Here is a 57671-nt window from a genome sequence, read left to right as displayed (position 1 = left end):
GTCTGCCATCTCCGGCATATTTAATGAATTAATCGGGTCTAAGTAATCGGTGTTCATTGGCGCTCCCCTTTAATGAGTGATAGGTGTCGGGCTATTCGGAACAGGTGCTTGGAATGGGGCTCTTGCGTAGATGGCTTGGAGCTCGGCGATCTGTTGTGTGGATAGAATGACGTCCTTCTGCATTAACGCTTTCAGCTCTTGGTCAAAGACCAAGCCTTGCATAAGTTTTGACTTAGCGAGGCAGAGCGTTTTGAAGTTTAACGCTTCGTGCAGTTCCATCGATTCGTGCGGCGCTAGCGTTGGCGTATTCATTGAGCAATTATCCCTCCTTTCTTTCATCAGAGTTATATTTTCCTACGCGTTGAATCCTATCCTAAAATGGATTGCCGGAAATGTAGGGTACGAATATTCTCATGCAGTCGCAAGAATATAAACAAAATCTCAACCGCATACTTATTTCTGTTTAAGTTATTGATCTTTGCTCAAGGAAGGAGGACTCCCCTTGCCCAATGAAGACAAAATTGATCTAGCCACCGAAAATGCAAGAAGACCGGCAGCAGGTGCACTCCACTCGAGCGGCAATCTGCTGGAGCAGCATGCATCTAACGCAGTTTCTGAGGCGCAAACCGCTTTAAATCAGGCGATAAGCTCGATTAGTGAATCTAATGCGGCAACAAATTCACAAGCTTTGGAGACGGCCCGGCAGCATTTGACCCAAGCAGAGGAATTTTTAGATCAAGCGCAAACTTCGGCAAACGCATTACGTCTGCCGGACCAACAATAAAACGGTAGCCTTGGTGGTGACAAAGCCATCTCCATCTCTTTCGCGATATTTGGCTTTTTGTCCTAACAAAAAGGAGCCTTCAATTCCACTTTTAATAGTGGCTTTGAAGGCTTCTTCAATACAATACTGGACGCGGCCATTGCACATTCCCCTTTTGGGATAGCCTAGGGGCATAGTCCCACATTTTAGGAACGTGTCGTACTGGCTGCGTTCTTTTGTTTTGCCGTTTCCACTCGTGTCATGGTTCCGAAGTAGGTCACGCAGAACGCTCGAGTCATCAGGAACGTGAGGAAAATCGATATAGATCCTGTAAAATTATTTTATTATCCAGGAAATTGAACCACATTCAGTCATATAAATAGGTGATAGCAGCTCGAACCTGTTGAGGAGGATTTTATAAAAGTGATGTTACCGAGTGAAAAGTATTTCGGTAAGTTTGAGGCGGTTTTTTTATTTTACGGAGCCATGCCTACAGGTGTTACAGTTTCTGAAACCGGGCGTATTTTCATTTGCTTTCCGAAATGGGGAGACGACGTTAAATTTACGGTGGCTGAGATCGTTAGCGGCACACTGCAGCCTTATCCTAGTTTAGACGCCAATGTGGTAAGCCCATCGAATATCACAACGTCCTTCGTTAGTGTCCAAAGTGTCGTTGCGGATGGAAAGGGAACGCTTTGGGTACTGGATACGGGGGCTCCTAATTTCTCAGAACCCATCAAAGGGGGTGCGAAGTTAGTCGCTGTTGATTTAAATTCAAATACTATAAAAAGGGTATACACATTTACGGAAGATGTTGTCCTTCCAACCACTTATCTGAATGATGTCCGAGTTGACTTTCGTGTTGGTAAAGCAGGTTATGCTTATATAACAGATTCGTCTTCCCGAGGACCAGGAGCCATAATTGTTGTTGATTTAGAAACCGGTTATGCCTGGAGACGGTTAAACGGGGCAAATTCAACTTCGCCCGATCGCTTTTTCTTACCGAAAGTTGAAGGTAAAATCCTGATGAATCGAAACAAAGACGGATCTGCTTCACCCTTTAGATTGGCATCTGATGGTATAGCGATTTCCCCGGACGGAAAAATATTGTATTTTTGTCCTCTCTCCAGTCGTCATCTGTACTCAATTTCAACGGAAGCCCTAAGAGACCGAACGATACCGGATATGAATTTACAATCTCACGTGAAGTATTGGGGAGAAAAAGGTGCTTCAGATGGAATGATCACCGATGCAAAAGGAAACGTTTACGCTGGAGACTATGAAAACAATAGTATTCGAAAGATATTGCCGAATGGAATAATGGAGACCATTGCACATGATCCGAGAATTTTATGGCCGGATACTTTTTCGATTGGTCCAGATCAATACTTATATTTCATCGTGAACCAATTACATCGGCAGTCAAGATTTCATTATGGAAATGACCTGCGGCAAACGCCTTATAGTTTACTACGTATGAAAATAGCCGAACCACCTGCTCCTACCTTTTAGTAAATATTTTGCTTACAAAGTTGACTCTATTTGCGTAGAATGGGTGCATTTTCAAATTTCGCCGATAGACCAGTTAAGCTGAACCGTATCATAAATAGGGCGAAGTTCATGGCTGGCATATTAGAACTCATGAAGAGAGCGTTCGGTCGGGGGACTTTCTAGACTTCAGTTGGATTTGCAGTTCGTTCTTCGGGTCATTCCGGTTCGAAATCCCTTGGTTTATCCTTTGCTTATTACCATTATCAGGAAAGGATGAAAAATCAATGGATTCTATCCAGAACCGCAAGCCCGGTTTGGGGTTAATTATTCTCATCTATTACATTGTTACCTCAATCGGAGCGCTGTTGTTAGGGTTTGCCCAGCCCGCGCTGGGCGTACCCGAGGTTGTTATTCAGTTGACTCAATTTGGTCCTGCACTTGGAGTACTATCCATCCTGCTGCTCTGGAAAGGGGAGGGGCGATCGACTCTTAACCTCAACCTTCGGTTCTGGCCGCTTTCGCTGCGGAAACTGATCGCGGTGGCAGTGCTAATCATCGGGACGTTTGCTACTGTATGGCTCTGGTATGCGGTCACCGAGCGTTCGGTCGCCTATACTTCCCCAGCTTCACTATCGCATCCGTTCTGGCTCATTGTGATCGCCCAATTTATAGGGGCGGCAGGCGAGGAGGTTGGTTGGCGCTGCTTCCTACAACCGAAGCTTCAGAGTCGAATCGGCCTTTTCCCGGCCTCAGTTGTCGTGGGTATTCTGTGGGGTGTCTGGCATATCGGCGTGTTCGCCGAAGGCTGGGTTTATGCGTCGCTATTCGTCCTATTCACCGTATCCCTCTCCGTCATACTCGGCGAGCTGCTAATTGATGCCAGGGGCGGTAAGCTGGTGCTGGCCACATCGTACCATGCCCTGATTAACCTCGGTATGCTACTTTGGTTTAACGAGGAGGACGGTAGCCGTTTGGCGATGGGCACGCTGGCTACAGTTTGCGCGATCTCCGCTGTCATCGTTATGGGAATCGGGCGCAGGAAGCGGATCGAGAGAGGCGCCGTCCATGGGATGATGGCTTGATTGAATAAATGGAAATTTAGTGGAATTTTTTGAAATTACATGGAATTCAGGTTACCGTGGGATAGATGAAAATTCAGAAGCCGTGAACGATTCCTATTCCAACAGCGAAAGGCACCCAACTTGGGTGCCTTTCGAATTCGCTTATTTGAGGATACGCTGAACCGTACCATAAGCAGGGCGAAACTTTTTGGTACCAACGGGAAGAACTCGTATAATATATGGGTTCTTCCCGTTCTCGTCACCGCCCATGAGAGACTGAAAGAATCGATTTCATATCAACAAGGTCAAATGAGTATATAAGCGAGACGAGTTTCTGGTCGATCAAGGTTTATAGATCGACTCTCCAGTTGCCCATCATCTTGGCGACTCCCGGGTCGTGGTACGATAAGAACAGACTCTCCCGAGTATCGAGGGTGGAGATTTGTCCCATATCGTCAGCGCTCAACGTAAAATCGAAAATGTTGAAGTTTTCGACGATTCGCTCTTTGCTTACCGATTTTGGAATGACAACAACTTCTCGTTGAACAAGCCAGCGCAATACGACCTGGGCGACGGATTTGTTGTGTTTTTCCGCAATCGAGGTCAGCACTTCGTTACCGAACATATTGTTTCGACCTTCAGCGAACGGCGCCCACGACTGGTGCTGCACGCCTTGCCCTTTCAAGAAAGTATTGCTTTCTGTCTGCTGGTAGAACGGGTGCGTTTCAATCTGGTTGACGGCGGGCGCAATTTCGTTATGCACAATGAGGTCCATCAGACGATCCGGCATGAAGTTGCTGACCCCGATGGCTTTGATTGTTCCTTCACGGTAAAGCTCTTCCATCGCGCGCCAAGTGCCGTAGTAATCGCCGAACGGCTGGTGAATCAGGTACAGATCGAGATAGTCGAGCTGCAGCTTTGTCAGGGACTTTGCAAGCGCAAGCTTGGCATTCTCGTAGCCAGCATCCTGAACCCAAATCTTGGTCGTGATGAACAGTTCTTCACGCGGTACACCGCTGCGCTTGATCGCGTGTCCGACCGCTTCCTCGTTAAGGTAACCGGCAGCGGTGTCAATCAAGCGGTAACCGGCCGACAGTGCTTCGTACACCGCGTTCTCGCACTCTACAGCATCGGGAATCTGATAGACGCCGAAGCCTAGGATCGGCATTGTCACACCGTTGTTCAAAGTTACAGTTTGCATTGAAATTCCTCCTATTGATCATATGAATAACAGCAACCGGTGCATTTCCCGGAAATCGGGGACTGGAGAGGGAATTCCGATTACGGCACAGTTGCATTACAATAAGCTTAGTTCCTTCGTGTTACACGCAGGCAAGAGGCTGTTATTCTTTTTTCAAAGGAGGATTCCACATGTATACAGTCAAAGAAGTCGCACAAGTCACGGGACTCACCGAGCACGCTGTGCGCTTTTACTCGGATAAAGGTCTGGTGCCAAGCGTACAGCGGAATGTGAATAATATTCGATTATTCGACGACGAATCGGTCAACTGGCTGCATGGCATCAAATGCCTCAAGCAATCAGGGATGCCAATCGGTGTCATTAAAATGTATATCGATTTATGTCTCGAGGGTGATTCCACCATTTCGCAGCGCTACACACTTATGATGGAACATAAGAAAGCGGCGCTCGCTAAGCTCGAAGAGGCCAGGCTGCACGTTGCTCATTTGGAAGAGAAGACCGCCTTATATCAAGCCATACTAGAGCACCACACCCTAGATACGACCAATCCCGTCAATTGGGACAGAATTCAGCATATGCATGGTGACGTATTCTATAAGGCTGCACCAAGGGGTTGAACGTCGAAGCCGTTAAAGCAGTATTCGCTGATAGCCCGATGCGGTGAACCTTATCATAAATAACGGTAAGTATTCTGTTGTACAGTATTGCGCTTCAAGGGGGCATTGGGCATTCAATGAACAAAACAGATCGTTTGTTGGCCATCGTGCTGGAGCTGCAAGGCAGGCGAGTGGTGCGTGCCGAAGATTTGGCGGCACTATTTGAAACGAGCGTGAGGACTATATACCGCGACATTCAGGCGCTCAGCGAAGCAGGCGTGCCGGTAATAGGCACTACAGGCACCGGGTATTCTTTAATGGAGGGATATTTTCTGCCTCCGATCCGTTTCACAATAGAGGAAGCCGTGACCTTGCTTATAGGAACAGACTTTATCGAGCAGCGATTTGATGATGATTATCGTGATAGAGCTAATGCTGCCAGGAGGAAAATCGAGGCCACTCTATCGGACAGTGTCCGCAGTGAGACCTCCCGTATACGCAAGTCGCTGCGATTGCTCCCGCCTGGCAAACAGGCAGCTGAGTCAAACGAAAGGGAAAATCTCGATAAAGTCCGCCGAGCTCTATTAGATGGGCGAAAGATCAGATTTCATTATTCAAAAAAAATTACGGATTCCGCGGGGGGCCGCCATAGCGAACGTACCGCCGCGCCTTATGGCCTTGTACTCGTCGAAGGGTCGTGGATGCTTGTTGCCTGGTGTGATCTACGCCAAGACATCCGCCATTTCCGGTTGTCCCGAATGACTGAACTTATCGAACTGGACGAACGATTCGAACCCCCGGCGCATTTTGACTTAAGGGGGTATACCCCTTCAGATGATCGCCACTTGCGAGTCTGCCTTCGATTTAACCATGACATCGCGGATAAGGTGAAGGAATCGAACTATCATTACATAGAGGATATGAAAGAGCATCAAGATGGATTGGATGTGGTTTTACGCGTTCGTCAGCTGGATGAATTGCTGCAATGGGTGCTTGGCTGGGGAGCGGGCGTAATCGTGTTGGAACCCGAATCATTCCGAGATCGGGTTCGTGAGGAAGCCCAAAAAATTCTAAAACGCTACTGACATAACGTTGTCAGTAGCGTTTTTTTATAATGGGGCATGTAGATGTAAAATAACCTATGATTACAGGAAGGATGATATCTTGTGAATTTCACTTCTGTACGCATCATTACCGACGACGTGGATCGTCTCGTCGAGTTCTATGAGAAAGTCATGGGGGTTTCGGCGGAGCGACCCGCGCCTGTATTTGCCGAACTCGTTATGCCATCATGCACCCTTGCAATCGGCCACTCTCAGACGACGCAGCTATTCGGCGCCGATTCCGCGGTGGCGGCCAATAATCGCACTGTCATTATTGAGTTCCGCGTGGACGATGTCGAGGCCGAATATGTGCGCTTGAAGGCGTTTGTCGATAATTGGGTACAGGAACCGACCACGATGCCGTGGGGGAACCGTTCCATGCTGTTCCGCGATCCCGACGGCAACCTTCTTAATCTCTTCGAGCCGGTGACCGAGGATGCGATTAAACGATTAAGTGGTAGGCATTGAGGGGCAGTAAAGGATGGCCTTCAAGCTTGCCGTTACAGAAAACCGCTGAATCGTACCATAAGTAGGGCGAAATAGGCGTAATTCTTCGGACAGTGGTTCAACTCTCGTCCGTTTTGGACAAAGAATCTTGTAACCATGCGAGTTGAAGTCTTACAGATAGTCAAATTGTAGACTAAATGTAGAGATTAGGTTTTAACCCTTCTCAGTTTAGCCTTTTTTGTAGACAAAATGTCTACAAAAATTGAGTTTCACCTTTCTAATTTGGGGGCGATTATGGATTCGACGGGGACTGTTTGAACGCAATAAGCCGGTAGTAGGGCTGCAACTGCTTCATCAACGCGGAAAGCCTATTAAACGACTCTCCATTGCCCATTGGCGGGATAGAGGCTCAACTTCAGTGGGATACGCTATCTAGTATCCGCCTGGGGCTAACTGAAGAAGACAATCAGGCTGAACCCAAAGGGAATCCTATGACAGCGAGTTTCTAGGGTGACATCAAATCTGTCACTATACCCGTAGAAAGTTGCGTGGCGAGGTCTTCGGACAGGGGTTCAACTCCGCTCGCCTCCACCATGTAAATCCACTACCGCATGAGGTATTGGATTTTTGCAATGCTTGCTTCGTATATTCACAAATATCGAATTCCTGAACTAAATTATGGAAAAATTGTCTGGGGATCTGTATAATATAAGAGAGCTAATTAGTTTTACGTGGGGGGAATAAAATGAACTGGGAAAACATTAATAAATTCCTCGAGATGTATACTCAACACAAACATTATCATATACTATTTGATAAATATAAGATAAAGAAAATGGCATCGGGAAAAGCGATGGCGAAGATACTTTACGATGCAGTAAATGATAAAGGAGTATTGTTTTCATCCATTTCCCAAGAGGCATTTTATGATTGGTATATACATCATCAAATTGATGGAAATAATTACACATTTGTATATAACCTAAAAGATAAACCGCAAGCTGAATTATTAAAGGAAATCTATGATAACAGACATGACCTAATTAATTTGGATTTAAGAGATATTAATCCAGAGAATGAATCGGAAAACCTAGATGCAGTAATGTCGAATCTAACCGACATAAACTTGGTTGGTATACATAAAGATCAAGTAAACAATAAGTATACTTTCTCTTTTGTAGCACCATGTGTTGTTAACGGAAAACGAATTGACGGCAGCGCAAGGCAGTTTAAAAAAATATTCTTCACTCATTGTGTAGTTTCAAGCGAGAGTTATGATTGTAAAATAATATTTAATCCCACTGCTAACCTTGAACATGTTAATGGAACTGTGAAAGTTAAGCGGTCTGACTGGTCTTCAATAGCTGAAATGTTTTTTCTAACGTTAAAATCGTACATTGGGGATATTAAGATAACAGCGCCGTCTTGGATTCCAAAGGCACTTAGTCGGTTTGTGGAAGAAGCTACCCATCATAATAACCCTGTCATTACTGAGCATTCGTTTAATCTGCAGGATAAGATAGTGAATTTTGCCTCTGATCTTTTGGTTGAGGCCGGTCTGGATCCTATTAAAGATAATGCGATGCAAATGAAACTGGTTCAAGATATTCAAGTTTCATTTGAGGCTCAATTGGTTGAGAAGTATGGCGTTGTTCAAGAGGATTCAGAAAACTTTGAAATTTACAGACAACGTTCAGATGGTCTTAATCATACAATTGATGTTGAATCAAGAGATTACAGCTTATTCGGATCAGCTGCACAGGTTGCAAAGAGGTCCAGAGGTGATGGTCATATTGACCTGCTGGGCATTAACTTTAGACGTGATGATCGTCCATATAAATTCTTAGTAGAACAGTCCTTAGATGCGTACTTAATTAGGGGTACAAATACTTTCATTGAGGAAGAGGTGGTGGACATTGTCATCCGTAGACTTAACCAATATCGCGATGAAATTCAAACTACCGAGTTCCGTATTGATGAATGTAACGAAAGAACTACTCTCGCTTCGTCCTAGTGATGTTATTACTAAAACAAAGTTGTCAATTGGTAGTCAGTTGGACGTACAATCTGCAGAACAGGTCCTTATTGAATTGGTGAACGAGGGTATCCTTCAAATGATTTTCGCTGTAGGTTGTACAAATGATGAGGAACAGCATGTTACTTTTTTTGAAGATGCGGAGAGTTTTTACAAATCTCAAAAAGATCATTGTGTATATTGTGATTCAAAATTGGACTACAAGAATGTCCGTGTCGGATTCAAGAGGAAACTATGATGGATATTAAGGATTTCTCAGATTTAAAGGAAGTATTGGAAAGACTAGATGACAACTTTTTTTGGAAGCCGCTTGAACCGGAGGAATGTAACAGGGTTACTTCGTTCATTGATAAAATTGAAGAGTCAAAAACTTGGGTGAATAGAAATCAAGAAAAAGGAGCACTTTTAGAGGATTTTGTTGTATTTCTTTTTAAGAGGTTTCAAGGGGCTTCTGTTAAGAAAAATCTTAGGGTAGCCGATAACGAGACTGATGTCGAAGTTGCATTGTCTGATGTAGGTATAAACGAGTTTATGAAGATGTATATGTTTCCAAAAGTAATATGTGAGTGTAAAAATAAAGCTCGGAGTAGTGTGGATGTTGGTATGGTAGCTAAACTTGCTGAGCTATTGCCTGTTCGTGAATCAAAGACGGGTATTTTCTTTTCGATAAATGGGATTGGTGGAAGTGGCTGGCGTTTTGGGGAAGGGAAAAGAAAGAAGATATTTAACAAGCATAGAGTTCCTATACTTTCTTTTCGAATAGAAGAATTAAGGATGTTAATCGAGGGAAAGAATCTGCTCACAATGATTAGAGAGAAAATCAATAAGTTAATTGATGAAGTTGATGATGAATCACCAGATATACCGGATACCGGTCATGTAGAGTATGCCAAGAGAATGAAGAACATCATACTACATTTAAAACAGTGCTCATTAGTAAACCATGAAGAGGCTGAATTAATTCTCAATAGAATTCATGATCGATATGGTAATGTTGATTTGGATTAAATTTATTTGAAATATTCTAATATCAAGCTTCGGCGAATTGAGGTTTTGCACAGCCACGCTTCGCCTCCACCACGAAAAACCCGACCGCATGAGGTCGGGTTTTTGCCTTGCTCGTGTTAGCCCATAATTTGTTGTATATTGTAGTTATACATATTCAATGAAGATGATGTTCGTTTCAATAGATTATGCAGAGGGTCTACATATTGCAAACAGTTATGATTCAGAAATAATAAAGTAGTAAACTGAGAATTGTGAAATAAATCATAATTACCTATTTCCCGCCATGCTTCCTGATTATTTGCCCTAGCAACTCCCTCTGCTTCATTAATAGTTCTGATGGAATGTTAGGGGTTTTGATTAACTCAGTTTTGCTTAAATATTTCGTACTCTCTAAATTGCAAAGTCGCACGTACTCATTAACTATTGGACAGCTTAGCAATGCATGATACTTTTCTCCAATTCTATACTTTCCAAGCTTAGTTGAATCGTCTGAAACAAAAACTATTCTGTTCGCAGAAGCTGGTTGTGGCGTAATATCTATTTTTTCACCAGTCTCCGAAATCCATATAGCATGATGGACTGCTTCAATCATGAATTTAGGATAAGGGTCAGGCATAACTTGAATCCTCCAACCCAACTGTCTCTTGCCACCATGTTTCCCAACCTTCTGCTTCACATTATTATAGCACTCGTTTGGTATACACCATGATTCAGGGCGTAATTGTATATACTCAGGTAATGAGTATGGTGTAATGGACTTACAGAAGTTAATTACGGAATCGTCTATTTCTTTGGGTGTATTAGTAGTATTCATCAAATAGTCCTCCATTTTTGAAGCATCGTCAGCCTACAACTTTATATTCCGAGTCTAACAATTTATTTTCCAGTCTACAACTTTATTTATTTTTGACAACACTAGCGTGAAATATGGAGGGGGAGTATGGATATTAACTTAGGTAAAGTAGATAAGAATAGCTTTAAGGAGAGCAATGCTGTAAATATTGCTAAAAGAGCCGTTGAGAAAAACAATATGATTAAATCGTATTTTAGCGAAATGGATAAAAGAGCAAATCTCGATGGGCAATTAACGATATTGGTAAATGAATTTGAAAGAGTAACTGTGGATGTGCAGATTAAAGGCTTACCCAAGAACTTCGGGGATGATAATAATTATTTCTATGATTGCGACACGAAAGTATTCAACGTTGTAAAAGAAAAAGTAACTCAAAATGCTGTGGTATTATTCTTAGTTGATACAATTAACGAATTAGTTTACTACAAATTATTAACAAGGGAATACGTATTGTCTTTTAATATTAGAAGCGAAGTGAAAAAAAGGGTGAAGTTTAGTGACAAAGATATATTTGTTGTAGAGCCTTTTATTAAAAATGTTTTTGGATATATTAAACTTCTAAATTCGGAAGTTAGTTTATCCGTCGAATGCTTAACGATACAGCACATTTTAGAGGAAGAGAAGAATACATATGTTGAAGAGTATAAACAAGTCTATAAAAGAGGAGATATTACTGGATATTTAACAGCTTTTCTTAATAAAACACCAGTTGGCGAAGCTACTGAGGTGTACCTAATTAAGATGGAGGATGGAAAGCGCAAAGAGAAAATGCAAATACGTGTAAAGGAAGGTTACTTGTGCGTGAATCGTTCAATTCAACGCACCGAGGCGACTGATTCGGATGTTTGTAACATATTGTATGAGGTGGTATTGGTATTAAAGAGACCATTATTATTTGAAAGTGCGGGAGTGCCTACATTCCTTGTAAAAGAAAACGGAGACATCTGGGATTTGCATGCAGAGCGTGTAAGTAAGGTTTGGTAAATGTAAGTTGCCTTTTAATTGGTAAAAGAAGGGTTATAGGTAGCGTGAAAATATAATAATGCGAGTGGATAGAGAATTTTGATTCTCTATCCTTTTGCGCTATATAAGGGTATAGAATTTTTATCAAGAGTGTCAGCACACTTACGTATCCGCAATTCGCTGCGTGCGATGTCTACGACCTATGTATCTTGCTTCACAATGCGTTGGACAACGCAATCGCTGCAACGTCGGATATACCGGCAATTATTGAAATCTCTTCTTTGCAGCACAAATCCAATTACCTCATCATAATAAAAAACCCAATTCGCACACCAATTAAAGAGCGTAATGGCGAGCTGAAGTCCACTAAAGCCAATCATGAAGGCTTTGGATTACAAATCATTCGTGATATTGCGGCGAAATATTATGGGGATGTGCAGATCGAAACGAATGAACGGTTTTTTGAATTAACGATTATATTGCACTTAACAGCTGAAAGATAGACCCGCTTGCTCCTATGAAGACTCTTTTATAGGAGTATTTTATTTTCATAACAAATAAAACGTCATTCATGCAGGTCGGAACAAGAAAAATATCTGATGCCGATCATTAACTATAAGTAATTAAAAGGAGGTAAATTCATGACGGTTTATGCGAACAACTATCTAGCCATACATAAATATATGTCCACCGTTGTATCTAATCCGAAATTAAATTTAACGGATGCACAGAAAAAATCGTTCCAGGAAGTTTTAAATGAGACAACAAAGGAACTGTCGACGGAATATGCTAAAACAAGTGCTCTGACGATGCAAAACAATAATATTTGGCAAGCGATGGGTGCATCCGGAGCCAACAGCTCCATTTATAGCAATTTATTAATGCCAAGTATTTATGGAAGCTATGGAGGACAAACGTACAGCCCGTATTACGGACTAAACAGTTTACCGCTTCCTTCTTTATTCAGCTCATCTAGATACTTAAATAATAATTACTTCTAAAATTTTTCCGAAAAAACGGATTATCGGTGCAGCCAAAACAAGCAATAATGATAGCCCGCAAGCGGCACCTCGAGCGAGGAGCCGTTTTTTGTTGTAATGCCGATGATTGTTTATTGGATCAGAGGGATGCGGTCACTTCATACCTTCAGCATAATATTCGAGAAGGAAATGCTGAAATCCGCGCATAGCTTCAGATCGATATCGTGTTTCATTCCATGATATATAAAAGACGTGTTTGTTATCCGTGTCTTCGATAGGCAGTAAGGTATATTGCTTTACTTCATTCCATTTGCATTTTGGAAGAAATGCAACCCCTAGACCTGTCTGTACCAGTCCGTGCAAAGCGGCGGGCTCATCCACTTCGCAAATGATGTTCCGATTGATCCCCGCTCTGCGACTGATGGGAGGAGCTGATGAGAAGGTTGGGTTATATTAGATATGGTGCCCAAGGCGGCGATTGGGGCGCATTCATCTCTAGGGCATTGGCCGAAGTGGATCACGAGCATATGTGTGGCGTGCATTTAAATTTTTTGCATACAATGCCATCCAAGGATTTCGACCCGATAGAGCTGTCTCAGGATGAGCGAGACAGGCTTGAGAAGTCTCAGCAGCACCGATCTGCCCCCGCGGGGTATATGAGATTACAGGCGACTAGGCCGCAAACATTGTCCTACGCGCTCACGGACTCTCCAGTAGGGCAGCTGGCTTGGATCGTCGAAAAGTTTTGGGAATGGACTGATCCGACTTGTCGGGTGGATGATGATCGAATTCTAACCAATGTGATGTTGTATTGGTTAACGGGCACCGCGGGATCGTCCGCCCGTCTGTACTACGAGAATTTCAAATCGAAGGATGTATTGAGCTCGTGCCCTGTCCCTATGGGCGTGGCAGTGCTTCCCTACGAACTCGCTTTGCCTGTGCGTTCTCTTGCGGAACGCGAACACTCCATTGTTCACTGGACTGAATTTGACCAAGGGGGCCATTTCGCCGCTATAGAGGTTCCTGATCTATTGGTTCAAGACCTGCGGGTCTTCTTCAGGCAATTCCGAACGTAGTATAGCGAGTGATTACTCTAATCATGATGTTATAGACGATACGGAGAACCGCACCATAAATAGAACGAAATATAAAAAATAAACACCTCGGAGTCAAGCTGCCCCGAGGTGTTTATTTAGGCGGTATTTATGATACCACTATTCTTCATCTACGATGACGTGAACGACGGCGGTCGCTTCAAGCCGCGGCCCGTTAGAGGACGAAGTGAACACACGACTCGTCAAGACTGTGTCCTCGTCTACCATCGGAAGCACGAACGGAATACGGATCGTTACGTCTGTGTTCACATCGAAGACGGCGGAGCCGAGACGAAGGTTCAATAACGGTGCGGTCAGGACGCCTTGCAGCAAGTCGACGTTGCCGGTGTTCCTTACTCGAATCGTGAAAACGACCTTCTCGCCGGGTTGGCCTTCCGATCGGTCGACGGTCTGGGTTAGGCGCGCGTTAGGAAGCGACTTGGTTTCGATCGGCAGACTCCTTAGCTGTAACGGCGTCTGGTCGGAGAATACGGCGAACCGATTGAGGAAAACCGTGGCGCCTTTCGAGTCAGCCGGAACCTCGTATAGCAGGACGAATTCCCTGAATTCACAGGGTCCGAGCTCGGGAATAACGGCGCTGAACCGAAGCAAGGGATCGATGACGCGAACGTTCGTTAACGCCATCGCGGAACGATTGCGCACGGCGATCGTTTTCGTAACGGTCTGCCCAGGGTCCGCTAGCTCCGGAGTTGCCGTCGCGGATAGTTCGAGCAACGATCTCGGGCTGGCGACCACGATGCGGGCTTCGCCGAATTCGCTCGTGACGTCGGGCGGCAGCTCGTTCCATATCGCCGTCGCGCGATTCGGGATGGCCGTGCCTTGAACGGTATCGGTGGGAACCGTATACGTGAAGAACGCGAATGAGACATCGCCTGGTGCGATGACCGGAATGGTCGCGGATCCGCCGGTCAGCGAATCCAGGACGACGACTCCCGTGGCCGGAATCGAACCTGTATTCTCGATTTCCACGGTATAACGAACCGTCTCGCCTGGCTGAGCGACGTCCCGATCGGGAAGCTTGCGAACGGCCAGCGTCGTCGAACCGGGGGCTGGAACGATTCGGACGACGAGTTTAGAGGACGTCCGCTGCCTGGGCGTCTGATCGGAAGAGACGGCGAACTCGTTCAAGATTACGCTGCCGTTCGCAGCGTCGGCAGGGACGACGAAGGCGACGATGCGGGTAATCATGCCTCCCGCGGGCACGCTCGCGACCGTCTCGTTAAACCCGAGAATCAGGTCGGTCAGTACGACGTTCGTCTGCGGTGCTGCCAGCAGGTTCTTAACCTCCAACGTGTAGTTCACTGTCTCGCCCGGCGATGCGAAGCTTTTGTCCGGCGACTTGGCGATCGCAAGTCCCGCGCTCGTCACTTCGACAATCGATTCCACCTGTTGCAGGCCGAGCTCCAATGCATCGGCGGAGAGCACGTTGACGATGCGCGATCCGACTTCGGTCCCCGCCGGAATCGTGAACGGTAGGTCGATCTGCACGATCTCCCCGACCTCCATGCGCGTTACGACTCGGTCGAAGCCGAGAAGCGGGTCGGACAATCGGACCTGCGTCAAGGGGATGTTGCCGAAATTCGCTACCGCGATGGAATAGAAATAGGATTCTCCGATCGTCGCTGCTTCGACCGAAGGCACTTTGCGAATGCCGAGCCTTGGAACCGCGAGCACGGTAACGGAGAAGCTGGAGAATACGGCTTCCGTCCGATCGCTGACCGCGGACGATGTATTCGTGTATTCGCCCGGCGGCGTCTCGAGCGGGACGACGAAGGAGGTTTGGAACGTCGCACGCTCTCCGGGCGCGAGTGACGGAACCGTCGCATTCAACCCCACGACGTCATCCGATACGGCCACGTTCGTTAACGTCTCGTTTCCCGTGTTTGCCGCGACGATCGTGAAGACGATCGTCTCCGCAGGCGCGATGACATTCCGGTCTCCTGTCTTGAAGAGCTCCAGCCGCGGCGCGGGCAGCACTTCCACAACCGTTCCGGCCGTAACGGGGACGGGCAAGTTGTCGGCGGTAATGATCACGGCGTTCGCGATCGTGAGACCGATCTGTTGTCCTTGCGGGATAACGAACGGCCAATCAATCGCATAGCTGGTTCCGACTTGAAGAATGTCGATGACTTGATCCAAGCCGAGCAGTGGATCGATGATTCTGACGTTGACCAGATCGATGTTGCCCGCGTTCAACAAGGTAATCGTGAAGATAACCGTCTCACCCGGAATGGCGGCGGAGGGACTCGCGGTCTTAACCGCGTTGAGAATGGGCTGCTGGGCGACGAGAATCGTTGATTCCGCTCGAATCGGGTCCGGAATCTGAGCCGCTCGCACGAATACTTCATTCACGATCGTTCCCGGCGGTTCAGTCGGCGGAATGGAGAATGGAATCTCGAAGATCCGGGTCTCAAAAGGCCGCAGTTCGGGGAGAGAGGTGATAAATCCCAGGAGCGGATCCTCGATCGTGACGTTCGTCAGAGAGACGATGTCGTTCGTCACTTCGATGAAGAAGACGATGGTTTCTCCCGGCCTGACTTCGGACCGATTGGGCAATTTGTTTACGTTCAAGTTGACCGGATTGCCGAGCTTCGTGACGAAGGCGTCGATTCCTCTGCGCACGGGCTGGAACACGCCAGGCGTCGTAGGATAATTGTTGGAGAAGGTCTGCCCGATCACATAGATGGCGTCCGCCGGATCGACCGCGATGCCATTGCCAATGTCGGTCGAGCTTCCGCCCAGATACGTGGAATATTGCGGCGCAGAGCCGAGCGGATCGAGAACCATGACGAATGCATCCGAAGAGCCGTTGAAGGTAGATTGAAAGGCATCTGATGTTACCGGATAATCCGTCGAGGTCGTCTCCCCCGTGACGACGGCGTTGCGGGAGGAAGTAAGCGCAATCGAGGTCGGCCTGACAGCGCCGACGCCGCCGACGAGCGAGGAATAGATTAACTGGCTTCCGGTCGTATTAAGCTTGGTGATGAATAACATCGTATTTCGATCGACGACCGAGTAGACGAACGCCCCTGGCGTCGTCGGATAATCCGCCGAATTGGTCGGCCCCGTCACGTATGCGTTGCCTTCGTCGTCGACTGCGATCGCGTTGGGCGTGTCGTTCAGCGTCCCGCCGAGGAAGGTAGAGTAGACCAAGCCCGTTCCGGTGGGATTCAATTTCGTGACGAAGCCATCTATACCCGCTTTGCGAGTGACCTGGAAGGCGCCGGGTGTTGTCGGGAAGTTAGCTGCTACAGTTGCGCCGGTAACGTAGGCATGAAACGTGCTGTCTACGGCGATTCCTCTGATGTCGGTCGTTCCGTTACCGCCCAAGTACGTCGAGTAGATTAACGCCGATCCTTGAGCGTTCAGCTTCGTGATAAAGCTGATTGGAATACCGCTGGGGTTGGTCGTCTTGAATGCTCCCGGAGTCGTAGGAAAGTCCGTTGAATCTGTCTGTCCGGCGAGATAGACATTGTCGAAGGCATCTATGGCGATACCATATCCGCTGTCTGATCCGGTGCCGCCGACAAAAGTCGAATACACGAGAGAACTCCCGCTTGGATCGAGCTTAGTGACGACTGCGTGCGCTCTCGCCGAAGCCGGTGCCGGCATAAACGAACCTGGTGTCGTGGGGTAATCGCCAGAGAGGCAGGTGCCGGTCACATAAGCGCATCCGGCACGATCGACGGCGATGGCTCTGCCGATATCGCGCGCGCTGCCCCCGATATAAGTGGAATAGATCAGGTTCGTACCGGTCGTATTCAGCTTCGTGACGAAGAAATCCTCGGCGGTTCCGGTACGCATGGAACTGAAGGTTCCCGGCGTCACGGGAAAGTTGGTGGACAGCGTGCTCCCCGTCACGTAGGCTTGACCGATGTCGTCCACCGCAATCGCGATGCCCTCCTCCACGCCCGTCCCTCCAAGAAAAGTCGAATACTCGATGACGGGGTCGATCACGAGAGAAAGCGTCTTGTCGTATTCGTCAAGCAGCTCGAAGCCAACCCATCTCTCGCCGTTCTCGCCGTGTCCAAGCGAGTAACGGCAATCGATCTGCATAGGCGCGTCGGAATCACCTTGATAAACGACTGGACACCGATCGACTATGATTTCTTGCCCGATGACGATGAGGAGCCGTCCTTCCTCGTCGATCTCGAGCGAGTCAGCCCCTTCGTATCTCAGCCGTATATCCTCGATTCTGGCTCCGGGGCTTACGATCCAGTCGAACTTAAGCGTCCCTTCTTCTCCCCGAATCTCAACGTCAATGCCCGGCCATGGCTCCCGGTAGGCCGCTAAGCGGTGTACGTCTACCTTCGCGTAATGGCGGTCCGGATCGTTGCCCTGAAAATAATTGAATTTGCCTTCCTCAAGGAGACCCCCTTCTATCCTGCAGGCATCGCTGCAACCTCCGAAGAGCATGTCCAGAGCAATGCCTTCCATTAAGCGCTCGCCGTGCGGCATCCGTTCAGACCGGAACCATGTAAGACGCACACGGTCTTTCTCAAGCGAGCAGTGGAAACCGACAGTTTGCGCCAAGTATTGCGTTTCCGGCCGAAATTGGCCGGCGTTGCGAGCGAATAACAGAGGAAGCCTCTCATAGGGGCGTATGCTTCTCAAGGGGCCTCCTTTCACAGTATTCAAAGTGTCATCCCCTCCGCAAGCTAGGTATTTCTCACAGGTTATGCGCAACGGCTGTTTCGAGTGCTAAACTGCCTGCTTCCTACTCCCGGTTCCGTGATATAGATGATACGCGGAGCCGTATCACAAGCAGGGCAAAAAGTGTGGCACAGGCGGATCGGCACACAGCTGAGAGACGGTAGCGTTCATGCGCTGCCGCTGACCGACGGAACTGATGGAAGAACGCATCATCGGCGTTCTGTTAATCAAGCGATTGGGACTATCCGTAGAGAGGGTATTTTCCATTAATAATAAACTGTTGAAAATGAAGTTTTTTGCGATAATCAATCTACTGATCCTAAAATACAATTAGAATGGTAAAGAAAAAACAGATGAAATGAACTGAGGGGCAAGAGTGAATAAATTTTGGATAAATTCAGCTTTGATCTTGATGATAATAGGGTTGACGTCCTGCCGTGGTGAGAATGAAAATTCACTTGCAGCAGCGAAGACTTTTATGAAAAGCTTGGCTGAAAAAGATGTCCAATTGAATACTAAAATTAATCATTCAGATGAATACGATACAGATAAGGTAATGACAATTGCACAAAAAATGTATGTGATTGGACAGAAACTAGGCGATTTCACATTTGAAGCTGCGAAGAATAATCCAAATGAAGTCCATGTCTTTTGGTATGACCCAAAAGGCAATCGATATGGACTAGATCTAATTTTCATTAAAGAACAAGACGGCCAGTACTACTTTAGCAACATAAGTGCAGGGAAGGCATAGGGGCTGTCTATAGGGAACAGGCGGACTGGAAGTTGCTTATGGAGAAGGAATAATGTAAACAGTGAGGTTGGGAATACTTAAACTGATAAAGGAAGGCACCCAATCGGGTGCCTTCGATTTCGCTCTATAGAGATGATACGGTGAACCTTATCACAAGTATCCGGTGCTTCTTCGATTCTTCTGAGATATAGTCTGATAACTGATCTGCCGGGTTGAATACGGAATAACCATGGCGAATGATTCGGCGCTTAACCCTTTGATGAATTTCAGAATTCCTTTGGCCATCATGGACATTCCTGTATCGAAAGCCGTGCTCAAGCGGTTCATCAGGTCTGAAAGGGATTCGTCGGTCAGCAAGTATGTGTTTTGGTATACTAAAAGCAGCGGGAGGCGAAGGTCAGTGCATCCCAGCTAAATGTGTCGCCAGTAGATGCGGCGGTTGTGCTGTGGCGTATTGCGAATCCACCGACTACGGCAAATGTTACGGTGATAATCACTATTTTAGTTAAAAGGAAGGTATTACGATGATAAAGGTTGAAAACTTATCCTTCTCATTTCCACAAAAAGAACTGTATAACAACATTTCATTTACGTTAGAAGAAGGACAACATTGCGCTTTTATAGGAACGAGCGGCAGTGGGAAAAGTACATTGATAGATATTCTGATGGACCCAGAAAGATATCTGTTCGACGGCAAATTAGAGATGGACCCCCAATGCACAATTGGATATGTAAGTCAGTTCCCAGAACTAGACAACACGAAAGAAACAACCGTATTTGAATATATAGGGGAACAATTCATAAAGATTCAAAGCGAAATCCAATCCATTTGCACGGAAATGGAAACCTCATCAGATATAGAACCGCTACTGGAAAAGTATCAATTAGCTTTAGACGCGTTTGATGCGATAGGTGGGGATGATGTTGAAAGTCACATTCATAAGCAGCTCAATCTAGCAAACCTCATGAAGCGAAGAGATCATAAGGTATCTGACCTGAGTGGCGGGGAATTCAAACTTATTCAAGTGATGAGGGAAATGCTTAATCGTCCTGACCTTATGATTATGGACGAGCCCGATGTATTCCTAGACTTCGAAAACCTAAATGCGCTTAAAAAACTTATTAATACTCACAAAGGTATGCTGCTAGTTGTAACGCACAACCGTTATCTATTGAATCATTGTTTCAACAAAATTATTCACCTTGAAAACACGGAGATTCAAGAGTTTGATGGGCGTTATATGGAGTATAACTTCTCATTGCTTCAGACAAAAATTGAGCTGCAAGAAATCGCAGTCGCTGAACATGAAGAAATCGAGAGATACGACAATATCATTAATAATCTAAGAGCGATCGCAACTTATAATTCAGATGCATCAAGAGGGAGAGCATTAAAGGCTAGAGTTCGGTTTCAAGAAAGATTGGAAGCTCGTAGAATTAAAGCGCCATTCGTTGATATTAAGCAGCCTAATATCCATTTCGGTATGGATCATGAACTGGAAGACACTATTGTTGTAAATGTCAATAATTATAGTGTTGCCTTTGATGAGCTGCTGCTAGACAATGTTAACTTTGAGATAAAATCAACGGATAAAGTGGCCATTATCGGTCCAAACGGTACCGGAAAAACGACCTTACTCCGAGACATCTATAAAAATAATCATGGTTCTATTGAAATAAATGCTGATGTTAAAGTGGCTTATTTATCTCAGCTTCAAGGAGAAGTGCTGAAGGATTCCAATACAATACTTGAAGAATTCATCGATGCGGGGTTTAAAACTTATGATGAGGCCAGATTGTATCTTGCCGATTATGGCTTTGAAGGAGAAACCGTTAATCAGAAGATACAATCTTTATCGGGCGGAGAAAGAAACATCCTTCAATTAGCTAAAGTTTCTGCCAGTAAAGCAAACGTATTACTTCTTGATGAACCGACGAGCCATTTAGATACCTATACACAAATAGCGCTGGAGAAAGCCATTGAAGAATATCAAGGCGCGATTCTCATGATTTCTCATGATTTTTATTCCGTTGTAAATGGGATGGATTATGTTTTAATCATTGAGGATAAGACGATCAGAAAAATGGCTATGCGAAAATTTAAGCAGATGATTTATGCCAGTCATTTCGATAAAGACTATTTAGAAACAGAACAAAAGAAAAAATCAGTTGAAATGAAAATAGAATTGGCTTTAAAAGATACTAATTTTGAACTTGCAAAAGGATTGGTAGATGAGCTAGAAGAGCTGATTAAGTTGCTTTAGAGCGTTGAAACCAGAAGGGTGATAGCCATGAGTGTGATACGTTTGGAGAACGTCACGAAGAAGTATGAAGAGTCCATGATCTTTCGAGATATATATTTTCGTGTTATGCAGGGGGAGCGTATCGGTCTGATCGGACGGAACGGCGCCGGCAAGTCTACGGTATTTAAGCTCATCATGGGTCTAGAAGAGCCGACGTCCGGCAAGGTAGATATTGATCCGAATGTGAGAATCGGATATTTCTCGCAATTCTCGGAACTGAGAGGAAGTCTGTCCGTTCAGCAAGAACTGGAAGCCTGCTTCGAACAGGTTGCCCTTATTGAACGGGAGCTGCAAGAGGTCGGAGATAAACTAGGCGGGGTTACCGACGATAGTGAGATGAATGCGCTGCTTGCAAGGCAAGCGGAGTTGTTCGAACAGATGGATCATCTCGATGGCTGGAACATTTCCGTCGAGATTAATACGGTGCTTACGAAGCTAGGGTTTAATGACAGATCCCGCAATCAGCCGATTGATGAGCTGTCTGGAGGATGGCGTAACCGTGCGGCGCTCGCGAGGATGTTAATCGAGCTACCCGATGTCGTATTGCTCGACGAGCCTACGAATTACTTAGATATAGAAGGCATCGCGTGGCTGGAGCAGTGGCTGTACCGATTCAAGGGAGCCATGATTCTGGTGTCGCATGACCGGCAATTTATCGACAAGGTCGTGACGCGTACGATCGAGATCGAGAACTATCATTTTCAAGAATACGAAGGCAACTACACCGACTACATCCGTAAGAAGAAAATGCGTAAGAAGGAGCTGGACCGCCAGTTCGAGTGGGAAGAAGAGCTGCTTCTTATGGAATCTGAGGCGATCGACGATCGTGCAAGCAAGAAGTCTGGTGCCAAGGACCGTCTCTCGCGCAAGCTGGCGGATAATAAGAAGCGAATCGAGCCTCATCCCGTTAACGTACTGATTACCGATATCTACGAGAGACTGCGCTTCCCGGACAAGCTATGCGAGGTGAAGCAGATCGGGCAAACTTACGAGGGGCGGCGGATCTTCGAGAACGTTAGCTTCGATATTCAGAAGGAAGATCGCTTGGTCATCGTGGGTCCGAATGGAAGCGGCAAGTCCACGCTCATTAAGACGCTTACCGGGCAGGAGAAGCCGGATTCCGGGCAGGTTGTCTGGGAGAAGGGCATTAACTATGCCCACTTCAACCAGATGTGGGAGGGACTTGATCCTAAGGATACCGTCAGCCACGCGGTGAATACGTATGGATTGGGACTGGACGCTCCGCGCAAAAAGGTGAACAAATTCCTAGCTATGCTGCAATTCTCGGAGGCGGATCTGAGCAAGGCGATCGGCAATCTGTCTGGCGGGCAGAAAGCTCGGGTGGCGCTGGCTAAGTGTCTTCTCTCGGGTGCAGCCGTTATTATCCTGGACGAGCCGACCAACCATCTGGACCTCACGAGCATACAGGTCATGGAGCAAGCTCTGATCCATTTTCCCGGCGCGGTCATTACGGTAAGCCATGATCGTTTCTTCATCGATAAGATCGGGACCAAGATGCTGACCTTCGATCCGGTAACGGGAGTGACCGAACAGAGCTTGTAGGCTATTACGCAAAAGGAAACTGTTATTTAAATTTACTTTTGGCATCCATCATAATACAGGATAAGATGATGTCAGTCACCACTGACAGACATTAAATGAAGTTTTTTGCGACAATCAATGTACTGATCCTAAAAGATAATTAGAATGGTAGAGAAAAAATAGATGAAATGAACTGGGGGCAAGAGTGAATAAAGCAGCGAAGACTTTTATGAAGAGCTTGGCTGAAAAAGATGTCGAATTGAATATAGTAATCTATTAAGTGGTAATTGTTATGTCATTCACCAGTGTAAGTTCACCGCACTTAACCCCTTTCGACGAAATCAGGGCAATATTGTTGAGTGCCCTGATTTTTGTTACGGGGAGCCTTATCATAAGTGACACACTGCCGTATGATCAAAAACCAGCAACGGTTCACCCAAAATTCGCTCCCGTCGGTAGGTGGGGGCTATTTATGTTCAATCCTTCATTGGCGTACTTGTTCAATAGCTTCCGCATCGCCCGACAAGTCGAGAGAATCGTGAGTGTCGAGAAGCGCCAACTTTATGCCGCGCTCCGCCGCACTTGCGTGAAGCCGCTCCGGTAGATCGGGCGTTTCACAGTAAAGAGGCGGCTGGTGAATCGTCCTGTAATGAATCGGCAGAAGCGTCTTCGCCCCCAATACATACGCTGCCGCAACGGCTTGCTCAGGTCCAAGCGTGATGGGTTGGCCGCTTGGAGGGTTGCCGCGGAACTCGACAATGGCGGCATTGACTGGCATGCAGGCGATGTCGAACGGACCGTGGACGCTCTTAATATTCCACCAGTGTCCATGCCATAGCGTATCGCCGCCATGAATCAGCCTTTTTCCGCCACCCTCCACAACCCAACTGACTTGCGGGTCTCCGAATCCATCCATGGCGAAGACCGCGATAGCTTTCGCTGAACCGATTCGAATGGATTGGCCGAGCTCCATACCGTAAAGTTGTTTCAGCGGTGTATCTCCGATCAATTTGAGCGATTCTACCGGCAAGTAGACAGGTATCTCTTCTCCGTAGAATCGGGCAATTGCTTCCGGATCAAAGTGGTCGGGGTGATGGTGGGTAATTAGGACGGCATCCACCTTTCCGAACACATCCAGCGGATAGAGCGGTTCATGCGAACGTTCGTATCTTGGTGGAAAATTGTACAGCGGATCGATGGCGATGCGTGTCGTTCCGATTTCTACTTTAACTCCTGCCCAGGGCAGTTTCGTAACGATCAAGGCACTCATCCTTTCTCAAAGTATTCCCTCAGAAAAGAGTGTAATGGAAAGAGATAATTTTGTATAATTGAATATAGTGAATAGTTAGTTCAGAATTAATGAATTATGAGTGAGCGGGGTGAGATCATGGACATCAATGCACTGAGAACCTTCCAATGGATCATAAAGCATGGAAGCTTTAATCGGGCCGCCGAGGAAATGAACTATGCGCAATCAACGGTGACGACGCAAATCCAGAAACTCGAAGCTGACTTGGGCATCCGGTTGATCGAAAGGGGAAAGAAAATTCGGCTGACGGAAGCGGGAAGGGTGTTCTACGAACAAAGCCAAGAGATCTTGCAACGGATGGAGCAACTACGAACGAGTCTGACGGATCTGCATACCGGGGAGTCAGGGGTAATCAGAATCGGCGTGATGGAGCCGACCGCGAGCTTCAGAATGCCTGCTTTGTTGAAGCCGTTCTCGGACAAATATCCGAAGGTGAGGATTTCCCAAATGATCGCGGGCACTTCTGTCTTACTGGAGTCATTACTGCAAGAAAAAATTGATTTTGCCATTTGTTCCTCACCGAATGTGGGCTCCGAGCTTTATTTTCAGCCGCTCTTTCATGAAGAGTTTGTCGTCCTTATGCCCGATGATCACCCGCTTTCCGGGTATGCGGCGCTTGAGCCAGGGCTCCTGCAGGGTTATCGGCTCTTGGTCACATCCGAATCCTGCGCCTACCGCAAGAAGATTGAAATGGTTTTACGCGAGTCAGGAGTTCTAGCCATGGATACAATGGAGGTCGGAAGTATGACCGCGATGAAGCCGTTTGTTCAAAACGGATTCGGAATCGCTCTAGTTCCTGCGTTCATCGTGCATCCGGTTCCAGAAGGGCTGACAGTACGTCCGCTGCTTGGCGCCTCCGTCGATATGCTCATCGGACTGGCGTGCAGGGCCTCTTCGCTCACTCCGACCGGGGCTAATCTATTTAATTGGTTGAAGCAAGAGTTACATGACTTATAGACAATGCGGCTCGGTTTTGGCTCTTGACAAAATTAGGAAACGAATTTATAGTGTAGACATCTACACGAATCCAAGGAGAAACCTATGCCAAGTGTTTTCGAGATGTACCCCTATAGCCTTTACACTAAACTTATCGCGCAAAGGGTTCGGGAGATCATCGACCAGCTTCTGAAGGACCATGGTTTGAATAGCTCGCAAGCGATTCTTTTGTCGCATATTCATCAATCCATAGAGGAGCATATAGAGATCAACCGGAAGTTCCTTGAAGAAACAATGGCTCTGAGCGGTCCGTCTGTTACAAACTTATTGAACGGTTTGGAGAAATCCGGATTTATTACGCGCAGCAGCAATCCTGCCGACGGACGCAATCTCCGAATTGAAGTAACGGCCAAAGCGAAGCAATTTCTTAGCGAGAGGAGTGACGCCTTCTCTGAATCGGAAGATTTGATCACGCAAGGGATGTCGGACGCCGAAAAAGCCATGTTTGCCTCTCTGCTGACCCGTGCTTTTGAAAACGTCGAAAAGCAACTGTCAAAGCGATGAATTTGCCATATTCTTAGGTTGTTTTTTTAAACAGATAAGTAGACGTCTACATGATTTGTGAAATCAAATTCAGGAGGTGTCCTGATATGAAGGATCAACAAAACGGACTGGAGCTATCCAGAATCGGACTCGGTTGCGGTCATATGTCAAATGTCAATGAGACGGTCAAAAGCGCTGGAATTGCCACGATTCATGCCGCTTTCGAGAGTGGCATAAATCATTTCAACACGGCAGATTTTTACGGTGCAGGCCGAAGCGAGATGGTCATCGCCGAAGCGCTGAAGGGGTATAAGCGGGATCAATATTTTATATCGCTGAAGTTCGGGGCATTGAATACGCTCGAAGGCTCCTTGTACGGACTGGATGTCTCCCCCCAGCATGTTAAGAACTATCTCGCCTATTCGCTCAAACGCCTCAATCTTGACTGTATTGATCTTTATCAGCCCGCAAGAATCGATCTGGGTATCCCTGTTGAAGAAACGATCGGCGCCATCTCCGAATTGGTTAAGGCCGGATATGTCAAGCAGATCGGAGTCAGCCAGGTCGATGCAGAGACGTTGAGAAGAGCGCATGCCACGCATCCGATCAGCTTGGTGGAAGTCGAATACTCGCTTTTTAACCGAAGCATCGAGAAAGAGATTTTGCCGACGGCAAGGGAATTGGGGATTGGCGTTGTTGCTTTTGGGACGGTAGCTCATGGACTTCTTGCCGGCAACTGGACAGAGGAGCGGATCCTAAAAAACAAAGGCGGCTACATCCCGTTATTTTTTGAAGGGAATATAGAGAAAAATGTTGCTCTGGCAAAGAAACTGGGTGAGATCGCCGTAAAAAAACAAATGACGTTATCCCAACTGGCGCTTGCCTGGATATTATCCAAAGGTAAAGACATCAAACCGCTCATTGGTACCGTATCGCCGGTGCATCTTCAAGATGCATTGCAGTCACTTGATATTCATCTGACGGAAGATGATGTCAGGGAGATTGAAGAGGCGATACCGGAACATGAGATCGCAGGCGCTTCTTTTCCCAATATGCAATTTAGAAACGGTAGGACTATTCGTGGATAAAGAGTACAGGCAACACAATCATACAAAATGAAAGGATGTCATTGTTATGATTATCGTTACCGGAGCCAACGGGAAATTGGGGCGGGCCGTGGTTGAGCAGTTGCTTAAGCGTGTACCTGCCGAACAGATCGGTGTCAGCGTCCGCGAACCGAATCAGGCACAAGAGCTTCAGGAATGCGGAGTTCGTGTTCGTCGGGGCGATTTCGACGATGCCGAGAGTCTGCATCACGCTTTTGAGGGGGCGTCGCAGGTTCTCATCGTTTCGACCGGCATTATGGGCGAGGCAGGTATCCCGCATGGTATTCGGCAGCATCAAGCAGCGATTGACGCGGCCAAGAAGGCAGGGGCTAGCAGGATGCTATACACAAGTCACATGGGCTCTTCCCCAACATCGCACTTCGCTCCCATGATTCACCACGCGGCTACCGAAGAACTGCTGAAAGCTTCAGGTATGGCTTTCACGTCGCTCCGAAATGGCTATTACGCTGCATCGGCACTCATGTTGATCGGCGGAGCCATAAAAACAGGGGAATTGATCGCTCCTGAAGACGGCCCGGTTGCCTGGACAGTCCACTCCGACTTGGCCGAAGCTACGGCGGCGATCATAAGCGAGCAGAAATTAGATGGCATGACTCCCAATTTAACGGCAACCGAAGCTATTGACATGGAAGGGATTGCGACCATCGCTACCGAGATCTTGGGGAGGACCATTCGTCGAATCGTTGTGTCGGACCAAGAGTTTCGGGACCGCTTGCTGTCTCAAGGTGTACCGGAAGCTAGTGTAAATATGCGGATGGGGATGTTTCTAGCGAGCCGACAGGGCGATTTCGCGCAAGTCGATCCCACTCTAGCTCATTTGATCGGTCGACCTCCGGTGAATATTAGAGAGGTACTGCAGGAATCGATTTCTCATCGACAAGGTTGATTGCGTTAGAAGATGCTAATAGGGCATCCAGGTTTGGATGCTCTGGCACATTTAAGTAGGGAGAAAATTTTAGTGTCAGTTCAGGGGCTTTTCCTTTCAAATGGAAAAGCCTCTTTCGTTTGGTATTTAGCGGAAAGGGCAGGCGTGGACTATTATTGTTCACTGCGTTTTTTTGTAATACGATGCAGCGGCCTTCTTACGTTCGACTTCGCCCATCGGCATAATACTCGATAAGGAAATGCTGAAATTCGCGAGCGGCTTCGGAAAGATATCGCCCTTCGTTCGATGATACGTAAAAGACGTGTTTATGATCCCGCCCTTCGATGGGCAGCAAGGTATATTGCGTTACTTCATTCCATTGGCAGCCCGGGACAAATGCTACCCCCAGACTTGCCTGAACGAGGCTGTGCAATGCGGCGGGCTCATCTACCTCACCAATGATGGTCCGCTGAATACCTGCTTGGCTACTGATTTCGTCGTTGACTTGGCGGAACGGATGCCCGGTCTTGTATTCGATGAACGGCTCATCTGCTGCTTGGTCCAATGTAATGCTGCTTAGGTTCTCCAACCGGTGGCCGCATGGCACAGCCAGGAAGATATCGTTCTGCAGCACGGAAAGCTCACGAATGCCGGGCTTTCGGAATGACAACGGTCCAAACCCGAGATCTATAATGCCCTGTTCTAAAAGCTCTCCAATGCTGTACGACTCGGCAGGTGCAATTTGTTTGATGCGGAAGCTGGTGCTCGGGAATTTCTCCCGGAAAGCCGTTATAGCAGGCGAGAGACAGGTTAACGTGCTTGTAGCGATGCTGATCGTCCCCTGTTCTAGCCCCGCCAGTTCCGCCACTTCCTTTCTTCCTTCTTCCAGCAAGGATAAAGCCGATTCGACTTTAGACAGAAAGATTTTGCCGAATGCGTTAAGACGAATTTGTCTGTTAATGCGATCGAATAGCGGTACGCCCAGATCCTCTTCGAGTCTGGATATCGTCCGGCTGAGCGCGGGTTGTGCAATATGGAGTTGTTCGGCTGCTCTCGTCATATGTTCCAATCTCGCAACCGTGCGGAAATATTTCAATTGCAGAAGTTCCAAGGGATACGCCTCTTTCCCATATCTCTAATGTAATGAATTGCTGGTGGTATTGTTATTATCCTATATTATCCTTTATGCCTGTTCGCTTGTAAAATTAGGGCAAGAAAGGGAAGGATGATCTCAATGAACTTATACGATGAGGAAATAAAGCCGTTTTGTATCGAAATTGCGCAAGGTGAGCTCGACGACCTTCAGGACCGGCTAGGCCGAACCCGTTGGCCGGACGAATTGGCACAAGAAGGATGGAATTACGGAGTGCCGCTAGGCTATCTCAAGAAGCTCACCGACTATTGGCGCAACTCGTATGATTGGCGCAAACAGGAAGCTTGGCTAAATAGCTTTCCACAGTATACTTTAACGATCGATGGGGCGAATATTCATTTCCTGCATGTCCGTTCTCCGGAAAATGATGCTTTGCCGCTTATTCTCACCCACGGCTGGCCAGGTTCGATTGTCGAGTTCCTCGACATGATTGGGCCGCTTGTTGATCCGAGATCCCATGGCGGGGATCCGGCCGATGCTTTTCATTTGGTCATCCCATCGATCCCCGGATTCGGTTTCTCAGGTCCTACCCAGGAATCCGGTTGGGACGTAAACAGAGTCGCCCGGGCTTGGGCGGAGCTGATGAGACGGTTGGGTTATAAGCGATATGGCGCCCAGGGTGGTGATTGGGGGGCCTTCATCTCCAAGGCATTGGCCGAAGTGGACCACGAGCACATGTGTGGTGTGCATTTAAACTATTTGCATACCATTCCGGCTGAAGGTTTCGATCCGAACGGACTGTCCCAGGAGGAGCGGGACAGGCTTGAGAGGTCTCAGCGCTACCGGTCCGCACCTGCGGGATACATGAGACTGCAGGCGACCCGGCCGCAGACTTTATCCTATGCGCTCACCGACTCCCCGGTCGGGCAACTGGCATGGATTGTTGAGAAATTTCAGGAATGGACCGATCCGGCTTGCCGGGTAGATGATGACCGGATCCTAACCAATGTCATGCTATATTGGCTAACGGGCACTGCGGGATCGTCCGCCCGTCTGTACTACGAGAGCTTCAAATCGAAAGGTGTTTTAAGCCCATGTCCTGTTCCTATGGGCGTGGCGGTGCTTCCTTACGAACTGGCTTTGCCAGTGCGCTCTCTTGCGGAGCGCGAACACTTGGTCGTTCACTGGACTGAATTCGACCATGGGGGTCATTTTGCCGCTATGGAGGTTCCCAATCTGATGGTTCAAGACTTGCGGGTCTTCTTTGGACAATTTCGGAGGTAGTAATATGGAAATATCTGAATCCTATACAGTATGATATTGAGAGGTGGTTATGATGACAATTCAAAAGTACGGAAGTGACAGAGAGCATTTTCTAAAAGAAATAATGAATCTGATGGTATCAATAGAAGGCGGAACCATTGAACTGCGAGATTATATGAATATGAATAAATGGCTTAGTTCGGATTACACGTTATCAGACCCTGGCAGCGGAAGGGACAGAAAGGTTATTACATGGACAGAAACGATCGAACCCTTCTATGTAATGAAGTATCCGGTAACACAGCATTTGTATCAATTTGTATTGTGCGATGGAGAAGAAGAAGTAGAACCGAATGCGCGTAACCTGCCGATCACGGAGGTTTCATGGTTAGATGCGCTTGTCTTTTGCAACGAATTGTCCAGAATATTTGGCAGGACTGAATGCTACACCATCACCAGTGAAAGTGAGAATACGATATATAACAACGAAGCAGATGGCTTTCGATTACTAACAGACGCGGAGTGGCAATATGCGTGCAAAGCGGGAAGCACGGGATATCGGTATGCAGGAATTGATCAAATTGCATGGTATCAAGAAAACTCCAATGGATCAGCTCAACAAGTCGGACAACTGCTTCCTAACTCATGGGGGCTTTTTGATATGATTGGGAACGTCTGGGAATGGTGCTGGGATCTATATGATACGAAGAGATATGGGAACTATAGAGTCTTCCGGGGAGGCAGTTGGGCTGAAGTTGCGAACAGCTGTGGTTCTACGAGTAGAAGGAAAAGCATGCCTGATTTCAAGATAGATGATCTTGGTTTTAGAATAGCACTTACAAAACTTTGAGAACACGGAACGGATCGCTTTTATACTTTAAGAAATTTGTAAGGATCGGGTAAGAAAAAAGCAGAATTCGGAGCTTACGATAAAGCTAGTAAAGAACGAAGGAGTCATTGAGCGTTGAACTGAAGATTCTGGTGCTGCACGATGTCGAGATTGATGGGGTTCATAAGAAAAAGGGTTCACTCGAGGATTATTTCTTGTCCATCCTGAATGGGGGTAGCGTCGTTGCTTAAGCTCATGCAGCTTGAAATGCGTAAGTTTCGTATAGGGAATTACATTAGGGCAGCGGTGATCGCTAATGTCGTCATTTTAGCTATAATTTTCATCATTAGTTTAACAGAGGGGAAGGAAGAAGGGCAGCTTTTCGCGAGTTACGATACGGTGTTCTCTATCATTGATACGCTCGTTCGGGGGACGTGCATTGTGTTCGCAGCGGTACTCCTTTCACAGCTCGTCATTGACGAGTTCCGCAATAAATCGATCACGGTGTTGTTCATGTATCCAATCAGTCGTAAAAAGCTCATCGCAGCCAAGCTGCTCATCATCGTACTGTTTACGCTAACTGCGGATATAGCGGGGAACCTGTTTGTTGGTCTTGGCTTCTATGTATTGAATCTGTTCACGTCCGTTGTTTCGGAGCCGTTCACGTGGTCCGTTGCAATTAAATTGCTAGTAACGATCGTTATGAGTGCGTTGGCGACCAGCTTCTTAAGCTTGATTCCGCTGTACTTCGGTATGCGTAATCATTCCGGCGCGGCTACCATCGTGTCGTCACTCATTGCGGTGGTGTTCGTCTGCCAGAACGTCGACGGATTCAGCATATACTCCATTATTGCGGTACCGATTGGTCTGGCACTCCTCGGTGTGGCCGTCGCGTATATGTCGATTCGTAATATCGAGCATGTGGATGTACTAAAGTAGCGGAACGGGAGGAGAAAATCAGGATGATAAACAAGGTATTGAAATGGGTTATTTTAATTTGCGTCGTTTCGTCGGCCTCGCACGGACTAATGTATTTGGTTACGAAGGACCAGGATACCTTCTTCAGCATGTTCGGTACTGCCGGATTGGCTGTCTTGTGCGCAATCTGGTTATGGTCTAGGAACCGGAGAACCGAATCATAAGTGACGGCAAGTTGCATCGGGTCCTTCATATCGTAACAATCTCAACGATTGACCCTCGCAACACAGCCTTGACGTATACTTATTGAGCTTTACAGGCGGTAGTTCTGGTCTATTACTTGTTACCTAAAACATTCACTCTCTCCTGCAGACCCTCCAAAACCTCTTTGGGCACCTCCCTGACCTTAATATCTCCACCTAAGAAAAGCAGCCAGTTTATTATTTCTGCCAATTCATCCGGATGATGAACATGGATGAACGTCTTTAAAATAGCCGTGGTTTGATAAGGATTCGTGTACGAAATTGTAATTTTTAATGGATGGTACTTTTTGAACTGGGCAATCGCCTTAGGACCAAGTTCGAGGACTAGGTTGATGGCTTCTTCCTGCTTGCTTAGTTGTTCAACAATCTTCTTCTTGCTTATTCTTTTTTTCTCGGGGTATGGTTTGACATCGGTGAGATTGTCGACAGGAATAATCCGCCTCTTTTCATTCTCCAGGTCGAAGCCTTCGATTTGCCAAGAGCTTTTTTCACGATATAGGCGCATGAGATAGATAGGATAAGCCTTGATATCCCTTCCTTCTTCGACGGTAACCATTAAGTAGCTGTCTACAAGAAGGGTTTGAATGAGTTGTTCTAACATAGGATGGGGCAAATCTGACAGATCAAGCAGGTCAGGATTGCGAGGGTTGGTACCTTCGAAGAGCAAGATTTGATTTAAAAGAACAAGATCATCTTGCTGGTTTTGAGAGATGAGGCCGAGCAATTTTTCTGCTAAAGAGTGACGACTCTTGAGATAAGGGAGTTGTAGATTTCGTGTGGCCATGAAGGCGATAAAAAGCGCTTTAATCTCATTATCGGTAAAGCGGACAGTGGGCAGGACGGAGTTGTTCATCACAAAATAACCCCCGTCCCTTCCGACTTCGGCGACTAGAGGCATTCCCATTGCTTCAATTTCCCTGATATCTCGAATCGCCGTTGAACGTGAGATGTTAAACTCATGCATGATTTCCGAGATGGTAAAATGGGCGCGGTTGTTGATGTACCGCATGATGATGTTAATCCGTTCTACTTTTTTCATCGGACCCTCTAAACAGTATCATATTTTGACATGATTTATCGTTATTATAAACCCATCAAGTGAAAAAACAAATGATTTAAATCAAAGGAGGAATGGGTATGAGTACGATTACAGGTAATGAAAAAATTGCGAAGGTTGAATCCCGCTCTATTGGAAGGACGGCCGCTTATTGGACCGTCACCATCATTCTCGCATTCTCTATTGCATTAAGCGGGATCGGGCAATTGATGCGATATGGTGGCAATGTCGATTTAGTGACCGATATTGGTTTCCCGTTATATATCACGAGCATTCTCGGGACTTGGAAATTGCTTGGCGTGATTGCGATCGTCATGCCAGGTTTTCCCCGGCTTAAGGAATGGGCTTATAGCGGTATCTTTTTTCTAATGACGGGTGCGGCCTTGTCTCATGCGTTCGCTAATGATTACGGCGATGGTGGATTCCATATTGTTCTTCCGCTTGTCTATGCCGCGCTTGGCATCGCCTCCTGGGCGCTTCGTCCGAAAAGCCGTAGACTCTAATGGAGTGAAATAATAAAGACGTACCACATTTTGACACGATATATAGTTATAATTAGCTCGAGTATCAAATCAATAGATCCATTCAAAAAAAAGGAGCTGGAAAAATGGGAACGTATACCTTTGAGGAAAAAGACAGCTTTATCGTTCTTGGTATTGGAACGGAGCTGAAGAGCGATTACACGGATTATGCCGGCATGAACAAGGAGAAGGAAAACTTTTGGCGGGCAGTGGAGCAGGATGGAAGGCTTGATACGTTAAAGGCTATTGCTGCGAACGACTATATTTTTGCCGTAAACGAAGCGGTAAATCAGAAGATGATGTATTATGCTGGCGTCATGACAAATTCATCGATACCGGAAGAACACAGAGTGATTCAATTCCCTAAAGGACAATACCTCGTCGTTAAAGGTGAAGGGAAGTCGGCTGATGAGTTGAGTAGTATGCTAACTGGCATTGCCTTTGGTCAAGCTTTGCCAGCAGCCGATAATTACGCCTATGTTGGCGGGCCTAATGCAACGGTTGGGATGGGGCAGCGAGACGGCTTGGTATATGGTGAAATGTGGGTTCCGGTTGTAAAAAATTAAACGAGTTCAGTAGGAGGAATGAGGATGTACGCTATCGTTGACTTTAAAAATGTGTCTACGGTTGGTCTGGAGTCTTCACAAGTAGCAGAAGCGCTTGCTGGTTTACGTGCTAATGAAGCCCGTTACTTTATGAACAAATACAAGCATGAATTTACGGTTGTACCAGCTGGCGAAAGCCAGGAGACGCTTGATTATGTGAACCGAATTCTGAAAGAGGAACGGGATATTGAGTTTGCGGCCCAACCTCTAGAAACATCGCGTTTTCAAGTGGAAAATATTCAATTTGCCTATGTTTTTTATGAAGATGGGTTAGCGGTCAACGTCATGTATACGGTGGATGATCCTAAGAAGCGGGCCGTTGGATTTAAGCTTTCTGAGGAGATGGAAGTACCCAAGGAGTTGGAAGAGAAGAAGTTCAAATTCGCAAGACAGAAGTCCAAGCTAGCTGGGACAATTCGAGGTTCGTTCTTCGTCATTAAGGGGGAATATTGAAGCAATCAACTAAGGCACCCGTTGGGGTGTCTTTATTATGTGAGGAGCCGGTTGGTCGTTCCAAGCAGCATTAAGGGTTGCTGGACAGCTGCCTAGGCCGGAGGAGCGGCCGAGAGTAATATCAGCGTTTTATTTGTGCGCCTACTCCGGATTCTTTTGAACGCATCTGCCGCAGTTTTATAAGATGCCGGCGGATGATGTTACCATGCATATGGAACAATACAACAATAGACATTGGCAGGAAGCATTCACGAAACATGACTTTTTCTCAGCATTAATAATGAATTTGATTTCATTTTTGGAGGGCCATAATGATAAGGAAAATGGACGATTTCATGACCAAACAAGCCTTAAACCTGGAATATTCCATTACCGGTCTGGGGGAGCCAATCCTTATCATGCATGGCGGTCATTCGAGTTGTACGGAAGAATGGGGTTATCGTGAACTCACGAGCCGGGGATATTCAGTCATTACACCCTCTAGGCCGGGCTATGGCAAGACCTCCAAAGAGCTTGGTGCAAATATGATCACAGCGTGCGAAGCGTACTTAGAACTATTGGATGATTTGAAGATTACCCAGGTTCATGTGATAGCGATTTCCGCAGGCGGTCCCAGCGGAATTCATTTTGCATCCAGATATCCGCGGCGGGTGAGAAGTCTTACCCTGCAATCAGCAGTTACACATGATTGGTTGACCCCTGGAGACCGAATATACAGGGTTTCTCAAATTCTGTTCCGTCCGCCTATAGAGAAGTATGTCTGGCAAATGACCCGATTCGTGAATCATCTTTTTCCTGACTATCTTTTTGGTAAACTGTTATCTTCCTTCAGTAAGCTTCAACCTAGAGAGGTATGGCCCCAAATCAGCGGTAACGATAAAGAGCAGTTCAAGAGAATGATCGATCGTCAGAGATCAGGGCATGGTTTCATGATTGATTTAACACAAACAAGCCATGTACGCCGTTCCGATTTGTCTGCCATTCGATGCCCTACACTAATTATGCATAGCGTGAACGATGCGTCGGTGCTAGTGGAACATGCCTATTATGCGCAACATCATATTCCCAATGCAAAGCTATCTCTACTTGATATATGGGGGCACTTGATTTGGATCGGAAAGGGCTCCGCAGAAATGCAGCATCAGCTTCTTGAATTTCTGGACATGGTTGGACAGGTTTACATTTGTACCTGATGCGGAGAAAGACGGTTATTAATAACCGTGACAAAAAGGTGGCTCTAACGTCTATGAAGCGAATTTTTCTAATGGGTTTACTCGTGTTCGGTTTGGTTACAGCCAAGACGTATGCGATAGGTGCGGACACTCAGAATGATGCTCCTCCATTCGAGAAACCTTATCTTGAAATCGGGTATAAATCAGTTGGGGAAGCATTAAAGGAATGCGAAGCGCTTAATCAACGAGAACTTCAATTACCGATCAAATTACCGCCCATGCGATTTACTCATCACTTAGCTAGATGTGTACACGACAAGGGGAATTACAACGATGAACTTCAAATAGAATACCTACATGAAGCGCAGGGCAAGAACCACTATAATATCGATATAAGACCAACTGAGCAGAAAATCGACTTTGGGAAATCAAATAGAAGAAAGATCAAGTACAAAATGAATGACGGTAGTGAAGCAATTTATTTTACTACTAGAACCCCAAATACAATGGGGGGATTTAACACCATAGTATTCGAAAAAAACGGATGGCAGTATCGCTTATCAGTAGATAGTCGAATGGGAAATCAAGTCACAGCGGATGTATTAGTTGGAATAGCGGAATCAGTAATACAAATTGATGGTAAATAAGGGTGAGGCATAGTGACTTCGGAGGAAGTGTTAAAGGGCGGAAACGTTAATCACATTGTCCGTAAGGACAATACGGTTCTCCGTCCCACTGGTTATTGGAGCCCGTGCGTTCATCAACTGCTTAAACATCTAGAGAAGCAAGGCTTCGAGGGAGCACCAAGATTTGTTGGAATCGACGACTCTGATCGTGAAATCGTAACATTCATTCCCGGGGAGGTCCCAGGAAACGATTATCCTGAACTTGAGCCTTACATGTGGTCGGATGAGACGCTCGTAGATTTGCGTCAGTGGATTACTCAACGATTGACTACCATGTGTGATACGTTGAGCAATGGTGCTGCCGAAGGGAATCTTGCCTTTCAACACATGATTGATGAGGGACACCTGGCTCATTATGAGCGCGAGATTCGATTTGTAACCGAGCATTTCAATGATTGGATATCGGATTGAGTATGGCGGACGGATTACAATAGCTGCGAAATCAGAGAAAGGGCCATCCGACAAGGATGGCCCTAAAATTTTCCGCAGACGGCGCGGTATCTATGGCAAGTCAGCTCTAAGAGTTCTGTATGCCATGTTTGTTTGCAATTTGCTCGCTTTGGTTGGGCTGGCCCTTACCCTTGGTGATCAAGTCGCGAAGGCTGCCGTTTATGTAGATGCCCCAGGAGTCCGTACAGACGGCGAAGCACTCATACGCGGGAACGAGACCTACGTGCGTAAATCGAACTTCGGTGTTGCCGTCCTTCTCGGTGATTTCAAAGACAATGTCGGTACCCGTCCACTCGCTCTTATTGTTTACGAAGTTAAAGTAGTTGTCTGCAATGTGCCAAACGATCTTACGGTCTGGAACAAGTTCGGTGACTTCGATGGTGCAGCGGTGAATGTCTTGGTGATGGTACTTAAATACACCAAGTTCGTCGGTCTTGCCCTCAATTTCTTCTGACCACCATCCGCGGACGTTATTGATGGCGGCGAAAACTTCTTCGGGGCTTTGGTCTACCTTGAAAAAAGTGCTGTAACCTTGACTCATCCAGAGAACACCCTCCCAATATTTGTTAACTGCACATCAAGTATAGATTACGTACTTGCAAAATGCAAGTACAGATCGTATAATTGGGCTTATGAAGAAGCGACCTTCCACCGTCTGTCCAATCGTATATGCGCTCGACATATGGGGCGATCCCTGGAGCCTAATCATACTTCGTGACGTCCTTATTCATAACAAGCGGCATTACCGCGAGTTTCTTGCTTCACGGGAGCATATCTCCACTAATATTTTGAGCGCACGGCTCCAATCACTCGTCGAGGCAGGCCTGCTCGTCAAGATAGAAGGAGATTCAAACCGCGCGCAGACCATGTACCGGCCCACACAAAAGGCGCTCGACCTGTTTCCGGTTGTTTTCGCCATTATGCACTGGGGGCTGAAATACAACCCCAATACCGATATGACTATTCCGATCATGCAAGAACTACAAGCTGACGAGAAAGGGCTGGAGATGCGCCTTTTGCAAAATTTCGATGATGTTAACCCGAATATAAGCCAATAAGCTTCCAGAACCACTGCTAAGGTGGGGATGGGAGCTTTTTGTTTGCAAATTTCTTTTTTGATTCTGTCACATTCCGCTTCCGCTCCCCGTCATACGGGTACCAAGTCGAAAGGGATGATGATGATGCAACATTATGACATCGCAGTTGTGGGCGGAGGAGTGGCGGGGTTAACGGCAGCTATCTATGCAGCCAAAGCGGGAAAACAAACGATTGTGATTGAGAAGCAGGAGCGTCTAGGAGGCCGGGCTGTTACCAATAAGAAAAAGGGGGCTTACTTTAACTTAGGCGGGCATGCCCTGTATCACGGAGATGCGCTTGCAACATTTCGTGAATGGGGTCTGAGTCTGCAAGGTAATCAACCTTCAATCGATGCGTATGGGATATGGAAGGGGAAATTGCTTACGTTGCCTATGAGCGTTAAATCACTGCTCACAACCCCCCTCTTATCTTGGAGAGGCAAGATAGAGCTTGGCTCTTGGTTAGCGAAATTGGGAAAGATGGATACCCACCGCTATGATCAAATCAGTCTGCGCGAGTGGATTGAAAGCCAGTTCTATGATCCTATGGTACGGAATTTATTCTACTCTCTGCTGCGTACGGCGAGTTATGTGGCGGCTCCAGACATGCAGGCTGCCGGTCCGGTATTGAAACAGCTCCAAAATTCCCTTCAAGGCGTGTTGTACCTGGATCGAGGCTGGGGAACCATTATAGATGAACTGAGAGAAATCGCAATTAAAAATGGAGTAACGATGATGACGAGCACGAAAGCTGTTGCCGTCGAGCATCGCGATGGAGCCGTACAGCATGTTAGATGCGAAGAGGGCACGCTAGTCGAGGCGAAGAATATCATCCTCACCGCACCTCCTGCCGTCGCCCACCAATTGGTGACGAACGCAGAAGCAACCTCGCTTCATGCTTGGAGAGAACAGGCCATCGAGATCACTGCCGCTTGTTTGGATGTCGCTTTGCGGCGCCTCCCGAAACCGAAGCAGCAATTCATTTATGGGATCGATCAAACGGTCTTTCTCAGCAATCAATCCCGCGCGGCCTGCCTGAGTGATGATGGCGCTCAAGTCATATCCGTGATCAAGTATCAGGGAGAGGAGAAGAACCCGGATAAGGATTTGCATGAGCTAGAACAAACTCTTGATTTAGTACAGCCGGGTTGGCGGGACGAATTGGTTGCGAAGCAATATCTGCCTCGTATTACGGTTTACCATGATTTCTTGCATATGAGACGCCAGCAGCCAGGACCTGCTGTTCCGGAGATATCCGGATTGTATGTGGCAGGAGAATGGGCATCGCACGGAGAACTTCTGGTCGACGCCGCGACAGCTAGCGCCAAGAGAGCGGTACAGTGCATACTTGCTCGCGAGTATACAGAGGGGAAGCCCAAGGATGCATATAGAAGAATTGTATGAAACGTATCGAACCCAGCTCTTCTCATTAGCATATCGGATGCTGGGGAGTGTCATGGATGCGGAGGACATCGTACAGGAAGCATTCCTCGCTTATGATCAATTGCCGGACTCGGCAGCGATTCATAATGAGAGAGCCTTTCTGTATAAAATCGTGACGAATCGTTGTTTAGACCTTCTACGCTCATCCGCACATAAACGGGAATTATATGTCGGGCCTTGGCTTCCGGAGCCTTTGATTGACAGGGGGGTATCGGACTCCGATCCTTCCCAAGCCTATTTGCAGCGCGAGTCCATATCAACGGCTTATCTGTTGCTGCTGCAACAACTGAACGCGGTGGAGAGAGCTGTGTTTCTGCTCCGGGAGATCTTTCACTATTCATTTGATGAGATTGCCGGGACGATTGGAAAAAGCAGCGCAAACTGCCGCCAAATCTTCCATCGTGCTCAAAAGAGCATCCATTTCGATCCGGATCCGACCCCATCGATCTCGGTGGCGGAAGGGAAGATCAAAGATTTCGTTCATTCGCTCATGCAAGGGAATACAACGAAGCTGCTTGAATTGGTAAGCGAGAACGTGGTGCTCTATGCGGATGGCGGAGGCAAAGTCAGGGCGGCGCAGGTTCCGGTTGTCGGTATAGATAAAGTGATCAAGCTGCATCAGAACCTGTTGCAGATGCATGAGGGGAAATTCAGCTTCGCTTTCCTCACAGTGAATGGCTTGCCGGGGATTCGTGTTATCTTAAACGAAGACACGCAATATATCTATTCATTTGCTTTCCGCAATAATCAAATTCAGACCATCTATTCCGTAGCGAACCCCGATAAACTAAGACATCTGTAACCATCGCCAGCGACAGAAAGCTAGCAGAGACGTTATGGAAGGCGAATATAGTCATTAAGGTTTGACTTGTGCTCCGCTTATTGCATAGATTACAATCATTCCCATAATAGTCCGAGGAAGATATCGGTCTTACACGGAGGAGTGGATTGTATGAGCGAGTTCGGTGGCATGTCCCCCGAGGTGGAATCGCCTTGCCATTATCGCAGAGCGCTGGAGGTTGTCTCTAGCAAATGGACAGTCCTCGTGTTCTATGAGCTGGAATTCGGTAAGAGAAGGTACAGCGATCTGAAGAGAAAGATAGAGGGCGTTACGCAGAAAATGTTAACCCAGACCTTACGGCAGTTGGAGAGGGACGGCCTTGTTGTCCGCCATGTGTATCCTACCGTCCCTCCAACCGTTGAATATGAACTGACACCATTAGGCTTAACGTTAATCGAGCCCATGCGGGTCTTGCATCAATGGACCGATGCCCATTATGATTCCGTCCGGCAAGCGAGAATGGCTTTTGACCAAGCGAACGTATAACTTTGCCGAGCTGGCCAATGGCTAGGCTCTTTTTTTTTATAAATGTCTCCGGAGCTCCTTGCTAATTAGCGAGTATACGTCATGACCATCCTCGAACACATCCGTCAGGGCGTAGAACGTATGAATCATGCCGGAGTAACGTTTCAGCTTCACCGGGATACCGTTCTCGATCAGTTTCTGGGCGTATCGCTCACCTTCGTCACGAAGCGGGTCGTACTCTGCGGTCACGATCAGGGCAGGGGCTACTCCGGCAACGTCACCGTACAGAGGGGAAGCAAGCGGATCGGTTCTCTCGGCGTCCGAATTCAGATAGTGTCCTGCGCAGTATTCGAGCAGAGCGGTCTCAAGGAAGTACCCGGAAGCGTAGGTGCGTCTTGATTCGTAATCCCCGACCCAATCCGTTAATGGATTAAGCAGAATCTGATAAGCGATTGAGAATGTGCCCCGTTGTACAGCCTGCTGCGCGACGATGGCGGCAAGGTTCCCTCCTACGCTTTCACCTGCAACGGACATCTTCGAAGGATCGAAGCCTAACTCCGATGCATGATCGTACATCCATTGAACCGCGAAGATCGCTTCGTCAACCGGAACAGGGAATTTCGACTCCGGCGCCAGGCGGTAGTCAACCGAGACGACGGCGTGGCCCGTCGCCTGAGCCAGCTTGCCGCACATCGGATCGTAATGTTCCATTCGGTTGAAGACGAATCCGCCGCCGTGGAAGAACACGATGACAGGCAGCGCTGCGTCCAACTGCTGGGGTCGATAGACACGGACCGTGAGGCTTCCATGCGGACCTTCTAACGGGATATCTTCTGTACTTGCCAACTCGATATTGTCGGAGATGGCATTAGCCACCACGACGCTGCGGATTTCCTGCGGAGACATCGTGTGCAGAGGAGGGAATCCCGCAATATCGCTCAGAAATCGTTTGGTTGCTTCAGGCATTTGAACATTCATCATCATTACCTCTTCTCATTTCGTTTGGCGTTGCTAATGTTGGTTCCGTGAGATCATCGTAATTTAACTTTGCGGCATGCGGAAGAAGGCACTTTTAAGTAGTCAGGCCACTTTAAAGTGCCTCCTTATGCAACGGGAAGAAATGGATTACCCTTAACTCATGGAACAACAAAAACTAAATGAATCGGAAATAGCAAGAGCCTCCTTCAACGAAGGAGGCTCTTCTTAATCAAACGCACGCATTCCCGCAATCAAAGAATCAAAATAAAGACTGATCGCGGAATCGTCTTCATCCATCCATTTCTCATAGAACACCTGATGCTTCATCGTCTTGTAGAAGTCCATTAGAGCCTGCTTCATCGTCATGTTCTGCAGCATCAACCATTTGGGATCCAATAGCTTTCGGAAGACGAGATCCACTTGGGTCAAATAAATGCGCGCATTGATCGGATAGAATACGCCAATCGCAATGCCGCTGTCGAAGTAGTCGGCGAGCTTATTCTTGCACAGGTCTACGGCTTGTGCAAGCTTGACGGACAAGTCAGGATAGGTCCCGTTCAAATCCTGAAGCAGGACGTCCGTTAAGTAGAACGACAGTTTAATCGTGAGCTTAAACGCTAGGGCAAAAGATTCGTTGTAAAATTTCAGTTGTTCAGCGGACGGCTGCGAGAGCGGCCCTGGCGACATGGCCGGTGGAGCCTCCGCCAACATTTGATTCGACACGTACAAGACGAATTTATCAATGAGACATTCCGCGATCTCGGTTTTCGAGGCGAAATATTTATACATTGTTGCTTTACTGATATCCATATATTTGGCCGCATCATCCATTTTCAACGAGCTGAAGCCGTGTTTGTTGACGTAGGGCATTAAGCGCATCACAAGCTTTTCCCTTTTCTCGAATAACGGGTCGCATTCGACTTCTGACATTTCGCAGCACCTCCTGAATGACCAACTTAAGTATAAAACATATCGCGGGATTTTCAAACGACATGTACGAACTGAACTTTTTTTATATATTTAGTTTACTTTGTATAGAGGTGTGTGTTATTTTATTGGCAAGAAAATGATTATGCTTGGAGGAGATTCACATGTCCGCAGAAGTCCATGCCAACGAACCCCCGCCGGTTCGTTCGCTTCTTGCTCCGTTAATCGCGATTGTCGTCGGGTTGTTCATGGTCATATTGGATACGACGGCGGTCAATGTCGCCATTCCGGTACTCGCAGACGATCTGCATAGCTCATTGAGCCTTATTCAATGGACCATTACCGGCTATTCGCTTGCTCAGGCCGTCGTCATTCCGATGGCGGGATGGTTCTCCGACCGTTTCGGGGCAAAGCAGACGTTCATCGTATCGATTATCTTGTTCACGGTCGGTTCGATCCTTTGCGCGTTCGCGGGCACGGCGGAGCAGCTGATCGCCTTCCGCATCATGCAAGGCTTAGGAGGCGGGATGGTGATGCCGATCGCCTTCGCGATGACCTACCGGATCAGCCCTCCCGAGTCGGTCGGCAAAATTATGGGCATGATGGGAGTACCGGTCCTGCTTGCTCCGGCGCTTGGTCCGGTCGTATCCGGCTATCTGGTCGACTATGTGAATTGGCAGTGGATTTTCCTCATCAATATTCCGGTTGGTATCGCCGGCGTGATCATGAGCATCCTGTCATTGCCGAGTCTCCCAAGAAAGGCGTCGGTATCGCTCGATTACGCGGGCATCGCACTTGCGCCATTCGCTTTTGGCGGACTGTCATACGGGTTAAGCGAAGCGGGAGAGGGGTGGTCTTCCGCGAAGACGATCACCGGTCTAATCGTAGGCGCCGTCGCCATGATTTTGTTTGTCGTCGTCGAGCTCAGACGAAAGAGAGAGCCTTTATTGGAGCTTAGGGTATTCCGGTCTATGCAGTTTACCCGCGGGATTATGGTGCAATGGGTGATGCAGTTCACCATGTTCGGGTTGATCTTCGCTATCCCGTATTTCATGCAGCGTCTGATGGGAATGAGCGCGTTCGAGGCAGGATTATGGACCTTGCCGCAGGCGCTGGCCTCCGCGACCATGATGCCGTTCAGCGGACGATTGTTCGACCGAATCGGCGCGCGTCCGTTGGTAATCGGTGGCTTAATCTTGATTACGGTTGGCGCATACTTGTTCTCGCTCATCGATCCAAGCGATAGCCCGTGGTTGTTCCTGGCTCCGCGTGCGCTGATCGGGTTCGGAACGGGAATGTCCTTCATCGCCTTGAATACGCACTTAATCCAGACAGCTCCCAAGGAACTGGTCGGCAAGGTCACCTCGTTGACAAGCGCCGCCCAGCAAGTCGTCGGGTCGTTCGCTATAGCGGGTTTGACGACGTTGCTCGTTAACCGTACGAATCATTATTCGAACCAAGGCGAGACGCCGGTTCCAGAGGCGATGTCGCACGCGTTTCACAATGCGTATGTACTGATTGCCGTCATTGCGGCAGCGGGGCTGCTGCTGGCGTTCACGCTTAAGCGGCCGATGAAGGAGCCAGCGGCCCATCCGACTGTCGTCATGGACGCAGGCCATTAAGGCGGCGGCAGACACAATTATTTATCCATTAAACAGACGGAAAGCCGGACCGATTATCGGTCCGGCTTTCTTATTGGCTTCGAGCTGCAACCATTAATCCGTAACTCCGCCTTCGATGACGATCTGATCCGCCGTGAAGTCGGCCGGGAAGCTGTCCTTCAGCGTCGTCTCGTATAGATTGTGGAAGTAGTTCTCGTCTTTCAGCTTGCCCTTAATGAGATCATTCACGTAATCCAACAGCTCTTTGTTCCCTTGCTTGACGGCGCCGGCGATGAAGTCCTTGTTGCCGAGCTCTTTTACGCCGACCGTGTAACCGGGGTTTTTCTTCGCCCACGACAGGAGCAGAGTATTGTCTTGCGCGAAGGCGACGGCTCTGTCCGTAATGAGCGCTTGATAGCCGTCCGTGATGGCGTCGATTTTGATCAACTTCACGTCAGGGTAATTTTTCGTGAAGTAGGAGTCTGCGGTCGTGCCCGTATTGACGGCCAGCGTCTTGCCTTTCAGATCGTCGACCGATTGGATTGGCGAGCCTTCCTTGGAGACGATGCCCAGAGACACCTTCTCGTACGGCAGCGTAAAGTCGACGCTCTTGGCGCGTTCTTCCGTCACCGTGAAGTCAGCAAGCATCAAGTCGGCTTTATCCGTCTGCAAGTACGGAATTCTGTCGGCTGGATTGACGACGACCCAAGTGATTTTGTTCTCGTCGCCGAGCAGTTCCTTGGCGATTCGTTTCCCTAATTCCACGTCGTAGCCTTTGAAAGTGCCGTCCGCGTCTTGATAGCAGAATGGAGCATCGTCGGCGAAGATACCGATTCTGATCGTGTCGGCTTTCTTGATCGCGGCAATGGAACCGGATGCTTCTGCGCTGCTTTTGTCGTTGTTGTTGGAGGAGCAACCGATAAGTCCTGCTAATAAGAGCACGCTTAATACCCCTGCAATCATCTTTCTCATTTCTCTTCACTCCTTATTCTTTGTCTTGTGTATAAATAAAATATTTGCATATTTTATTTCAGCTCACATGGTCGATCGAAGCGACGTTGAGGGGCGGCAAGTTCAAGAACTGCCTTGCTTCGGCTGTCGCCGGAGAGCGGAAGAACGTGCTCGGCTCAGCGACTTCGACGATTCTCCCGGCTTCCATGAACACGATGCGGTCGGCGACCTTCTCGGCAAATTCCATTTCGTGCGTCACAATGATTAGCGTCAATCCTTGATTGCGAAGCGTCCGAATGACGTCCAGCACCTCTCGCACCATCTCCGGATCGAGCGCCGCGGTCACTTCGTCGAACAGAATGATTTCCGGATTCATGCACAGCGCCCGGCAGATGGCGACCCGCTGCTTCTGGCCGCCGGACAGCTCACGCGGATAGGCGAGCTTTTTCTCGGACAATCCGACTTTCTCCAGCAGCTTCAGCGCGTCTTGCGTCGCTTCTTTCTTGCTCCTTTTCTCCACTTTCGTCGGGCCGAGAATAATGTTGTTCAGCACGTTCATATGGGGGAAGAGATCGTAACTTTGAAAAACCATGCCGATTTTCTTCCTGATTCCCACCCAGTGGGAGTAGCTCGCGTTGGGCTTCGTGATGGGCGCGCCATGGAGACGGATCTCACCGGAGTCGATTTGCTCGAGGCCGTTAACGCACCGCAGCAGCGTCGATTTGCCGCAGCCGGACCGTCCAAGGACCGCGACGATTTCGCCTTGCTCGATCTCCAGGCTGATGCCATTCAAGACGGCGTTTCCGTTGAAAGACTTCTTGAGACTGTCGATAGATAAGTGCATAGGCTCTCCTTTTCTAAGTACCTGTCGTTAAGGAAGCGGCTTTCTTCTCCATATACCTTGCAAGCAACGATAGCGGGAAGCAGATGATGAAATAGAAGATCAGCAATACCAAGTACATTGTGAAAGAGATCATGCTCGTCGGGTTGTTGTAGTACGCGACTTGAATAATGCTTTGGGACACCTTGAGCATCTCTTGAACGCCGATGAGCGACACCAGACTCGTCGTCTTGATCAGCCGGGTCGCGAGATTCACGACGGACGGCAACGTCCGGATGATGATCTGCGGCAGAAGAACGTGAACGTACATCTGCCTTCGGGTCAGCCCGACCGCCATGCTCGACTCGAATTGGTGGCGGGGCAGGCTCGTAAGGTAACCTCTGACCAAGTCTCCGATCTCGAAGGATCCCCACAAGGTGAAGACGATAATGGAGATGGTGTAACCATTCGTCGGCGTGTCGAACGCGTATGCGAGTCCGTAGAACAGAATGAACAGCCAAATGACGGGATGGATGAGCCGGAATGCTTCGAGACAAACTCGCAGGACGACAGATAGCCATCGGTTCTTTAACGTCATCAGCACGCCGAGCACGAACCCGAACGCGATGGAGAGCAGGAAGGAAACTCCGGCGATTTGAACGGCAATCACAAAACCGTCGAGAAGCCTCGGAAATGCTGTTGCAATGAAATCAAGCCCCAAATTCCGCAAATCGAATCTTCCTTTCCGCGAGCGATAATAAATAAGTCATCGGAAGCAGAATGGCCAAATAGCTGGCGATGGTCATGACGGCGACCGGAAGGGTCAAGTCGGTCCGTAAGCTAATGATCGCGAAAGCCTGATAGACGATTTCCGGCAGCAATATGATCTTCATCGCCGACACTTCTTTGGTTAGGAAAATCGAGTTGTTATTGATCGCGGCAATCGACGTCGAGATTGACTGGGGAATAAGCAGATGGACGGTCGTATGGAGCCGGGACAACCCCATCGCTTTCGCGAGCTCAAGCTGGTTGTTCGGGATCGCTTTGAGGCCCGAGTGGATCGCCTCGCACATATAAGCGCCACCCAGCAGTGACAGAACGATAATCGAGCAGGTGTGGCTGTCGAACTGGACGGACACTTTGGGAAGCCCGTAAAAAATAAAATAAGCTTGAATAAGGGAGGGCGTATTTCTGAAAAATTCGACATATGCGTAAATGACGGGCTTCAAGACCGGCACTTTGTAAAATAACGCGATACCGGCAAGCAGTCCGATAACGAAAGCAAAGAGGATAGAGCTCGACGCGACTATCAAAGTCGTACCCGCTGCTCTCGCAAAAATCGGAATCAAATCGAACGTGGAGTATTGATCCATAATGTCTCCTTCCGTTAGAAGTGTTTATATAAATCATACTAATCTTATGCGATTTATTGTATTAAAAATAACCCAGCTTATATCGATTGTCAATCATTGGATTCTAACGGCGATCAGGCGCGGGAAGCGGATCGGGAGACGCACCGTCCATGGGACTGAGAAGCCTCACCACAGCCATCGGGGCTGAGGATTGTGTATTTCAAATTTCAGGAATAATATGTTAGCAGGGGAAACGATAATCTAACCGTATTGAACCGAATCTCTTTTGCAAGGTGTGGTGAAATGGCTGCGGGCAATGAAAGGTTTAAGATACTTGGAGACTTCTTAAAATCTCGCCGAGAACGGATTAAACCAGATGGAATCGAAATGGCTAGCCGCTTTGGAAGAAGAAGAACGCCGGGATTGCGCAGGGAAGAGGTCGCCCAACTTTCAGGAGTGAGCATCACTTGGTATACCTGGCTGGAACAGGGCAGGGTTGCTTCCGTATCAAGGGAAGTTATTGAGAGCGTGGCTCGAGCCCTGCAATTATCTTCGGATGAACAGGCTCATTTGCTTCGATTGGCTGATTACGGAGGAGAGAGGAATGCTAGTCCGAATACCGGTGAAGCCTATCCTGAACTTCAGACCATTATCGACCAAGTGAATTATCCGGCTATTATTGCGAATCATCGAACCGAGGTGCTCGCTTACAACCGGTTGGCAACCGAGATTATTACGGACTTCCATACCATCCCCGCTGATGAACGTGTGATGACGCGATTAATCTTTACAGATCCGAATCTGCGCGAGCAGTTGGTTAATTGGAAGGAATTCGCTGACTTTACGATGGGCGTATTTCGGATGTATTATGACCAACATGCCAGCGACCGGTGGTTCGAGGCTTTCGTCCAGAAGATGTGTCTCGAATGCGCGGATTTCCAGATGTTATGGCGGTTGCATAATGTACAGCAAAAGAAAGCGATCCAATATACGTTCGATCATTGTGTCGTCGGGCAATTATTTTTTCAATTGAATACCTTTTCGAATATTAATGGGGATGAGAACCTTCATTGCTGTATATTTACCCCTATAGCAAATACGGTGACGGAAGAAAAATTAGCAGTCTTGCGACAATAATCCTGTTAGTCGGGATACCTGTATAAAGGGAAACTGGTTGCCTATTTAGATCCGAAATATAATGATTTCATTCCTGAACTTGGAGGTTACGATTGGATATGAAATCTATTGTTATCGATCAACCGGGCGGACCAGCTAGCTTAAAATGGAGCGAAAAACCGGATCTGCAGCCGGCCCCTGGCCTGCTTACCATTGACGTTGCTTATGCAGGCGTGGGATATTTCGAAGTGCTGCTGAGCCGCGGCGAATTTATGTCCGATTTTCCGATGCCGCTTACTCCTGGTCTAGAAGTGTCAGGTTATGTACGGGCAATCGGGGAAGGCGTAGAGGGATTCTATGTCGGTCAGCCGGTAGCCTCTATGACGCTGCTTGATTTTAACGGGTTCGCCTCTATGGCGAACGTGCGGCCGGAACTGACGGTTCCGCTGGATCAATTGGGGATGGAGCTTGACTTGGCGACGGCGGCAGCTTCGATCGTCAATCTGACAACAGCTTACTTGGCCATCAGAGATGTGTATAGAATGAGAGCCGGCGACAATGTGCTTGTCCATGCGGCCGTAGGCGGACTGGGCGGCTTTCTGGGACAAGTGGCCAGACGATTGGGAGCGGGCAAAGTATTCGGGACCGTTGGAACGCCAGAGAAAGCGAAGCTTGCAGCTCCCTTCGGATATGATGAATTATTTGTCCGGAACGATTTCGTCGAGCGAACGCTGAAGGCAACGGGACAGCAAGGCGTTCACGCTGTCTTTGACCCGGTTGGGGGAAGCATGCGCCAACAAAGCTTAGAGGTGCTTCGCCCTTTGGGCCAGTTGGTAGTTGTCGGTAACGCCAGCGGTGAACAGGATGTCGCCCATTCGTTCAACCAGATATGGTTTTCCAATAAACAGGCCGCAGGCTTTGCATTAGGAGGATACGCCGAGAGCAATCCTGCGGAGACCGGGCAGGCAGCACGGGAGGCGCTTGGCATGCTGGCAAGAAAAGAGATTCATGCGGAGATTCACGGCGTGTATCCGCTGGAGAAAGCCGCCGATGCACTTGCGCTTTTAGAACAAAAAAACACGGTCGGCAAACTGGTTTTGCAAGTATAAATCCAATATACGATGAAGCAGGGGCACCCGCAGGGTGCCTTCATTTCGTTTTATCGAGGCTACGGGGGAAATTGTGACTAGATGTCGAATATACACCTAATCACTCATTTTCTGTCTAATTCCTATGGAGGGGCTACCAATGATCGCTGCAACAAAGCTGCATATCCCACATGAACGGCATACGTTGGTTGCCCGCTCGGAGCTGCTTCAACGACTGGAAGAAGGAATGGATGCGAAGCTGACGCTTTTATTCGCCCCATCCGGCTACGGAAAAACGACGGCGTTAAGCGGGTGGGCCAAACAAAGCGGCCGACTTGTTGCATGGGTGTCACTAGGCAAGCAGGATGATGACTGGATTACGTTCTGGAATACGGTCATCGCTTCGATTCAGAACCGAGTCGCAGGGTTTGGCCTGACCGTGGGGCCGCTGCTGGCGGAGGGACCTTCCGCGTCTTCCGCATCATTGGAACCGGCGATGACTGCGCTACTGAATGAGCTGGATCGGCTGACGGACGAGCTGGTCGTCATGTTTGACGATTATCATCTGGTGACGATGCCGGCCATCCAGAAGTCGATGAGCTATCTGCTCGAATTTCTCCCGAATCATATTCATGTATATATCGCAAGCCGCAACGACCTCCCCTTTCCGACAACAAGACTGTTCGCGAAAGGAGAGATGCAGCGGCTTACGATCGAGCAATTACGGTTCCGGCCGGAGGAAGTATACGATTTCTTCCGCAACACGACGGAATTGAGACTGTCGGCAAAGCAGATCAGTCTGCTGTACGACCAAACCGAAGGTTGGATTAGCGGGTTGCGGCTTGCGGCAATCTCATTGCAGCGAAGCGGCAATGTATCCGAATCGATCCGCCAATTCAGCGGCCGTCAGCAGCATATATCCGATTACTTGCTGGAGGAAGTCTTTCGCGATCTGCCGGAGGCGACGCGCGACTTTTTGCTGCAAACCTCCGTGCTGAACCAGATGAATTATGCCTTGTGCGAGGCGGTGACAGGGCAGGCGAAAGGTCAGCAACAGCTGGAACAGCTGGAACAGCTTCAACTATTCATCATTCCGCTGGATGAGCAACGCCAGTGGTATCGCTATCACCACCTGTTGTCTGACTTTCTGCAGTCGAAGCTCGCTCGAACGGAGCCCGAGCTGTGGATTCAGACGAACGTGCGAGCTGCACAATGGTTTGAACATCATCGCTTCATCGAAGAAGCGGCGGAGCATTATTTGGCAGGACAACAGTATGAGGATGTCGTTCGCCTGATCGAAGCGCATTTATATGCATTTCTTGAAGGCAAAAACGTCGTTGTCGCGCGTTGGGTAATGCAAGTGCCGGAGCAATACGTGTCAAGTCGGCCGCTAGTTGAGCTTTTTTGTTTGTATGTCATTCTCGGTGTAAGGCAATTCGACATCATTCCGGGTCGGGCAGAACGTCTTCGAATCCGATTCGAAGCGATGAAAGACGATATGGACGCAGACCTATGGCGCATGATGATGGGAGAAATCTACTCGTTTTGCGGTGCTGCGGCTTTTGTTAACCGAGACCTTGCGGGAACAGCGGACTTCTTCATCCGTGGTGATGTGTATGCACCCGAGCATAGCTTATTTATTCAAGGCGGCAACAATAAGCATTATGCGCTCGAAGAGTTCGATGATCATATGAGCTACATCAATGACTATCAGGGTGCGGCTTCATTTTTTATCAGAATGATGGAATATTGGCGGGAACGCGTCAACCATCCGTATGCGATGCCCATGTATGCTTCATACGCCAAGCTATTGTGCGAGTGGAACCGGTTAGAGGAAGCGGAGGATTGGATCAACCGCATTATGCGAACGGAGGAATACGCTCCGGTTCCTCGTAACCGATATCAGATCGAAGTGGCGGCATCGAGAATTCAGCAAGCAAAGGGCCATTCTATAGAGGCCGCGAAGCTGTTAGAACAGCTTAAATTGAAGATTGATTCACCTGACTACGATACGTTCATGCGCAAAATCGAAGCGGAGCAGGCGAGCTTGGCCGTACGCCAAGGGAATTTGGAGTCAGCCGGCCGATGGTTGGCGCAATGCGGACTGTCGCATACGGACGAAGCTGCGCTCGACAAAGTGATCGAACAGTTGGTGCTTATTCGCGTGCTCACCGCCTGCGGTCAGTTCGAACAGGCGCTGTCACTCGCGGAGAAGGTCTATCAGCTGTTGACGAAGGAAGACCGGCTGCGGGATCGTATTTACGTTAGGATCATGCAAAGCGTGACGTTGTATCGCGACAATCGGATTGAGCTGGCGCTTGAGAAGCTGGATGCCGCGTTACGTCTCGCTGAACCTCAAGGGTTCATTCGCAGCTTCATCGATGAAGGACCGGAGATGAAGGAACTGCTGTCCCATTATGTGCAGTCGTATGGAGACAAAGGTGCGGGATCGATGGATATGTCGAGGTATGCGAATCTCGTGCTGCAAGCGTTCGATGGGTATCCGTCGCCTCCACGAATCAAGGTTCGATGTTTCGGACGGGTGCGCTTAGAAACAGAGAACGGTGCTGCAATCAAGTGGCGGACATCCAAAACCGAGGAGTTAATGGCCTTTCTCGTTCATCATCGCGGCGAGTCGGTGAGCAGAGACCGCATTCTCGATGGTTTGTGGGGAGAGGTGGATGTCGAACGGGCAGGGGCCCAGTTTAATACGACGACACATTTTCTGCGCAAAGCTTTGAGTAAAATCGGATTGGATGGTATCGTTCGGCATGTGGAAGGCGGTTACCGTATCGATCTGAGCCAGTTGGACTGTGATCTCGATGAGTGGGATCGCTTGCTGGCTGCTCAGGCGCAAATCGATGACCATGCGTTGAGCAGTTATGCCAGCGAATTTATTCAATTATATGGAGAGGGCTATATGGCGGGCACTTCATACGAGTGGGCTGAACCGGCGCGTATCCGCTTGGAAAGCGAGTACGTTGCGATGCTGCTTCGTCTCCATGAACGTGAGGAGAGGAGAGGGCAATATCATGCCGCTGCGGAACTGCTGCGGCAGGCGCTCTCGCATGATCCGCTGAATGAGTACATTCATGAGCTGCTCATTCGTGTGCTATTGCTGGCGAACGAACGCTTTATGGCGATCAAGCAATATGAGGCGCTCCGGGTAATGCTGCAGACCGAGCTTGGGATTGAGCCGAAGGAAGCGGTCAGGAGATTGCTGCATTTTGAAGATAAGAACAAGACGAATTTACCTCTGAATTGAACGCTTTTTCGCCAAAAGGGGAGTGTCCCTTAGTCATTAAAGATGACTGAGGGATGCTTTTTTTTATCGACAAAATTCTACGTAGAAATCGATTTGTTTAGGTTTTGTTTAGCCTGGCTGTGATAGGGTGAAGCAAATTGTTCTTAAATTGATAGTTTTGTAGGAAAGTGTAGAAAAATTGCAGGAGGGGAAACGCCATGTATAAACGATTATTAAGTTTATTGCTTACGTTCACGATTCTCGTATCGTTTGTACCGACTCAGATCTTTGCTGCTGAGGCCAATACTGTCGGTACACCATCGACAATGAATTGGCATGATGTGTCGCCAAATACAACGTTGGCTGCTGCGAACGGTTCTAACACGCAACAAACCGTTCCAAATTCCTTCAAGGATGTAAAGCCGACGGACTGGTTCTATAATGCGGTCACGTATGTACAACAGAATGGAATATTCGGCGGTACAGGTAATGATAGTTTCTCGCCTAACGGAACAATGACTCGCGGCATGTATGTAACTGTACTCGGGCGTATTGCTGGAGTTGATGTAAGTAAATATCAAACTTCCGCATTCGCAGACGTAAAATCAGATGCTTGGTATGCACCTTATGTGCAATGGGCCGTGGAAAGAGGCATTACAAGCGGTACGGGCAACAATAAATTTGCGCCAGACACGGCGATCACCAGAGAACAGATGGCAACGCTGACTTTGCGGTTTTTCGAAGTCTTAAACATACCATATCAGACGAACATCAGCGTAACGACGAAACCGAACGACCTATCCAAGATATCACCATGGGCGGCGGATGCGATAGTCAAGCTTTGGCAGGCGGGCTTGCTTGCTGGAGATGCTAATGGAAATTTCAATCCACAATTCAGGGCTACCCGTGCTGAGGCAGCTACTTTTGCCATGCGCAGCAACGAGGTTGTGAAGGCGGGAGCAGCCTCCGAGCCAACTGAACCAGCACAGCCAACCGAACCAGCAGAACCAACTGAACCAGCAGAGCCAACAACAATACCATCTACGCCAACGACAACAGGCCCGGACTCTGGTGGCAGTGACACTGACACTGGCACTGGCACTGGATCAGGCACTTCTAACTATACCATCGCGTTTGAGACCAATGGCGGCTCCGCTATTAATAGCCTCACGCTGAATTCAAGTGAATCACTAAGCAGTCTCCCGGCTCCAGTGAAGCAAGGGTATATTTTTCAAGGTTGGTATAAGGACAGTGCTCTTACCCAACCCGTCATGGACGACGATACGGTTACCGGCAATATGACGCTGTATGCCAATTATATTGGCAGCCCTGATCTGGCTGTGGCGAGTATTCCAAGTGTATCGGTGCTGGATGTAGCGCCGAACTTCACCATCAACGTGACCGATGCAACAGGTAAAATGACGGCTGCCCAAGTGCAAGCGGGTATGACGTTCAAATCCTCGGCGAATCCTGCATTTGCAGGTATCGTCGTCACTGGCGCGAATGGTCACTTCACCGTGAAGTCCGCAGCGCAAGACGGCAAATTCGAGGAAGGCCACACGTATCAACTCACGTTGACGGATGCCAACCTGTCTTACGATGGTCAAGATGCCACGACCACCATCTATGTTTTTGCCATCGCCAAACAAGAAGTGATGAACTTACCGCTTAATCCAGACATGATCTATCTATCATTCGCGGATGTATCGAATATGATGCTAGACGGCGCGGATGTGGGCTCCCCATCGATTCCGGTTATAACGACAACAATAGGCGGCAGTGGAGCAAAATTAAGCGAAGCGAATGCGACTAACGGTACATTTGATTACGACGGCAGCACCGTGATGCAAGTGGGAGATACCGTTGCGGTCTACGAAGGGGTTCGCCCTGATCTGCGTACGGTGGATAACGCCGATGACGGCAATGTCGCCTACGTACAGATCACAGCGATCAGCGGTAATACCTACACGTATACCCATGCGGATTCCAAGAAAGTATTGACCAAACCCGATATTCTTCCTGTGAGCCCGACGGCGGACACGGATGGAGACCCGGATAACCATTCCATCACGGTAGAGCATGCCACGATGAACTATAGTGACCCTCAGTTTGCGCCATTTGGTCTGAATGAACTCACTGTTGTCAATGCGGGCGACTTTATCGGTTTCATTCATGGTGAATCCGGCAGCCGCAATGGTACGGTAACGTATGGTCGCATCACGTCGATCACACAGGCAGCAGAGATGGATATTATTACGTATACCGATGCCACGCAGGAGCAAGTGACGAGCGCTCTGAATGTCTATCAGAAACAACAGCTCGACGGCGGTCAGTTATTGTCTGACGAGAACGTCGCGAAGCTGGAAGGGGAAGTCAAGCAGCAAGCGATAGCCAGCGGATTCGTCAATGAAGCTGCCGATTATTTGGCCGACTTGGCGATACGCACCGACAGCTTCAAGCAGCAGTACGATGCGATTGCCCCAATGGCTGCAGTAAGCGCGGGCTCCAAAGTAGAAGTGAAAAATCTGACGGTGGTACCTTCAGTAGGCACTACATTGAAAAACATTTCCGGAAAAACCTCCGGTGTAAGTGTTTCTCTGCAAGTGGCCGCCGATATTGTTATTCGTATCAATGATAAGAGCGACATCGTCATCCATCTGACCAGCACCTTTGTCGAAGAAATGTACCTTGATCTTGGTATTAATGGGGATACCCAAGGTCATTGGAATGAAGTATGTGTCTTTGGAATATGCGTTCCTTACTGGTATACCCTTGAAGACTATGTGATCACGGCTAGCCTAGATGCCTATACATATACCGGGATCAACATAACGGCGGAGATCGCCACCGTCAAGCATAGTCAGCTAGGGGATGTATTAAAGGACTGGCTGCTAGCCAAGGAAGACGAGAAACTAGAGCAATTACAGAATATCGCGCCACAACTCAAAGCGTTGATTGAGGGTGCGAAGGATACCGGATTAGACGCGGCTACACTGAAGGATAAGTATAAAAAAATACTGGAAAACGATACGGAATGGGTTTCATTAATTAATAAAGAACTCTTTAGTCGAAGCCAAAGAGTGATCGTTGGAATTGTTGAGATCAAGCTTACCGTAAACTTCGTTGTCAGTGCTAATGTGAATCTGACGGTAGGTATTGATTTCAGTTATAAGAGTGCCAAGCGGTATTCAGCTACCGTGCGCGTTCTTAGCTTCTCAGGCAGCAGTGACACCGTAAGCTTGCCTGGCGATGGAGATTACAACTTTAAGTTTTATGTATTGGGTACGCTCGGATTGAGAGCGGGTCTTCAGGTGGAGTTGAAGGCAGGCATTGGAAGCGTCGAGTGGGACAGTATCGGCATCTCCGTGGAGCCTGGCGTATACGTCAAATTATGGGGATACTTCTACTATGAGCTGAAGAAATCAGGCGGTGTGAAGACAACGACGACTCTGGGTGCACTGTATTTGGAGCTTGGCATGTACGTGGAGGTCGAAGTTGGGGCGCAATTGTTTGATGACTTTGTTACAGCCGATGAAAAACTGGTTGAATATGAGAAGCCGCTTTTATCAGCCGGAGATGTCACGAATGTGGTGGATTTCGCTTACCCGCAATCCGATATATCCCCTGTTGATATCACAGCCTTTTATCTGAATCCAGAGTATATGTATAATCAGAATCAATTAAGCGGTAACTATATGCGAATGGAATTCATGAACATCAAGACAGGTGATACGACCAAGACACTGCTGGATCGTCACAATTTCACCATCACGTCCAATAGCAGCGATTTCACGTATGATATGGAGACCAATCGCATCGAGATTTCACAAGAGCTGCGCACACAGAAGAGCAAGGGCTTCCCGGTTCATGCGACGGGCTCTCTGACTATCAAATATAATAGCGGCGCAATGGCGCTCGCGCCGACGCGCACGGTTCCAGTGACCGTTAATTTTAAAGTGAACGATACTGTCTTTGATCTGAATCCAATGAATGGTAGTGGTAGTGCTATCACGATCAAGGGGCAACCCGGAGACCCTATTGCCGCCGTTCCCGATCCTGTATATCCAGGAATGACCTTTGAGGGATGGTATACGGATATGCAATCCGGTACGAAGGTTACGCTTCCGACTGTTATGCCGACATGGGCAGAGATAGCAAAGAATCATACCACACACTTCTATGCTCACTGGAAGCCGCGGACGGATACGCCGTACAAAGTAAACTACTATCTGGCTAAGCCGGTTCATGATTATGGCAGCTATGACCTTTCGCAGTATACCCTTGAGGCGACAGAAACCTACAAAGGAACCACTTATGCGAAGGTCAGTCTTCCTAGCGACATAAACAACCGTTTCACGGCGCAGAAGTATACTTGTCTCAACTGCGGAGTGACACTGTCATCGTCAATGATTAATAATGATGGTTCGACCAATGTGAATATTTTATATGTGCCTATTACGGTGAAAATGAACTTTAATCAAGGCTATGGGCCTAATAACGGCGCCTTCTATACCTTGTCCCTTGAATCCAAGAGCGCCTTCACCTGGAAGATGCCTGTCATGTCAAGGCCGGGCTATACATTCGCCGGTTGGTCACCGGCTATCCCAAGTACGGTACCGGATCAAGATACTACGTACACCGCACAGTGGAAGGCTAGAGATGATGTGCATTATACGGTCGTTCACTTGAAGCAGGATACCTCCAAGACTACCGTAGAGGGTTACTGGGTTACGAATACTTACCCTGAACTAGTGCGCGATCCCGTTACCAAAAATTATGTATGGAAATCAAAGGTTCCCGCTCTTGCCGAT

Annotated in this window: 53 protein-coding genes and 1 other RNA gene (2 of these 54 cut by a window edge); 38 read left to right on the top strand and 16 right to left on the bottom strand. The window is 47.9% G+C overall.

The genetic code is table 11. The features are described 5' to 3' along the window. Together PKO01S_RS03910 and PKO01S_RS03905 are read right to left on the bottom strand one after the other, a co-directional pair. Positions 1 to 57, bottom strand: partial view of a spore coat protein gene (locus PKO01S_RS03910; RefSeq protein ID WP_127529986.1) — the start only. It extends 330 nt beyond the left edge of the window; the window shows 57 of its 387 coding nt (coding positions 1-57); the start codon lies at positions 55 to 57; its stop codon lies beyond the left edge, outside the window. A gap of 12 nt (positions 58 to 69) precedes the next feature. Further along, positions 70 to 312, bottom strand: coding sequence for a spore gernimation protein GerQ (locus PKO01S_RS03905; protein WP_127462735.1), 243 nt, complete (start codon positions 310 to 312; stop codon positions 70 to 72). A 190-nt stretch (positions 313 to 502) separates the two neighbouring features. On the opposite strand from PKO01S_RS03905, the gene PKO01S_RS03900 reads away from it, so the two are divergent. The 3 genes from PKO01S_RS03900 to PKO01S_RS03890 all read left to right on the top strand — a co-directional run bounded on the left by PKO01S_RS03900 (position 503) and on the right by PKO01S_RS03890 (position 3336). Next, positions 503 to 784 (top strand): hypothetical protein, encoded by a 282-nt coding sequence (locus tag PKO01S_RS03900; RefSeq protein ID WP_127529985.1) that lies wholly within the window; start codon positions 503 to 505, stop codon positions 782 to 784. A 396-nt stretch (positions 785 to 1180) separates the two neighbouring features. Continuing rightward, positions 1181 to 2275 carry an L-dopachrome tautomerase-related protein gene (locus tag PKO01S_RS03895; RefSeq protein ID WP_127529984.1) on the top strand — a complete coding sequence of 365 codons (1095 nt, stop codon included), beginning with the start codon at positions 1181 to 1183 and terminating at the stop codon, positions 2273 to 2275. A 263-nt stretch (positions 2276 to 2538) separates the two neighbouring features. After that, complete coding sequence (locus PKO01S_RS03890; RefSeq protein ID WP_127529983.1) at positions 2539 to 3336, top strand: CPBP family intramembrane glutamic endopeptidase; 798 nt, start codon at positions 2539 to 2541, stop codon at positions 3334 to 3336. A gap of 328 nt (positions 3337 to 3664) precedes the next feature. On the opposite strand, the gene PKO01S_RS03885 is transcribed toward PKO01S_RS03890, so the two are convergent. Beyond that, positions 3665 to 4516: an aldo/keto reductase gene (locus PKO01S_RS03885; protein ID WP_127529982.1), complete on the bottom strand. Its 852-nt coding sequence runs from the start codon at positions 4514 to 4516 to the stop codon at positions 3665 to 3667. A 170-nt stretch (positions 4517 to 4686) separates the two neighbouring features. Here PKO01S_RS03885 and PKO01S_RS03880 point away from each other — a divergent pair, with 170 nt between their 5' ends. The 6 genes from PKO01S_RS03880 to PKO01S_RS03855 all read left to right on the top strand — a co-directional run bounded on the left by PKO01S_RS03880 (position 4687) and on the right by PKO01S_RS03855 (position 9705). After that, positions 4687 to 5133, top strand: a complete 447-nt coding sequence (locus PKO01S_RS03880) for a MerR family transcriptional regulator (protein WP_127529981.1) — start codon at positions 4687 to 4689, stop codon at positions 5131 to 5133. A 116-nt stretch (positions 5134 to 5249) separates the two neighbouring features. Then, a complete protein-coding gene (locus tag PKO01S_RS03875; RefSeq protein WP_127529980.1) occupies positions 5250 to 6197 on the top strand; it encodes a helix-turn-helix transcriptional regulator in 948 nt (315 codons plus the stop codon). Between the two features lie 81 nt (positions 6198 to 6278). Continuing rightward, complete coding sequence (locus PKO01S_RS03870; protein ID WP_127529979.1) at positions 6279 to 6683, top strand: VOC family protein; 405 nt, start codon at positions 6279 to 6281, stop codon at positions 6681 to 6683. 263 nt (positions 6684 to 6946) lie between these two features. Beyond that, positions 6947 to 7256, top strand: a transfer-messenger RNA (tmRNA) gene (gene ssrA / locus PKO01S_RS03865). Between the two features lie 151 nt (positions 7257 to 7407). Continuing rightward, positions 7408 to 8676 (top strand): hypothetical protein, encoded by a 1269-nt coding sequence (locus PKO01S_RS03860; RefSeq protein ID WP_127529978.1) that lies wholly within the window; start codon positions 7408 to 7410, stop codon positions 8674 to 8676. Positions 8677 to 8931: 255 nt separating this feature from the next. Beyond that, positions 8932 to 9705, top strand: a complete 774-nt coding sequence (locus PKO01S_RS03855; protein WP_127529977.1) for a hypothetical protein — start codon at positions 8932 to 8934, stop codon at positions 9703 to 9705. Positions 9706 to 9976: 271 nt separating this feature from the next. Here the strand turns inward: PKO01S_RS03855 and PKO01S_RS03850 are convergent, their stop codons facing one another. Continuing rightward, the gene (locus tag PKO01S_RS03850) at positions 9977 to 10519 is read right to left on the bottom strand and encodes a hypothetical protein (protein WP_127529976.1); all 543 of its coding nucleotides are present in this window, start codon (positions 10517 to 10519) and stop codon (positions 9977 to 9979) included. 126 nt (positions 10520 to 10645) lie between these two features. Here PKO01S_RS03850 and PKO01S_RS03845 point away from each other — a divergent pair, with 126 nt between their 5' ends. From PKO01S_RS03845 to PKO01S_RS03835, 3 genes are all read left to right on the top strand, one after another. Beyond that, positions 10646 to 11542, top strand: coding sequence for a hypothetical protein (locus PKO01S_RS03845; protein ID WP_127529975.1), 897 nt, complete (start codon positions 10646 to 10648; stop codon positions 11540 to 11542). 116 nt (positions 11543 to 11658) lie between these two features. Further along, positions 11659 to 12024 (top strand): GHKL domain-containing protein, encoded by a 366-nt coding sequence (locus tag PKO01S_RS03840; RefSeq protein WP_127529974.1) that lies wholly within the window; start codon positions 11659 to 11661, stop codon positions 12022 to 12024. Positions 12025 to 12162: 138 nt separating this feature from the next. Next, the gene (locus PKO01S_RS03835) at positions 12163 to 12522 is read left to right on the top strand and encodes a hypothetical protein (RefSeq protein ID WP_127529972.1); all 360 of its coding nucleotides are present in this window, start codon (positions 12163 to 12165) and stop codon (positions 12520 to 12522) included. A 132-nt stretch (positions 12523 to 12654) separates the two neighbouring features. Here PKO01S_RS03835 and PKO01S_RS29720 read toward each other — a convergent pair whose 3' ends face one another. Next, positions 12655 to 12906, bottom strand: a complete 252-nt coding sequence (locus PKO01S_RS29720; RefSeq protein WP_407669625.1) for a LysR substrate-binding domain-containing protein — start codon at positions 12904 to 12906, stop codon at positions 12655 to 12657. Between the two features lie 29 nt (positions 12907 to 12935). Here PKO01S_RS29720 and PKO01S_RS03825 point away from each other — a divergent pair, with 29 nt between their 5' ends. Further along, positions 12936 to 13577: a hypothetical protein gene (locus PKO01S_RS03825; protein ID WP_127529971.1), complete on the top strand. Its 642-nt coding sequence runs from the start codon at positions 12936 to 12938 to the stop codon at positions 13575 to 13577. A 138-nt stretch (positions 13578 to 13715) separates the two neighbouring features. Here the strand turns inward: PKO01S_RS03825 and PKO01S_RS03820 are convergent, their stop codons facing one another. Then, the gene (locus PKO01S_RS03820) at positions 13716 to 18230 is read right to left on the bottom strand and encodes a DUF7948 domain-containing protein (protein ID WP_127529970.1); all 4515 of its coding nucleotides are present in this window, start codon (positions 18228 to 18230) and stop codon (positions 13716 to 13718) included. Positions 18231 to 18645: 415 nt separating this feature from the next. Here PKO01S_RS03820 and PKO01S_RS03815 point away from each other — a divergent pair, with 415 nt between their 5' ends. The 3 genes from PKO01S_RS03815 to PKO01S_RS03805 all read left to right on the top strand — a co-directional run bounded on the left by PKO01S_RS03815 (position 18646) and on the right by PKO01S_RS03805 (position 22889). Further along, entirely contained in the window at positions 18646 to 19023 is a 378-nt protein-coding gene (locus PKO01S_RS03815; RefSeq protein ID WP_127529968.1) for a hypothetical protein, read from the top strand. A 524-nt stretch (positions 19024 to 19547) separates the two neighbouring features. After that, on the top strand, positions 19548 to 21287 hold the full coding sequence (locus tag PKO01S_RS03810) for an ABC-F family ATP-binding cassette domain-containing protein (protein ID WP_127529967.1): 1740 nt from the start codon (positions 19548 to 19550) through the stop codon (positions 21285 to 21287). 27 nt (positions 21288 to 21314) lie between these two features. Then, on the top strand, positions 21315 to 22889 hold the full coding sequence (locus PKO01S_RS03805) for an ABC-F family ATP-binding cassette domain-containing protein (RefSeq protein WP_127529965.1): 1575 nt from the start codon (positions 21315 to 21317) through the stop codon (positions 22887 to 22889). A gap of 463 nt (positions 22890 to 23352) precedes the next feature. On the opposite strand, the gene PKO01S_RS03800 is transcribed toward PKO01S_RS03805, so the two are convergent. Further along, on the bottom strand, positions 23353 to 24129 hold the full coding sequence (locus PKO01S_RS03800) for an MBL fold metallo-hydrolase (RefSeq protein WP_127529964.1): 777 nt from the start codon (positions 24127 to 24129) through the stop codon (positions 23353 to 23355). A 126-nt stretch (positions 24130 to 24255) separates the two neighbouring features. Here PKO01S_RS03800 and PKO01S_RS03795 point away from each other — a divergent pair, with 126 nt between their 5' ends. The 4 genes from PKO01S_RS03795 to PKO01S_RS03780 all read left to right on the top strand — a co-directional run bounded on the left by PKO01S_RS03795 (position 24256) and on the right by PKO01S_RS03780 (position 27669). Then, on the top strand, positions 24256 to 25134 hold the full coding sequence (locus tag PKO01S_RS03795) for a LysR family transcriptional regulator (protein WP_127529963.1): 879 nt from the start codon (positions 24256 to 24258) through the stop codon (positions 25132 to 25134). Positions 25135 to 25218: 84 nt separating this feature from the next. Further along, the gene (locus PKO01S_RS03790) at positions 25219 to 25677 is read left to right on the top strand and encodes a MarR family winged helix-turn-helix transcriptional regulator (protein WP_127529962.1); all 459 of its coding nucleotides are present in this window, start codon (positions 25219 to 25221) and stop codon (positions 25675 to 25677) included. An 86-nt stretch (positions 25678 to 25763) separates the two neighbouring features. Continuing rightward, positions 25764 to 26744, top strand: a complete 981-nt coding sequence (locus PKO01S_RS03785; protein WP_127529961.1) for an aldo/keto reductase — start codon at positions 25764 to 25766, stop codon at positions 26742 to 26744. 46 nt (positions 26745 to 26790) lie between these two features. Then, positions 26791 to 27669, top strand: coding sequence for an SDR family oxidoreductase (locus PKO01S_RS03780; protein WP_127529960.1), 879 nt, complete (start codon positions 26791 to 26793; stop codon positions 27667 to 27669). Between the two features lie 196 nt (positions 27670 to 27865). Here the strand turns inward: PKO01S_RS03780 and PKO01S_RS03775 are convergent, their stop codons facing one another. Beyond that, the gene (locus tag PKO01S_RS03775) at positions 27866 to 28759 is read right to left on the bottom strand and encodes a LysR family transcriptional regulator (protein ID WP_127529959.1); all 894 of its coding nucleotides are present in this window, start codon (positions 28757 to 28759) and stop codon (positions 27866 to 27868) included. Between the two features lie 123 nt (positions 28760 to 28882). On the opposite strand from PKO01S_RS03775, the gene PKO01S_RS03770 reads away from it, so the two are divergent. The 3 genes from PKO01S_RS03770 (at position 28883) to PKO01S_RS03760 (ending at position 31772) form a co-directional block, all read left to right on the top strand. Beyond that, positions 28883 to 30025, top strand: coding sequence for an epoxide hydrolase family protein (locus tag PKO01S_RS03770; RefSeq protein WP_246070429.1), 1143 nt, complete (start codon positions 28883 to 28885; stop codon positions 30023 to 30025). Positions 30026 to 30077: 52 nt separating this feature from the next. Next, on the top strand, positions 30078 to 30854 hold the full coding sequence (locus tag PKO01S_RS03765) for a formylglycine-generating enzyme family protein (protein WP_127530062.1): 777 nt from the start codon (positions 30078 to 30080) through the stop codon (positions 30852 to 30854). Positions 30855 to 31076: 222 nt separating this feature from the next. Next, complete coding sequence (locus tag PKO01S_RS03760; RefSeq protein ID WP_246070428.1) at positions 31077 to 31772, top strand: ABC transporter permease; 696 nt, start codon at positions 31077 to 31079, stop codon at positions 31770 to 31772. Positions 31773 to 32087: 315 nt separating this feature from the next. Here PKO01S_RS03760 and PKO01S_RS03755 read toward each other — a convergent pair whose 3' ends face one another. Further along, entirely contained in the window at positions 32088 to 33053 is a 966-nt protein-coding gene (locus tag PKO01S_RS03755; RefSeq protein WP_127529957.1) for a helix-turn-helix transcriptional regulator, read from the bottom strand. A 98-nt stretch (positions 33054 to 33151) separates the two neighbouring features. On the opposite strand from PKO01S_RS03755, the gene PKO01S_RS03750 reads away from it, so the two are divergent. From PKO01S_RS03750 to PKO01S_RS03720, 6 genes are all read left to right on the top strand, one after another. After that, the gene (locus tag PKO01S_RS03750) at positions 33152 to 33574 is read left to right on the top strand and encodes a DoxX family protein (protein WP_127529956.1); all 423 of its coding nucleotides are present in this window, start codon (positions 33152 to 33154) and stop codon (positions 33572 to 33574) included. A gap of 104 nt (positions 33575 to 33678) precedes the next feature. Beyond that, entirely contained in the window at positions 33679 to 34158 is a 480-nt protein-coding gene (locus PKO01S_RS03745) for a GyrI-like domain-containing protein (protein WP_127529955.1), read from the top strand. 24 nt (positions 34159 to 34182) lie between these two features. Next, positions 34183 to 34650 (top strand): phage tail protein, encoded by a 468-nt coding sequence (locus PKO01S_RS03740; RefSeq protein WP_127529954.1) that lies wholly within the window; start codon positions 34183 to 34185, stop codon positions 34648 to 34650. Positions 34651 to 34964: 314 nt separating this feature from the next. Next, positions 34965 to 35843, top strand: a complete 879-nt coding sequence (locus PKO01S_RS03730) for an alpha/beta fold hydrolase (protein WP_407669624.1) — start codon at positions 34965 to 34967, stop codon at positions 35841 to 35843. Between the two features lie 53 nt (positions 35844 to 35896). After that, the gene (locus tag PKO01S_RS03725; protein WP_127529952.1) at positions 35897 to 36469 is read left to right on the top strand and encodes a hypothetical protein; all 573 of its coding nucleotides are present in this window, start codon (positions 35897 to 35899) and stop codon (positions 36467 to 36469) included. A gap of 12 nt (positions 36470 to 36481) precedes the next feature. Then, entirely contained in the window at positions 36482 to 36919 is a 438-nt protein-coding gene (locus PKO01S_RS03720) for a hypothetical protein (protein ID WP_407669622.1), read from the top strand. Positions 36920 to 37025: 106 nt separating this feature from the next. Here PKO01S_RS03720 and PKO01S_RS03715 read toward each other — a convergent pair whose 3' ends face one another. Further along, a complete protein-coding gene (locus PKO01S_RS03715; RefSeq protein ID WP_127529950.1) occupies positions 37026 to 37499 on the bottom strand; it encodes an SRPBCC family protein in 474 nt (157 codons plus the stop codon). Between the two features lie 91 nt (positions 37500 to 37590). Here PKO01S_RS03715 and PKO01S_RS03710 point away from each other — a divergent pair, with 91 nt between their 5' ends. From PKO01S_RS03710 to PKO01S_RS03695, 4 genes are all read left to right on the top strand, one after another. After that, positions 37591 to 38016, top strand: a complete 426-nt coding sequence (locus tag PKO01S_RS03710; protein ID WP_127529949.1) for a winged helix-turn-helix transcriptional regulator — start codon at positions 37591 to 37593, stop codon at positions 38014 to 38016. A 42-nt stretch (positions 38017 to 38058) separates the two neighbouring features. Beyond that, the gene (locus PKO01S_RS03705) at positions 38059 to 39438 is read left to right on the top strand and encodes a phytoene desaturase family protein (RefSeq protein ID WP_281278826.1); all 1380 of its coding nucleotides are present in this window, start codon (positions 38059 to 38061) and stop codon (positions 39436 to 39438) included. Then, complete coding sequence (locus PKO01S_RS03700) at positions 39416 to 40279, top strand: RNA polymerase sigma-70 factor (protein WP_127529948.1); 864 nt, start codon at positions 39416 to 39418, stop codon at positions 40277 to 40279. Before PKO01S_RS03705 ends, PKO01S_RS03700 begins: the two co-directional genes overlap by 23 nt. Positions 40280 to 40429: 150 nt before the next feature. Continuing rightward, positions 40430 to 40804, top strand: coding sequence for a winged helix-turn-helix transcriptional regulator (locus PKO01S_RS03695; protein WP_127529947.1), 375 nt, complete (start codon positions 40430 to 40432; stop codon positions 40802 to 40804). A 36-nt stretch (positions 40805 to 40840) separates the two neighbouring features. Here PKO01S_RS03695 and PKO01S_RS03690 read toward each other — a convergent pair whose 3' ends face one another. Then, positions 40841 to 41767 carry an alpha/beta hydrolase gene (locus PKO01S_RS03690; protein ID WP_246070427.1) on the bottom strand — a complete coding sequence of 309 codons (927 nt, stop codon included), beginning with the start codon at positions 41765 to 41767 and terminating at the stop codon, positions 40841 to 40843. Positions 41768 to 41986: 219 nt separating this feature from the next. Further along, entirely contained in the window at positions 41987 to 42640 is a 654-nt protein-coding gene (locus PKO01S_RS03685) for a TetR/AcrR family transcriptional regulator (protein WP_407669623.1), read from the bottom strand. A gap of 212 nt (positions 42641 to 42852) precedes the next feature. On the opposite strand from PKO01S_RS03685, the gene PKO01S_RS03680 reads away from it, so the two are divergent. Continuing rightward, complete coding sequence (locus PKO01S_RS03680) at positions 42853 to 44310, top strand: DHA2 family efflux MFS transporter permease subunit (protein WP_127529945.1); 1458 nt, start codon at positions 42853 to 42855, stop codon at positions 44308 to 44310. Positions 44311 to 44403: 93 nt separating this feature from the next. Here PKO01S_RS03680 and PKO01S_RS03675 read toward each other — a convergent pair whose 3' ends face one another. The 4 genes from PKO01S_RS03675 to PKO01S_RS03660 are packed head-to-tail and all read right to left on the bottom strand — an operon-like array spanning position 44404 to position 47433. After that, complete coding sequence (locus PKO01S_RS03675; protein WP_127529944.1) at positions 44404 to 45261, bottom strand: transporter substrate-binding domain-containing protein; 858 nt, start codon at positions 45259 to 45261, stop codon at positions 44404 to 44406. A 58-nt stretch (positions 45262 to 45319) separates the two neighbouring features. Continuing rightward, positions 45320 to 46084 carry an amino acid ABC transporter ATP-binding protein gene (locus PKO01S_RS03670; protein ID WP_127529943.1) on the bottom strand — a complete coding sequence of 255 codons (765 nt, stop codon included), beginning with the start codon at positions 46082 to 46084 and terminating at the stop codon, positions 45320 to 45322. 13 nt (positions 46085 to 46097) lie between these two features. After that, positions 46098 to 46790 carry an amino acid ABC transporter permease gene (locus PKO01S_RS03665; protein WP_127529942.1) on the bottom strand — a complete coding sequence of 231 codons (693 nt, stop codon included), beginning with the start codon at positions 46788 to 46790 and terminating at the stop codon, positions 46098 to 46100. Next, complete coding sequence (locus PKO01S_RS03660; protein WP_127529941.1) at positions 46771 to 47433, bottom strand: amino acid ABC transporter permease; 663 nt, start codon at positions 47431 to 47433, stop codon at positions 46771 to 46773. Before PKO01S_RS03660 ends, PKO01S_RS03665 begins: the two co-directional genes overlap by 20 nt. A gap of 282 nt (positions 47434 to 47715) precedes the next feature. Here PKO01S_RS03660 and PKO01S_RS03655 point away from each other — a divergent pair, with 282 nt between their 5' ends. The 4 genes from PKO01S_RS03655 to PKO01S_RS03640 form a co-directional block, all read left to right on the top strand. After that, positions 47716 to 48549: a helix-turn-helix transcriptional regulator gene (locus PKO01S_RS03655; RefSeq protein ID WP_127529940.1), complete on the top strand. Its 834-nt coding sequence runs from the start codon at positions 47716 to 47718 to the stop codon at positions 48547 to 48549. A 98-nt stretch (positions 48550 to 48647) separates the two neighbouring features. Then, positions 48648 to 49637, top strand: a complete 990-nt coding sequence (locus PKO01S_RS03650; protein ID WP_127529939.1) for a quinone oxidoreductase family protein — start codon at positions 48648 to 48650, stop codon at positions 49635 to 49637. A gap of 139 nt (positions 49638 to 49776) precedes the next feature. Next, positions 49777 to 52881 (top strand): BTAD domain-containing putative transcriptional regulator, encoded by a 3105-nt coding sequence (locus tag PKO01S_RS03645; RefSeq protein ID WP_127529938.1) that lies wholly within the window; start codon positions 49777 to 49779, stop codon positions 52879 to 52881. A gap of 197 nt (positions 52882 to 53078) precedes the next feature. Then, a protein-coding gene (locus PKO01S_RS03640; RefSeq protein ID WP_127529937.1) for an S-layer homology domain-containing protein crosses the window boundary here: on the top strand, positions 53079 to 57671 show its 5' portion. 2322 nt of this gene lie beyond the right edge of the window; 4593 of the gene's 6915 nt are visible here — the first part of the coding sequence; its start codon is at positions 53079 to 53081; the stop codon falls past the right edge of the window.

It is taken from the genome of Paenibacillus kobensis NBRC 15729, from assembly GCF_004000825.1.
Classification (GTDB): Bacteria; Bacillota; Bacilli; order Paenibacillales; family Paenibacillaceae; genus Paenibacillus_T; species Paenibacillus_T kobensis.
The sequence above is the reverse complement of the archived record's forward strand: the minus strand, read 5'-3'. Positions and strand labels throughout refer to the sequence as shown.

What these genes read in the sequence shown, in the direction of transcription:
- PKO01S_RS03905 (WP_127462735.1), bottom strand. Translation starts at nt 312, where the DNA reads ATGAATACGCCAACGCTAGCGCCGCACGAATCGATGGAACTGCACGAA.
- PKO01S_RS03890 (WP_127529983.1), top strand. Translation starts at nt 2,539, where the DNA reads ATGGATTCTATCCAGAACCGCAAGCCCGGTTTGGGGTTAATTATTCTC.
- PKO01S_RS03885 (WP_127529982.1), bottom strand. Translation starts at nt 4,516, where the DNA reads ATGCAAACTGTAACTTTGAACAACGGTGTGACAATGCCGATCCTAGGC.
- PKO01S_RS03880 (WP_127529981.1), top strand. Translation starts at nt 4,687, where the DNA reads ATGTATACAGTCAAAGAAGTCGCACAAGTCACGGGACTCACCGAGCAC.
- PKO01S_RS03875 (WP_127529980.1), top strand. Translation starts at nt 5,250, where the DNA reads ATGAACAAAACAGATCGTTTGTTGGCCATCGTGCTGGAGCTGCAAGGC.
- PKO01S_RS03860 (WP_127529978.1), top strand. Translation starts at nt 7,408, where the DNA reads ATGAACTGGGAAAACATTAATAAATTCCTCGAGATGTATACTCAACAC.
- PKO01S_RS03855 (WP_127529977.1), top strand. Translation starts at nt 8,932, where the DNA reads ATGATGGATATTAAGGATTTCTCAGATTTAAAGGAAGTATTGGAAAGA.
- PKO01S_RS03850 (WP_127529976.1), bottom strand. Translation starts at nt 10,519, where the DNA reads ATGAATACTACTAATACACCCAAAGAAATAGACGATTCCGTAATTAAC.
- PKO01S_RS03845 (WP_127529975.1), top strand. Translation starts at nt 10,646, where the DNA reads ATGGATATTAACTTAGGTAAAGTAGATAAGAATAGCTTTAAGGAGAGC.
- PKO01S_RS03835 (WP_127529972.1), top strand. Translation starts at nt 12,163, where the DNA reads ATGACGGTTTATGCGAACAACTATCTAGCCATACATAAATATATGTCC.
- PKO01S_RS03825 (WP_127529971.1), top strand. Translation starts at nt 12,936, where the DNA reads ATGAGAAGGTTGGGTTATATTAGATATGGTGCCCAAGGCGGCGATTGG.
- PKO01S_RS03810 (WP_127529967.1), top strand. Translation starts at nt 19,548, where the DNA reads ATGATAAAGGTTGAAAACTTATCCTTCTCATTTCCACAAAAAGAACTG.
- PKO01S_RS03805 (WP_127529965.1), top strand. Translation starts at nt 21,315, where the DNA reads ATGAGTGTGATACGTTTGGAGAACGTCACGAAGAAGTATGAAGAGTCC.
- PKO01S_RS03795 (WP_127529963.1), top strand. Translation starts at nt 24,256, where the DNA reads ATGGACATCAATGCACTGAGAACCTTCCAATGGATCATAAAGCATGGA.
- PKO01S_RS03790 (WP_127529962.1), top strand. Translation starts at nt 25,219, where the DNA reads ATGCCAAGTGTTTTCGAGATGTACCCCTATAGCCTTTACACTAAACTT.
- PKO01S_RS03785 (WP_127529961.1), top strand. Translation starts at nt 25,764, where the DNA reads ATGAAGGATCAACAAAACGGACTGGAGCTATCCAGAATCGGACTCGGT.
- PKO01S_RS03780 (WP_127529960.1), top strand. Translation starts at nt 26,791, where the DNA reads ATGATTATCGTTACCGGAGCCAACGGGAAATTGGGGCGGGCCGTGGTT.
- PKO01S_RS03770 (WP_246070429.1), top strand. Translation starts at nt 28,883, where the DNA reads ATGAACTTATACGATGAGGAAATAAAGCCGTTTTGTATCGAAATTGCG.
- PKO01S_RS03765 (WP_127530062.1), top strand. Translation starts at nt 30,078, where the DNA reads ATGACAATTCAAAAGTACGGAAGTGACAGAGAGCATTTTCTAAAAGAA.
- PKO01S_RS03755 (WP_127529957.1), bottom strand. Translation starts at nt 33,053, where the DNA reads ATGAAAAAAGTAGAACGGATTAACATCATCATGCGGTACATCAACAAC.
- PKO01S_RS03750 (WP_127529956.1), top strand. Translation starts at nt 33,152, where the DNA reads ATGAGTACGATTACAGGTAATGAAAAAATTGCGAAGGTTGAATCCCGC.
- PKO01S_RS03745 (WP_127529955.1), top strand. Translation starts at nt 33,679, where the DNA reads ATGGGAACGTATACCTTTGAGGAAAAAGACAGCTTTATCGTTCTTGGT.
- PKO01S_RS03740 (WP_127529954.1), top strand. Translation starts at nt 34,183, where the DNA reads ATGTACGCTATCGTTGACTTTAAAAATGTGTCTACGGTTGGTCTGGAG.
- PKO01S_RS03725 (WP_127529952.1), top strand. Translation starts at nt 35,897, where the DNA reads ATGAAGCGAATTTTTCTAATGGGTTTACTCGTGTTCGGTTTGGTTACA.
- PKO01S_RS03715 (WP_127529950.1), bottom strand. Translation starts at nt 37,499, where the DNA reads ATGAGTCAAGGTTACAGCACTTTTTTCAAGGTAGACCAAAGCCCCGAA.
- PKO01S_RS03710 (WP_127529949.1), top strand. Translation starts at nt 37,591, where the DNA reads ATGAAGAAGCGACCTTCCACCGTCTGTCCAATCGTATATGCGCTCGAC.
- PKO01S_RS03700 (WP_127529948.1), top strand. Translation starts at nt 39,416, where the DNA reads ATGCATATAGAAGAATTGTATGAAACGTATCGAACCCAGCTCTTCTCA.
- PKO01S_RS03695 (WP_127529947.1), top strand. Translation starts at nt 40,430, where the DNA reads ATGAGCGAGTTCGGTGGCATGTCCCCCGAGGTGGAATCGCCTTGCCAT.
- PKO01S_RS03690 (WP_246070427.1), bottom strand. Translation starts at nt 41,767, where the DNA reads ATGATGATGAATGTTCAAATGCCTGAAGCAACCAAACGATTTCTGAGC.
- PKO01S_RS03685 (WP_407669623.1), bottom strand. Translation starts at nt 42,640, where the DNA reads ATGCGCTTAATGCCCTACGTCAACAAACACGGCTTCAGCTCGTTGAAA.
- PKO01S_RS03680 (WP_127529945.1), top strand. Translation starts at nt 42,853, where the DNA reads ATGTCCGCAGAAGTCCATGCCAACGAACCCCCGCCGGTTCGTTCGCTT.
- PKO01S_RS03675 (WP_127529944.1), bottom strand. Translation starts at nt 45,261, where the DNA reads ATGAGAAAGATGATTGCAGGGGTATTAAGCGTGCTCTTATTAGCAGGA.
- PKO01S_RS03670 (WP_127529943.1), bottom strand. Translation starts at nt 46,084, where the DNA reads ATGCACTTATCTATCGACAGTCTCAAGAAGTCTTTCAACGGAAACGCC.
- PKO01S_RS03660 (WP_127529941.1), bottom strand. Translation starts at nt 47,433, where the DNA reads ATGGATCAATACTCCACGTTCGATTTGATTCCGATTTTTGCGAGAGCA.
- PKO01S_RS03655 (WP_127529940.1), top strand. Translation starts at nt 47,716, where the DNA reads ATGGCTGCGGGCAATGAAAGGTTTAAGATACTTGGAGACTTCTTAAAA.
- PKO01S_RS03650 (WP_127529939.1), top strand. Translation starts at nt 48,648, where the DNA reads ATGAAATCTATTGTTATCGATCAACCGGGCGGACCAGCTAGCTTAAAA.
- PKO01S_RS03645 (WP_127529938.1), top strand. Translation starts at nt 49,777, where the DNA reads ATGATCGCTGCAACAAAGCTGCATATCCCACATGAACGGCATACGTTG.